Origin of the sequence: Saccharopolyspora ipomoeae (genome assembly GCF_029952525.1) — a bacterium.
Lineage (GTDB): Bacteria > Actinomycetota > Actinomycetes > Mycobacteriales > Pseudonocardiaceae > Saccharopolyspora > Saccharopolyspora ipomoeae.
The window spans coordinates 1-57671 of the sequence record NZ_JASAOF010000007.1 but is presented as its reverse complement, the minus strand read 5'-3'; the positions used below and the strand labels follow the sequence as shown (position 1 = coordinate 57671).

The 57671-nt window shown below is 70.5% G+C and carries 52 protein-coding genes (1 of these 52 running past the window's edge); 34 read left to right on the top strand and 18 right to left on the bottom strand.

The annotated features are described in order from the left end of the window. Positions 1–4, bottom strand: partial view of an acyl-CoA dehydrogenase family protein gene (locus QFW96_RS13725; protein WP_281456006.1) — the start only. It extends 1172 nt beyond the left edge of the window; 4 of the gene's 1176 nt are visible here — the first part of the coding sequence; the start codon lies at positions 2–4; its stop codon lies beyond the left edge, outside the window. A 407-nt stretch (positions 5–411) separates the two neighbouring features. Between QFW96_RS13725 and QFW96_RS13720 the strand changes: the two genes are divergently transcribed. From QFW96_RS13720 to bla, 13 genes are all read left to right on the top strand, one after another. Then, on the top strand, positions 412–1296 hold the full coding sequence (locus tag QFW96_RS13720; protein WP_281456005.1) for a 3-oxoacyl-ACP reductase: 885 nt from the start codon (positions 412–414) through the stop codon (positions 1294–1296). Between the two features lie 75 nt (positions 1297–1371). Next, entirely contained in the window at positions 1372–2154 is a 783-nt protein-coding gene (locus QFW96_RS13715; RefSeq protein WP_281456004.1) for an MlaE family ABC transporter permease, read from the top strand. Positions 2155–2197: 43 nt separating this feature from the next. Then, positions 2198–3028: an MlaE family ABC transporter permease gene (locus QFW96_RS13710; RefSeq protein ID WP_281456171.1), complete on the top strand. Its 831-nt coding sequence runs from the start codon at positions 2198–2200 to the stop codon at positions 3026–3028. Further along, positions 3025–4374 (top strand): MCE family protein, encoded by a 1350-nt coding sequence (locus QFW96_RS13705; protein ID WP_281456003.1) that lies wholly within the window; start codon positions 3025–3027, stop codon positions 4372–4374. The genes QFW96_RS13710 and QFW96_RS13705 overlap by 4 nt, the downstream gene beginning before the upstream one ends. Then, positions 4371–5402, top strand: a complete 1032-nt coding sequence (locus tag QFW96_RS13700) for an MCE family protein (protein WP_281456002.1) — start codon at positions 4371–4373, stop codon at positions 5400–5402. The genes QFW96_RS13705 and QFW96_RS13700 overlap by 4 nt, the downstream gene beginning before the upstream one ends. Beyond that, on the top strand, positions 5399–6412 hold the full coding sequence (locus QFW96_RS13695; RefSeq protein WP_281456001.1) for an MCE family protein: 1014 nt from the start codon (positions 5399–5401) through the stop codon (positions 6410–6412). Before QFW96_RS13700 ends, QFW96_RS13695 begins: the two co-directional genes overlap by 4 nt. Then, complete coding sequence (locus QFW96_RS13690) at positions 6409–7614, top strand: MCE family protein (protein WP_281456000.1); 1206 nt, start codon at positions 6409–6411, stop codon at positions 7612–7614. The genes QFW96_RS13695 and QFW96_RS13690 overlap by 4 nt, the downstream gene beginning before the upstream one ends. Further along, positions 7611–8780, top strand: coding sequence for an MCE family protein (locus QFW96_RS13685; protein WP_281455999.1), 1170 nt, complete (start codon positions 7611–7613; stop codon positions 8778–8780). Before QFW96_RS13690 ends, QFW96_RS13685 begins: the two co-directional genes overlap by 4 nt. Next, entirely contained in the window at positions 8781–9917 is a 1137-nt protein-coding gene (locus QFW96_RS13680) for an MCE family protein (protein ID WP_281455998.1), read from the top strand. A gap of 381 nt (positions 9918–10298) precedes the next feature. Further along, complete coding sequence (locus QFW96_RS13675) at positions 10299–11360, top strand: L,D-transpeptidase (protein WP_281455997.1); 1062 nt, start codon at positions 10299–10301, stop codon at positions 11358–11360. 67 nt (positions 11361–11427) lie between these two features. Further along, positions 11428–12339, top strand: coding sequence for a LysR family transcriptional regulator (locus tag QFW96_RS13670; RefSeq protein WP_281455996.1), 912 nt, complete (start codon positions 11428–11430; stop codon positions 12337–12339). Beyond that, entirely contained in the window at positions 12336–13226 is an 891-nt protein-coding gene (locus QFW96_RS13665) for a serine hydrolase (protein ID WP_281455995.1), read from the top strand. Before QFW96_RS13670 ends, QFW96_RS13665 begins: the two co-directional genes overlap by 4 nt. 288 nt (positions 13227–13514) lie before the next feature. Further along, complete coding sequence (gene bla, locus QFW96_RS13660) at positions 13515–14393, top strand: class A beta-lactamase (protein ID WP_281455994.1); 879 nt, start codon at positions 13515–13517, stop codon at positions 14391–14393. Positions 14394–14465: 72 nt separating this feature from the next. On the opposite strand, the gene QFW96_RS13655 is transcribed toward bla, so the two are convergent. Beyond that, positions 14466–14660 (bottom strand): DUF397 domain-containing protein, encoded by a 195-nt coding sequence (locus QFW96_RS13655; protein ID WP_281456170.1) that lies wholly within the window; start codon positions 14658–14660, stop codon positions 14466–14468. A gap of 2 nt (positions 14661–14662) precedes the next feature. After that, entirely contained in the window at positions 14663–15520 is an 858-nt protein-coding gene (locus tag QFW96_RS13650; RefSeq protein ID WP_281455993.1) for a helix-turn-helix domain-containing protein, read from the bottom strand. Positions 15521–15790: 270 nt separating this feature from the next. Here QFW96_RS13650 and QFW96_RS13645 point away from each other — a divergent pair, with 270 nt between their 5' ends. Further along, entirely contained in the window at positions 15791–16003 is a 213-nt protein-coding gene (locus tag QFW96_RS13645; protein WP_281455992.1) for an HC3 family zinc finger protein, read from the top strand. Between the two features lie 30 nt (positions 16004–16033). Here QFW96_RS13645 and ligD read toward each other — a convergent pair whose 3' ends face one another. Continuing rightward, entirely contained in the window at positions 16034–17032 is a 999-nt protein-coding gene (gene ligD, locus QFW96_RS13640) for a non-homologous end-joining DNA ligase (protein WP_281455991.1), read from the bottom strand. Positions 17033–17182: 150 nt separating this feature from the next. On the opposite strand from ligD, the gene QFW96_RS13635 reads away from it, so the two are divergent. Then, positions 17183–18364, top strand: coding sequence for a Fic family protein (locus tag QFW96_RS13635; RefSeq protein ID WP_281455990.1), 1182 nt, complete (start codon positions 17183–17185; stop codon positions 18362–18364). A 27-nt stretch (positions 18365–18391) separates the two neighbouring features. Here the strand turns inward: QFW96_RS13635 and QFW96_RS13630 are convergent, their stop codons facing one another. Both QFW96_RS13630 and QFW96_RS13625 read right to left on the bottom strand, forming a co-directional pair. Beyond that, positions 18392–19069, bottom strand: coding sequence for an MBL fold metallo-hydrolase (locus tag QFW96_RS13630; RefSeq protein WP_281455989.1), 678 nt, complete (start codon positions 19067–19069; stop codon positions 18392–18394). Positions 19070–19096: 27 nt separating this feature from the next. Further along, a complete protein-coding gene (locus QFW96_RS13625) occupies positions 19097–19858 on the bottom strand; it encodes a maleylpyruvate isomerase family mycothiol-dependent enzyme (protein ID WP_281455988.1) in 762 nt (253 codons plus the stop codon). A gap of 345 nt (positions 19859–20203) precedes the next feature. Here QFW96_RS13625 and uvrA point away from each other — a divergent pair, with 345 nt between their 5' ends. Both uvrA and QFW96_RS13615 read left to right on the top strand, forming a co-directional pair. Further along, on the top strand, positions 20204–23056 hold the full coding sequence (uvrA, locus tag QFW96_RS13620) for an excinuclease ABC subunit UvrA (protein ID WP_281455987.1): 2853 nt from the start codon (positions 20204–20206) through the stop codon (positions 23054–23056). 312 nt (positions 23057–23368) lie between these two features. Next, positions 23369–24817, top strand: a complete 1449-nt coding sequence (locus tag QFW96_RS13615; RefSeq protein WP_281455986.1) for an alanine/glycine:cation symporter family protein — start codon at positions 23369–23371, stop codon at positions 24815–24817. A gap of 58 nt (positions 24818–24875) precedes the next feature. Here the strand turns inward: QFW96_RS13615 and QFW96_RS13610 are convergent, their stop codons facing one another. The 8 genes from QFW96_RS13610 to QFW96_RS13575 all read right to left on the bottom strand — a co-directional run bounded on the left by QFW96_RS13610 (position 24876) and on the right by QFW96_RS13575 (position 36346). Beyond that, a complete protein-coding gene (locus tag QFW96_RS13610; RefSeq protein ID WP_281455985.1) occupies positions 24876–27374 on the bottom strand; it encodes a hypothetical protein in 2499 nt (832 codons plus the stop codon). 81 nt (positions 27375–27455) lie between these two features. Beyond that, positions 27456–28922, bottom strand: a complete 1467-nt coding sequence (locus QFW96_RS13605) for a beta-N-acetylhexosaminidase (RefSeq protein WP_281455984.1) — start codon at positions 28920–28922, stop codon at positions 27456–27458. Continuing rightward, positions 28919–29758, bottom strand: coding sequence for a carbohydrate ABC transporter permease (locus QFW96_RS13600; RefSeq protein ID WP_281455983.1), 840 nt, complete (start codon positions 29756–29758; stop codon positions 28919–28921). Before QFW96_RS13600 ends, QFW96_RS13605 begins: the two co-directional genes overlap by 4 nt. Further along, positions 29755–30642 (bottom strand): carbohydrate ABC transporter permease, encoded by an 888-nt coding sequence (locus tag QFW96_RS13595; RefSeq protein WP_425524756.1) that lies wholly within the window; start codon positions 30640–30642, stop codon positions 29755–29757. Before QFW96_RS13595 ends, QFW96_RS13600 begins: the two co-directional genes overlap by 4 nt. Further along, a complete protein-coding gene (locus QFW96_RS13590) occupies positions 30639–31922 on the bottom strand; it encodes an extracellular solute-binding protein (protein WP_281455981.1) in 1284 nt (427 codons plus the stop codon). Before QFW96_RS13590 ends, QFW96_RS13595 begins: the two co-directional genes overlap by 4 nt. A 37-nt stretch (positions 31923–31959) precedes the next feature. Further along, positions 31960–33111 (bottom strand): lactonase family protein, encoded by a 1152-nt coding sequence (locus tag QFW96_RS13585; RefSeq protein ID WP_281455980.1) that lies wholly within the window; start codon positions 33109–33111, stop codon positions 31960–31962. Between the two features lie 236 nt (positions 33112–33347). After that, positions 33348–34751 (bottom strand): GntP family permease, encoded by a 1404-nt coding sequence (locus QFW96_RS13580; protein WP_281455979.1) that lies wholly within the window; start codon positions 34749–34751, stop codon positions 33348–33350. An 8-nt stretch (positions 34752–34759) separates the two neighbouring features. Further along, a complete protein-coding gene (locus tag QFW96_RS13575) occupies positions 34760–36346 on the bottom strand; it encodes an N-acyl-D-amino-acid deacylase family protein (protein WP_281455978.1) in 1587 nt (528 codons plus the stop codon). A 147-nt stretch (positions 36347–36493) separates the two neighbouring features. Here QFW96_RS13575 and QFW96_RS13570 point away from each other — a divergent pair, with 147 nt between their 5' ends. Further along, complete coding sequence (locus QFW96_RS13570; RefSeq protein ID WP_281455977.1) at positions 36494–36880, top strand: RidA family protein; 387 nt, start codon at positions 36494–36496, stop codon at positions 36878–36880. 40 nt (positions 36881–36920) lie between these two features. On the opposite strand, the gene QFW96_RS13565 is transcribed toward QFW96_RS13570, so the two are convergent. Then, positions 36921–38156, bottom strand: coding sequence for an amino acid deaminase (locus tag QFW96_RS13565; RefSeq protein WP_281456169.1), 1236 nt, complete (start codon positions 38154–38156; stop codon positions 36921–36923). A gap of 175 nt (positions 38157–38331) precedes the next feature. Between QFW96_RS13565 and QFW96_RS13560 the strand changes: the two genes are divergently transcribed. Then, complete coding sequence (locus QFW96_RS13560; RefSeq protein ID WP_281455976.1) at positions 38332–39075, top strand: IclR family transcriptional regulator; 744 nt, start codon at positions 38332–38334, stop codon at positions 39073–39075. 1 nt (position 39076) lies between these two features. Here the strand turns inward: QFW96_RS13560 and QFW96_RS13555 are convergent, their stop codons facing one another. Next, the gene (locus QFW96_RS13555) at positions 39077–39361 is read right to left on the bottom strand and encodes a DUF1844 domain-containing protein (RefSeq protein WP_281456168.1); all 285 of its coding nucleotides are present in this window, start codon (positions 39359–39361) and stop codon (positions 39077–39079) included. 364 nt (positions 39362–39725) lie between these two features. Between QFW96_RS13555 and infC the strand changes: the two genes are divergently transcribed. The 6 genes from infC (at position 39726) to pheT (ending at position 45876) form a co-directional block, all read left to right on the top strand. Continuing rightward, a complete protein-coding gene (gene infC / locus QFW96_RS13550; protein WP_281455975.1) occupies positions 39726–40301 on the top strand; it encodes a translation initiation factor IF-3 in 576 nt (191 codons plus the stop codon). 86 nt (positions 40302–40387) lie between these two features. Then, on the top strand, positions 40388–40582 hold the full coding sequence (gene rpmI, locus QFW96_RS13545) for a 50S ribosomal protein L35 (RefSeq protein ID WP_093415814.1): 195 nt from the start codon (positions 40388–40390) through the stop codon (positions 40580–40582). 109 nt (positions 40583–40691) lie between these two features. Continuing rightward, the gene (gene rplT / locus QFW96_RS13540) at positions 40692–41060 is read left to right on the top strand and encodes a 50S ribosomal protein L20 (protein ID WP_093415812.1); all 369 of its coding nucleotides are present in this window, start codon (positions 40692–40694) and stop codon (positions 41058–41060) included. Next, positions 41060–41899 carry a TrmH family RNA methyltransferase gene (locus QFW96_RS13535; RefSeq protein ID WP_281456167.1) on the top strand — a complete coding sequence of 280 codons (840 nt, stop codon included), beginning with the start codon at positions 41060–41062 and terminating at the stop codon, positions 41897–41899. The genes rplT and QFW96_RS13535 overlap by 1 nt, the downstream gene beginning before the upstream one ends. A gap of 184 nt (positions 41900–42083) precedes the next feature. Then, the gene (gene pheS, locus QFW96_RS13530) at positions 42084–43145 is read left to right on the top strand and encodes a phenylalanine--tRNA ligase subunit alpha (protein WP_281455974.1); all 1062 of its coding nucleotides are present in this window, start codon (positions 42084–42086) and stop codon (positions 43143–43145) included. A 238-nt stretch (positions 43146–43383) separates the two neighbouring features. Further along, positions 43384–45876 (top strand): phenylalanine--tRNA ligase subunit beta, encoded by a 2493-nt coding sequence (gene pheT, locus QFW96_RS13525; RefSeq protein WP_281455973.1) that lies wholly within the window; start codon positions 43384–43386, stop codon positions 45874–45876. A 95-nt stretch (positions 45877–45971) separates the two neighbouring features. On the opposite strand, the gene QFW96_RS13520 is transcribed toward pheT, so the two are convergent. Beyond that, positions 45972–46568, bottom strand: coding sequence for a GNAT family N-acetyltransferase (locus QFW96_RS13520; RefSeq protein WP_281455972.1), 597 nt, complete (start codon positions 46566–46568; stop codon positions 45972–45974). A gap of 214 nt (positions 46569–46782) precedes the next feature. Continuing rightward, positions 46783–47466: a DNA alkylation repair protein gene (locus tag QFW96_RS13515; protein WP_281455971.1), complete on the bottom strand. Its 684-nt coding sequence runs from the start codon at positions 47464–47466 to the stop codon at positions 46783–46785. A gap of 205 nt (positions 47467–47671) precedes the next feature. Between QFW96_RS13515 and argC the strand changes: the two genes are divergently transcribed. The 9 genes from argC to tyrS all read left to right on the top strand — a co-directional run bounded on the left by argC (position 47672) and on the right by tyrS (position 57194). Beyond that, positions 47672–48700 (top strand): N-acetyl-gamma-glutamyl-phosphate reductase, encoded by a 1029-nt coding sequence (gene argC / locus QFW96_RS13510; protein WP_281455970.1) that lies wholly within the window; start codon positions 47672–47674, stop codon positions 48698–48700. Positions 48701–48728: 28 nt separating this feature from the next. Further along, a complete protein-coding gene (argJ, locus tag QFW96_RS13505) occupies positions 48729–49889 on the top strand; it encodes a bifunctional glutamate N-acetyltransferase/amino-acid acetyltransferase ArgJ (protein WP_281455969.1) in 1161 nt (386 codons plus the stop codon). Continuing rightward, entirely contained in the window at positions 49886–50794 is a 909-nt protein-coding gene (gene argB / locus QFW96_RS13500) for an acetylglutamate kinase (protein ID WP_281455968.1), read from the top strand. The genes argJ and argB overlap by 4 nt, the downstream gene beginning before the upstream one ends. A gap of 71 nt (positions 50795–50865) precedes the next feature. Further along, positions 50866–52053, top strand: coding sequence for an acetylornithine transaminase (locus QFW96_RS13495; RefSeq protein ID WP_281455967.1), 1188 nt, complete (start codon positions 50866–50868; stop codon positions 52051–52053). After that, complete coding sequence (gene argF / locus QFW96_RS13490) at positions 52053–52976, top strand: ornithine carbamoyltransferase (protein ID WP_281455966.1); 924 nt, start codon at positions 52053–52055, stop codon at positions 52974–52976. Before QFW96_RS13495 ends, argF begins: the two co-directional genes overlap by 1 nt. Next, complete coding sequence (locus QFW96_RS13485; protein ID WP_281455965.1) at positions 52973–53476, top strand: arginine repressor; 504 nt, start codon at positions 52973–52975, stop codon at positions 53474–53476. The genes argF and QFW96_RS13485 overlap by 4 nt, the downstream gene beginning before the upstream one ends. Before the next feature lie 330 nt (positions 53477–53806). After that, on the top strand, positions 53807–55228 hold the full coding sequence (gene argH / locus QFW96_RS13480) for an argininosuccinate lyase (protein WP_281455964.1): 1422 nt from the start codon (positions 53807–53809) through the stop codon (positions 55226–55228). A 43-nt stretch (positions 55229–55271) separates the two neighbouring features. Beyond that, a complete protein-coding gene (locus QFW96_RS13475) occupies positions 55272–55886 on the top strand; it encodes a DNA-3-methyladenine glycosylase (protein ID WP_281456166.1) in 615 nt (204 codons plus the stop codon). Positions 55887–55919: 33 nt separating this feature from the next. Continuing rightward, positions 55920–57194 carry a tyrosine--tRNA ligase gene (gene tyrS / locus QFW96_RS13470; protein WP_281455963.1) on the top strand — a complete coding sequence of 425 codons (1275 nt, stop codon included), beginning with the start codon at positions 55920–55922 and terminating at the stop codon, positions 57192–57194. The last annotated feature ends 477 nt before the right edge of the window (positions 57195–57671 follow it).

Below are 57671 nucleotides of genomic sequence, written 5' to 3'. Positions count from 1 at the left end.
GCATGCATCCTCCCGGGGTCGGACGCCGTGTGAAACACGTTTCTAAAATCATAGACCTCAGGTCGCGATGAGGTCGAGACCGAGCGGTCACCGCGCTGCCTTCGAATGTGTAACGTGTTCTAAGGTCGACCGGCACTGCGTCCGAATGGAGCAGTCACCCCCGCGGTCCGCGGATCGTTGAGTGACCGGAGCCACCGGGCGGGCGACGGCGTGACCGAAAGGTGGCCGAAACGTCCGCCTGAGTAGAACGCGTTTTTATATGCATCCGTGACCTGTTCTTGCTGGATGCGCTGCGCACTCGCCACTTCCGGACGTGGCACTTGATACTTATCGAGAACACATTCTACTGTGTGGTGGCTAACACCTCCCCGCGACGTGGCGGGGCTGACCACGACCCGAGGTGAGGCGCACGTGTCGAGTGTGGACGGAAAGGTCGCGATCGTCACCGGAGCCGGTGCGGGACTGGGGCGGGCCGAGGCGCTCGCGCTGGCGCGGGCCGGGGCGAACGTGGTGGTCAACGACGTGACCGACGCGGCGCACGCCGTGGTCGCCGAGATCGAGGAGATCGGCACCAAGGCGGTCGCGGTCGTCGGCGACGTCTCCGACTCCGAGGTCTCCGGCCGGATGATGGCCGCCGCCACCGAGCAGCTCGGCGGGCTGCACGTGGTGGTCAACAACGCCGGGCTGCTGCGCGACCGGATGCTGTTCAAGATGACCGACCAGGAGTGGGACGACGTCCTGCGGGTGCACCTGCGCGGCCACTTCCTGCTCTCGCGCAACGCCACCGCGCACTGGCGCCAGGAGTACAAGGACTCCGGCGCCACCTACGGCAGCATCATCAACACCGCCTCCGAGGCGTTCCTGCTCGGCTCGGCCGGCCAGCCCAACTACGCGGCGGCCAAGGGCGGCATCGCCTCGCTGACCGTCTCCACCGCCCGCGCGATGGCGCGAATGGGCGTGCGCGCCAACGCGATCTGCCCGCGCGCCCGCACCGCGATGACCGCCGAGACCTTCGGCGACGCCCCGGGCGACGGCGTGGACCCGATGTCGGTCGAGCACGTCGCCCCGCTGGTGGCCTACCTCGCCGGCCCCTCCGCCCAGGCCATCAGCGGCCAGGTGTTCGTGGTCCACAGCGGAACCGTCGCGCTGCTCGCCCCGCCCACCATCGAGCGGAAGTTCGCCGCCTCCGGCGAGCTCTGGACGCAGGCGGAGCTGGAATCCGCTCTCGGCGCCTACTTCGCCGACCGAGACCCGGAGAAGTCCTTCGCCGCCAACGGAGTTCTCGACATCCCGTAGCCGGAAGCGCGGGCACGCACCACTTCTCACGTCAACGAGGCCGGGAGGAAGCATGGGTATCGAGGAGCGGCGGGCATGAGCGCGCCGGTCGCCGGGGTCTCGACGGCCCTCGGTCACGTGGGCAAGATCGCCACGCTGGCCTGGGAAGTCGTGCGCTACACGCCGCGCAGGCCCTTCGCCGTGCGCGAGTGGATCCAGCAGGCGTGGTTCTTCGCCAGCGTCACGATCCTGCCGACCGCGATGGTGGCCATCCCGTTCGGCGCCGTGATCGCCATGCAGCTCGGCTCGCTGACCCAGCAGATCGGCGCCCAGTCGTTCACCGGCGCGGCCAGCGCCCTGGCGATCCTGCAGCAGGCCAGCCCGCTGATCACCGCGCTGCTGGTCGCCGGAGCCGGGGGATCGGCCGTGTGCGCCGACATCGGGGCGCGCACCATCCGCGAGGAGATCGACGCGATGGAGGTGCTGGGCATCTCGCCGATCCACCGGCTGATCGTGCCCCGGGTGCTCGGCGCGGTGCTGATCTCGCTGCTGCTCAACGGCCTGGTCAGCGTCGTGGGCGTGCTCGGCGGCTACTTCTTCAACGTGGTGCTGCAGGGCGGTACTCCCGGCGCCTACCTGGCCAGCTTCAACGCGCTCGCCTCGCTGCCCGACATCTGGGTCAGCGAGATCAAGGCGGCCATCTACGGCTTCGTCGCCGGAGTGGTCGCCGCCTACCGCGGCCTGAACCCCTCCGGAGGTCCGAAGGGCGTGGGCGACGCGGTCAACCAGGCGGTGGTGATCACGTTCCTGCTGCTGTTCATGATCAACCTCCTGGTCACCGGCATCTACCTGCAACTCGTGCCGCCGAAGGGGTTGTGAGATGGCAGTCCTGGACACGGCGCCCCCACCGACGCCGACCCCGATGCAGCGCCGCATCGCCAAGGCCGCGTCCCGGCCCGGCGACGTGCTGGCCAACCTCGGCTGGCAGCTGTCGTTCTACGTTCGGGCCCTGGCCCTGGTGCCGGTCACGCTCACCAAGTACCGCAAGGAAACCCTGCGGCTGCTCACCGAGGTCGTCTTCGGCAGCGGCGCGCTGGCCATCATCGGCGGCACGCTCGGCGTGATGGTCGGCATGACGATGGCCACCGGCGCCGTCGTCGGCCTGCAGGGCTACTCCTCGCTGAACCAGCTCGGCACCGCCGCGCTGACCGGCTTCATCGCCGCCTACTTCGACACCCGCGAGGTCGCGCCGCTGTCCGCGGGCCTGGCGCTGTCGGCCACCGTCGGCTGCGGGTTCACCGCGCAGCTGGGCGCCATGCGCATCTCCGACGAGATCGACGCGCTGGAGGTGATGGGGGTGCGCAGCGTGCCGTACCTGGTGACCAGCCGGGTGCTGGCCGGGGTCGCGGCCGTCATCCCGCTCTACGTCGTCGGCCTGCTCGGGTCCTACCTGGCCTCCCGGCAGATCACGGTGTGGGTCTACGGGCAGTCGGCGGGCACCTACGACCACTACTTCCACCTGTTCCTGCCACCGGAGGACGTGCTGTGGTCCTTCGGGAAGGTGATGGTGTTCAGCGTCGCGGTGATCCTCACCCACTGCTACTACGGCTACACCGCCAGCGGTGGCCCGGCCGGGGTGGGCGTGGCCGTCGGGCGCGCCGTGCGGACCTCGATCGTGCTGGTCACCGTGCTCGACTTCTTCTGCAGCCTGGCGATCTGGGGATCGACCACGACAGTGCGGATCGCAGGATGATCGAATCGCGCAGCAGACGCCGCCACCAGGCGATGGGGATCGCGTTCCTGGTCGTCGCCGGGCTGTTCCTGGCGGGAACGATCGGGATGTACAACAAGGCCTTCACCCGCTTCGTCGCGGTGACGGTGCGCGCCGACACCGCGGGCAACCAGATGATGCCGGGCGCCGACGTCAAGGTGCGCGGCGTGGTGGTCGGCGAGGTCCGCTCGATCGACGCGGGCAACGGGCACGCCGACCTGAGGCTGGCGCTGCAGCCCGACAAGGCCGGGATGATCCCGGCCGACGCCTCGGCCAGGCTGCTGCCCAAGACGCTCTTCGGCGAGCGCTACGTCGCCCTCGACATCCCGAAGGGGTCCACATCGGACACCCTGAGCGCGGGCGACGTCATCCCGCAGGACCGCAGCGCCTCGGCGATGGAGGTCGAGAAGGTCCTCTCCGACCTGATGCCGGTGCTGCAGGCGGTGCAGCCGCAGCAGGTCTCCACCACCCTCAACGCCGTCTCCCAGGCGCTGCAGGGCCGCGGCGACCAGCTCGGCGAGACGCTGGTGCAGCTGGACCGCTACCTGGAGGACTTCGACCCGTCGCTGCCAAAGATGGAGTCGGTGATCAGCCGCGTCGACGACGTCGCCGAGAACTACGCAGACGCCGCACCCGACCTGATGCAGGCGGTCAACGACCTGACCACCACCAGCCGCACCGTCGTCGAGCAGCGCACCCAGCTGCAGCAGATGACCAGCACGGTCACCAGCGCCAGCGGTGAGATGGACCGGTTCCTGTCGGCCAACGGCGACAACTTCATCCGGCTCGCGAGCACCTCGCGGTCCACCTTGGAGCTGCTGGCCGAGTACTCGCCGCAGTACCCCTGCATGCTGCAGCAGTTCCAGGCTGGCACGAAGAACGCCGATCTCACCTTCGGCAAGGGCACCGACACCCCGAACATGGCGCGGATGACGCTGGAGATCACCGCCAGCCGCGGCAAGTACCTGCCGGGCGTGGACACCCCGAAGAACCTGGAGCAGCGCGGCCCGCGGTGCTACCCGTTCGTCGAGGCGCCCGACACCTTCCCGCAGTACCCGCCGGGCGGCCCGCTCGACGACGGCTCCACCAAGCCCGAACCGCCGCTGGACCGCGACGCGCTGTTCCCCTGGAAGAAGACCACCGGCAGCGCCCCGGCGAGCACCTCGCCGCAGTCGGCGAGCTCGTCGGTCGCCAACTCCCGGCCCGAGCGCGATCTCCTGGCGGCACTGCTGGCGCCGGAGCTGGAGGTCCAGCCGGGAGCCGTGCCCGACTGGACGAGCGTGCTCGTCGGACCGCTGTTCCGGAACGCGGAGGTGACCGTGCGATGAGGTCGATCACCGCACCGCTGATCAAGCTGATCGCGTTCGTGGCGGTCACGCTGACCCTGACCGGGATCCTGGTGTCCACCATCGCCGCGAACTCCTCCGGCGACGCCCGGGAGTACACCGCGCGCTTCGCCGACGCCTCCGGGCTCGGCGAGGGCGACGACGTGCGCATCGCCGGGGTCAAGGTCGGCCGGGTCACCGAGCTGGAGGTGGACGACGAGCAGCACGCGCTGGTGCGCTTCGACGTCGAGTCCTCCCGCTCGCTGCCCCGCGACGCGCAGGCCACCGTGAAGTTCCGCAACATCGCCGGTCAGCGCTACCTGTCGCTGGACGCGGCGCTGCGCGACCCGAAGGACGTGCTGCCGGCGGGCGGCGAGATCCCGCTGGAGCGCACCCACCCGGCGCTGAACCTCACCGCGCTGTTCAACGGCTTCCAGCCGCTGTTCCAGGCGCTCAACCCCGAGGACGTCAACCAGCTCTCCGGGGAGCTCGTGCAGGTACTGCAGGGCGAGGGCGGCACCGTCGACAGCCTGCTCGCCCACACCGCGTCGCTCACCGGCACGCTCGCGCAGAAGGACGAGGTCATCGGCCAGGTCATCGACAACCTCAACGCCGTGCTGGGCAACGTCAACCAGCGCGGCCCGCAGCTGGCCGAGCTCATCGACGCCCTGCAACGGCTCACCAGCGGGCTCGCCGAGCAGCGCAAACCCGTGGGCGAGGCGATCGGCGCGCTCGACGAGCTCAGCAACACCACCGCGGGACTCGTCGAGCAGGCCAGACCGCCGCTGCAGCAGGACATCGCCGCGCTGCGCGACGTGACCGGGCTGCTGAACCAGGACCTGCCGCTGCTGGACCACACGCTGCAGACGATGCCGAACCGGTTGCAGCGGCTGACCCGCACCGTCAGCTACGGCGGCTGGTTCAACTACTACTCGTGCCAGGTCACCGGCAACATCCGCATCGACCAGCTCAAGATCAACGTCCCGATCCTGCCCGTCCCGACGACCCAGTTGCCGGAGAGGTGCCGATGAAACCGCTGCGGGCGCGCAACCAGGTCGCCGTCGGCCTGGTCACGATCGCGCTGCTGGTGCTGGGAACGCTCACGGCGTTCTCGGCCAAGGACCTGCCGCTGATCGGCTCCGGCAACACCTACTCGGCCCACTTCGCCGAATCCGCGGGCCTGGAACCGGGGAACGAGGTGCAGATCGCCGGGGTCAAGGTCGGCGAGGTCGACGACGTCGTCCTGGACGGCAACCGGGTGCTGGTGGAGTTCACGGTGGACGGACGCGAGATCGGCGACCGCACCCGCGCCGACATCCAGATCAAGACGCTGCTCGGCGAGAAGTTCCTCGGCCTGCAACCGGCGGGCGACGAGGAGCTGTCCGAGCCGATCCCGTTGCGCAGCACCACCTCTCCGTTCGACATCCCCGACGCCATCGACCAGCTGACCCGCACCACCGGGCAGCTCGACAGCGCCAAGCTCGCCGAGAGCTTCCGGGTCATGTCCGACACGATGCGCGGTGCGCCGCAGCACATGGACCAGGCCGTCACGGGACTCTCGCAGCTGTCGCAGACCATCGCCTCCCGCGACCAGCAGCTCGCCGACCTGCTGCACAACGCCGGCGACGTCTCCGGCATCGTCGCCGACCGCGACCAGCAGGTCAGCAAGCTCGTCACCGACGGCAACCAGCTGCTGTCCGAGGTGCAGGCCCGCAAGCAGGCCATCAGCGGGCTGCTGGAGGGCACCGAGAAGCTCTCCCGCGAGCTGCGCGGCCTGGTCGCCGACAACCAGGAGCAGATGAAACCGGCCCTCGACCAGCTCGACCAGCTCACCGCGATGCTCAAGCGCAACCAGGACAACCTCGACCACGCCGTCGGCGCGCTGGCGCCCTACGTGCGCGGGTTCAACAACACCATCGGCAACGGGCGCTGGTTCGAGGGTTACTTCTGCGGTCTGCTGCCCCCGCCGATCCACGCCGGGCCGATCCAGACCAACACCCCCGAGTGCGAGATCCCGGTTCCCGAGGGAGGTGGCCGATGAGCAGGATCGCCCGCGTGATCGCCGCGCTGTGCGCGCTGGCCCTGGTCACCGCCGGTGCGCTGTGGTGGACGCTGTCCGCGAGCGGCACCACCATCACCGCCTACTTCGACAAGGCCGTCGGGCTCTACGCCGGGTCCAGCGTGCGGGTGCTGGGCGTGAAGGTCGGCCAGATCGACACCGTCACACCTGAAGGACCCGTGGTGCGCGTCGACATGCACGTCGACGACGGGGTGCGCATCCCCGCCGACGCCAACGCCGTCGTCGTCGCGCCCAGCCTGGTCAGCGACCGGTACGTGCAGCTCACACCCGCCTACACGCGCGGCGAGGTGATGGCCTCCGGTGCCGTCCTGGACCGCAAGCGCACCGCGACCCCGGCCGAGCTCGACGAGCTGTACAAGAGCGTCAACGCGCTGTCGACCGCGCTCGGCCCGGACGGCGCGAACCGCGACGGCGCGCTCAACGACGTCCTCAACACGACCGCGGCCACCCTCGACGGCAACGGCCAGGACCTCAACACCACGATCAAGCGCCTCGGGGAGCTCTCGGCGACCCTGTCGGAGAACCAGGACGACCTGTTCGCCACCGTGGACAACCTCAACCAGTTCACCGGCACGCTCGCCCGGAGCGACCAGCAGATCCGCGAGCTCTACGGCCGGATGGCCGACACCACCGGTTATCTCGCCTCCGAGCGCGAGCAGCTGGGCACCTCGCTGCACTCGCTGGCCCTCGCCCTGGACGACGTGCAGCGGTTCGTCCACGACAACCGCGACCACATGTCCTCCAACGTCCGCAACCTCACCGGTGTCACCCAGGCGCTGGTCGACCAGCGCCAGGCGCTGGGGGAGGTGCTGGACCTGATGCCGCTGGCGACCACGAACTTCATCAACGCCTACGACTCGGCGTCGGGAACGGTGGCCTCGCGGTGGAACCCGCAGGAGCTCGCCCAGCCCCCGATCCTCATGGTGTGCAGGCTGATCGCCAACGTCGCACCGCTGCCCGAACCCGTCCCGCAGTCGCTGCGCGACACCTGCGAGCAGCTCAACCCGGTCGTGGAGGGCGTCGCGCCGCTGCCGTCGGTCGCCGACCTGCTCGGCAAGGTCCAGACCGGGGCCGGCGATGTCACCGATCAGATCGGAAAGGGGCCGAACCCGGTGCCGCTGCCGCTGGTGGACGCGATGAGACGAGGGGCGGGGACGCCATGACCGCCAAACGGTGCGCGCTGCTGGCCGGATCGCTGTCGGTGCTGCTCGTGTCCGGTTGCGGCACAGCGGGTTTCACCGGCCTCTACAACACGCCGCTGCCCGGCGGCGCCGAGCTCGGCGAGCACCCGTACTCGGTGACCGCGCACTTCCGCGACGTCCTCGACCTGGTGCCGCAGGCCAGCGTCAAGGTCAACGACGTCGCCGTCGGGCGCATCGACCGCATCGAGCTCAGCCCCGACAACAGCACCGCGCTGGTGGTGCTGCGGGTCAACGGCGACGTGCGGCTGCCCGCCAACGCCTACGCCCGGCTGCGCCAGTCGAGCCTGCTGGGGGAGAAGTTCGTCGAGCTCACCCCACCTCCGGAGAACGCCACCGGCAGGCTGGCCGAGGGGGCGGTGATCCCGATCGAGCGGACCAACCGCAACCCGCAGATCGAGGAGGTCCTCGGCGCGGTGTCGCTGCTGCTCAACGGCGGTGGCATCGAGCAGCTGCAGACCATCGTCCAGGAGCTCAACAAGGCGTTCACCGGCAACGAGGAGGAGATCCGCTCGCTGCTGGGCAACGTCGACGACGTCGTCACCCGGCTGGACCGCCAGCGCGGCGAGATCACCAAGGCCCTCGACGGCCTCAACCGGTTGTCGGCGAACCTGCGCGAGCAGACCGGCAACATCAACACCGCCCTCGACGGGCTCTCGCCCGGGTTGCGCGAGATCGAGGCCCAGCGCGGCCAGCTCGTCGGCATGCTGCAGTCGCTGGACAAGCTCTCCGGCACCGCCACCCACACCGTCGAGGCCAGCCGCGAGGACCTGGTCGCCGACCTGGAGGCGCTGGCGCCGACGCTGCAGCAGCTGGCCAAGACCGGCACCGACCTGCCGAAGGCGATGGCGTTCCTGTCGACCTACCCGTTCCCGGAGTACGCGATGGTCCCGCTCAAGGGCGACTTCGTGAACACCAACGTGATGATCGACCTGGACCTGTCCGGGCTCTACGAGAACTTCGCCCGCTCCTCGGGCCCGCCGATCCCGATCCCGGGCCTGTCGGACTCGGGCCAGTCCGGTGCCAACATCCCGCAGCCGCCCGGCACGCCACCGCTGCCGCCGCTGCCGATCCCCGGGACCCAGCCGGACGGCGGGCTGCTGCCGGGACTGTCCGGAGGAGGCTCGTAGATGGTCGCCCGCAAGGTGAAGGTGCAACTGGCGCTGTTCCTGGTCATCGCCGTGGTCGGAGTCGGTTTCGTCGGCGGGCGCTACGCCGGGCTGGACCGGTTCTTCGGTTCCAACGGCTACCCGGTGACCGTGCAGCTGCCCGAGTCCGGCGGTCTGTTCGCCAATTCCGAGGTCAGCTACCGCGGCGTGGCGGTCGGCCGGGTCACCGCGCTGCGGCTGACCCACGACGGCATCGCCGCCGAGCTGCACATCAACGACGACGCGCCGGAGATCCCCGCGGACACGCGCGCCGTGGTCGCCAACCGCTCGGCGGTCGGCGAGCAGTACATCGACCTGCAGCCGCAGCGCCGCGGCGAGCCCTACCTGGAGGCGGGCTCGGTCATCCCGGTCGAGCGCACCGCGATCCCGCCCGCGCCCGAATCGCTGCTGGTCAACGTCGACCGGCTGGTCGCGGGAGTGCCCACCGAGCAGCTGCGCACCGTCGTCACCGAGGTCGGCACCGCGTTCGACGGCACCGGACCGCACCTGCAGAAGCTGCTCGACACCACGAGCTCGTTCACCGCCGCCGCGCAGCAGAACCTGCCGCAGACCACCGGTTTGCTGAACAACAGCGACGTGGTGCTGCGCACCCAGCAGGAGCAGGCGCAGAACCTCACCGAGTTCAGCTCCGGGCTGCGCGAGATCTCCGGGCAGCTCAAGCAGTCCGACCCCGACCTGCGCAAGACCATCCAGGAGGCGCCGGGGGCGGCCACCGAGGTGCAGGAGCTGACGAAGTCGATGGGCACCGACTTCGGCATCGTCGCCGCCAACCTGCTCACCACGATGCAGCTGACCAGCGTGCGCCAGCCCGCGCTGGAGCAGACGCTGGTGGCGCTGCCGATGATCTCGGCGTTCACCCACACCCTGTCGCCGGACGGCACGGGTCGGCTCGGGCTGGTGCTCAACCTGTTCAACCCGCCGGCCTGCACGAGCGGTTACGAGGGCACGCCCCGCAAGCACGGTTCGGACACCTCCGAGGGACCGACCAACAACGACCTCCGCTGCGACGAACCCGAGGGCAGCCCGACCGGCGTCCGCGGTTCGCAGAACGCGATCCGCTACCCGGTTCCCGCCCCAGTCGCCCCACCCGCACCGTGATGGATGTTCAGGTTTTTGTGCCACCGGTTCTGGCGACCGGACTTTGATGTCCACCGATCGTATGACCCGATCAAGGTGTGTCGTGCTTGCAGTCGACTGCGGGTAGTTGCTAACGGGGTGAGTGCTGGGTCAATCCACACGAAGGGGCGTTCCTCGCCGTCCCGCAGGCCCGCGCTGGTCAACAGCGGCTCGACACATCCCCACATCGCACCGCTTGATCGTGTTGAGAACCCCGCTCGGCGCCCGGACAGTTACTGACTACCAACGAGACGGTGCAGGGTTTGCGGGGAGGCCGGTATGCGGGGGGTAGTTGCGCTAGCGATCGCGAGCTTGGTCGCGTGCGCGTTGACGGCGTGCGGACCGGGTCCATCAGAGGCGTCGGTGACGACTTCGATCCCGGACAAGACGGCGCAGCTGGCGCCCAGTGACCCGCTGGTGCTCACCGCGCACCGCGGCGTTCTGACCTCGGTCAACGTGACCGCCAACGGCGCCCCGGTGCCCGGCGAGATCGACCGCAGCGGGCACAAGTGGCAGATCAACGCGCCGCTGGCCTTCGGCACGACCTACCACGTGCAGGCCGTCGCCCACGACGAGGAGGGCCGCCCGTCGATCCCGCTCAACTCGACGTTCACCACGGCCACCCCGACCGACATCGTCAACGTCGACCGGACCCGTCCCAGCGACGGCGACACCGTCGGCATCGCGATGCCCGTCTCCATCTACTTCGACAAGCCGGTCCAGGACAAGGCCGCCGTCGAACGCCGACTGCAGATCGAGACCTCCGTGCCCACCGAGGGCTCCTTCAACTGGTACTCCGACGACCAGGTCAACTGGCGGCCCAAGGAGTACTGGAAGGCCGGTACCCAGGTGAAGGTCAAGGCCAACCTCTACGGCATCGACACCGGCGGCGGCGTCATGGGCGACAAGAACTTCGAGTCGAACTTCACCATCGGTCGCGATCAGCGCTCCGTCGGCGACATCGACAACCACACCTTCACCGTCTACCAGGACGGCCAGGAGATCCGGAAGATGGACGCCTCCTACGGGCAGTCCGCCTACCCGACGCAGTACGGCATCCACGTCGCCACCGAACGCCACGACTCGGTGCGGATGAACTCCTGGAGCTGGGGCGGCCCGGCGCGGGGCAGCGCGGGCGCCTACGACGAGGTGCTGCCCAACGCCGTGCGGATCTCCAACAACGGCGAGTACGTGCACACCAACACCGCCAGCACCGGCGCGCAGGGCAACAGCAACGTCACCCACGGCTGCGTCAACCTCTCCAGCACCGACGGCAGGTGGTTCCTGGAGTTCACCCAGATCGGAGACCCGGTCGAGATCATCGGGACCGAGAAACCGCTGACCAAGGCCGACGGCGACATCTGGGACTGGACCGTCCCGTGGGAGGAGTACGTCAAGGGCAGCGCGCTCTACCACGCTCCCTGACGCGCAGAAGTCCACTCGGGCCCGGAACGCGCATCGCGTTCCGGGCCCCTGTGCTTGGATCGGTGGTGTGGACCTGCTGCGCCATCTCCGGTTCTTCGTCGCGGTCGCCGAGGAAGGCCACTTCGGACACGCCGCCGACCGCCTCGGCATGACCCAGCCGCCGCTGTCCCAGGGCGTTCAGCGGCTCGAGGCCCGGCTCGGCGTCACGCTGCTGACCAGGGGGTCCCGCGGCGTCCGGCTCACCACCGCCGGTGCGGACCTGCTGCCCCGGGCGCGGGTGCTGCTGGACGGGGCCGACGAGTTCGCCGAGGCCGCCCGGCGGCAGCGGGAGAGCAGGGGAGCGGTGCGCATCGGCGTCGTCGCCGCGCTCGGCGACCGCCAGGTCGCGGGCCTGGTCGCGGCGCTGCGCGCACCCGATCCGCAGTCCCGCACCGTCATAGTGAGCACCGCCGCCACCGTGGACCTCGTCGACGCCGTGGCCGGCGGACGTCTGGACTGCGCGGTCGTGCACCACCCGGCGCTGCTCGGCGATCTCGGCGCCTCGCCGGTGGTCAAGATCCCGCGCCGGGTGCTGGTGCCCGCCGATCACCCCGCGGCGGCCAGGCCCGGGATCCGCGCGCTGCGCGGTCTGGCCTGCGCCACCGCGCCGCGTGCCCACGGCACCGCCGCCTTCGACCTGCTCGTGGACACGTTGCGGGAACGGGGGCTCGACCCCGAGTTCCTGCCCGCGCCCGGCGACCGCGACGCGCTCGGTGCCGTCGCCGCCGGACGGGCCTTCGCGCTCACCACCGACCCCGACCTGCGCGCTCCCGGGGTGACCGCCGTGCCCGCCGGGGACGAGTTCGCGCTGCGGGTGCGGGTCGTGTGGCCGGAACCGTCACCGCAGCCCGAGGTGTGCCGAGCGCTCGAAACCGCCCTGGAGAAGTCGGCGCTGGAGAAGTCGGCGCTGGAGGAGTCGGTGCTGGAGGAGTCGTCGTGAGCACCGAGCAGCGGATCCGCGAGGTGCTCGCCGACGCCGGTGCCCAGGGTTGGGTGCACGCGGTCCGGCTCGGCGGCGGCGGGCACGAGCTCGGTTCCGGCGCCGACGATCTCGTGGTCACCGCCTCGGTCTACAAGCTGCCGCTGCTGGTCGCGCTCGCCCGCGCCTTCGACGCCGGAACCCTCGACCCGCGCGAGACGATCCGCCTGGACCCCACCGCCTGCACGCCGGGCCCGACCGGGGTGTCGCTGTTCCAAGATCCGGTGCGGATGTCGTGGCGGGACCTGGCGGCCTCGATGGTGTCGGTGTCCGACAACGCCGCCGCCGACGTCATCCTGGGCGCGGTCGGGCTGGACGCGGTCACCGCGACGCTGGCCGATCTGGGACTGGAGCGGACCCGGGTGGTCGGCGGCACCGCCGAGGCGACCGCCGCGCTGGTCCGGGAGATGGGTGCGAGCAGCGCGTCCGAGGCGTTCGCGCTGCTCGCCGACAACGACGCGGCCCGCACGGTGCGCGCCTACGACCCGTCCTACGCCAGCGCCACCACGCCCCGGGAGATGACCCGGCTGATGGAGCTGATCTGGGCCGACGCGGTCGCCTCGCCGCAGCAGTGCGCGTTCGTCCGGCGCCTGCTCGGCCAGCAGGCCTGGATGCACCGGGTCCGCGCGGGTTTCCCGTTCCGCGGGGTGCAGGTCTCGGGCAAGACCGGCACGATCGGCGCGGTCCGCAACGAGGTCTCGGTGGTGGAGTTCGACGGCGAATCCCCGGTCGCGGTGGCGGTGTTCACCCTCGCCGCCCGCGCCGACCCCGCGCTGCCCCGAGTCGACGCGGCCATCGCCGAGTGCGCCCGCCTCGCCGTCACGGATCTGCGCTCCGGACGGCTGTGACCTCACCAGGGGACAGTTTTAGCCATAATCACCCATGATCGATGTCCGAAATGTCGGGACAATAATGGCTAAAACTGTCCTCCTCCCGGAAGCCGACGTCCCGGGGCGGAACCTCCGGAGGAGTTTTTTCGCGGGGAGTTGTGGTGGGGGTGGGGTGCGGAGCTGGGGCGATAGGGAAGGGATATCGGGAGTGGGGCGCGTTCTTATTGGTGCTATCGGTGAAGGGGTGGTTGGTTGGGGGTGTTCGTACTACTGGAGGGAAAGCAGTTGCAGCACACTGAATTTCGCTTGGGGCGTCGTGCGGTCCTGGGGGCGCTGCTGGCCGCGCCGATCGCCGCGTGCGCGCCGCGGACGCCCGCCGCTCCCGCGCCCGACCGAGGACCGGACCCGGCGCTGGCGGAGCTGGAGCGGCGCTACGACGCGCGCCTCGGGCTGTTCGCGCGCAACGCCGTCACCGGACGCACCCTCGGCCACCGGGCCGACGAGCGCGTCGCGATGTGCTCGACGTTCAAGGTCTACGCCTCGGCCGCGCTGCTGCGCGCCCACGGGCTGGCCGGTGGCTACTTCGACCGCGTCATCCGCTACGACGCCGGTCAGCTCGTCGAGAACTCGCCGATCACCGAGACCAGGGTGGACACCGGCATGACCGTCGGAGAGCTGTGCGCCGCAGCGCTGCAGCACTCCGACAACACCGCGGCCAACCTGATGCTGCGCGAGCTCGGCGGACCGCAGGCCATCACCGACTTCGCCCGGTCCATCGGCGACCCGGTGACCCGGCTCGACCGCTGGGAGACCGAGCTCAACACCGCCATCCCCGGCGACGAGCGCGACACCTCCAGCCCGAAGGCGCTGGCCGACGGGCTGCAGGAGCTGCTGCTCGGAAACGCGCTCGGGGCCGCCGAGCGCGACCGGCTCACCGGCTGGATGCTCGCCAACACCACCGGCGACGCGAAGATCCGCGCCGGGGTGCCGCGCGGCTGGCGCACGGCGGACAAGACCGGCGGCGGCAGCGCCTACGGCGTCTCCAACCACATCGCCGTGACCTGGACCGAGACCGGGACGCCGATCGTGATCGCACTGCTCACCGGCCGTCCCCGCGAGAACGACGAGCCGGACAGCGCGCTGATCGTCGACGCGACCCGCCTCGTGGTCGAGCGGCTGGCCTGATCCGCACAGCACGAACCGGGAGCGCTCCGCCCCGCGCGGAACGCTCCCGGTTCGTGCCTGGTCAGGTTGGTGCTATCGGTCGAAGCGACCTGTTTTGATCGCTCTGACGAAGTAGCGCCACTGCGCCGAGTTGGCGGTTAAGAGGCCCCCGGCGCGGTCCTTGGTGTCGCGCACGGCGGCACCTCCGATGACGCGGGCGACCTCGACGCAGTTGGTCTCCTGGCTGCTCCGGCTGGACTTGCGCCAACCGACCGGCGACTGCAGCAACGTCACGGTGTTGTCTCCTCTCGGTGGATGATCTCGTCGACGAGGCGAACCGAGTCGTCGCTGCTCATCGCGAATTGCCCCAGGTCTTTCCCGGCCTTGACGAAGGCCGTCACATCGCCGGGATCTCGCAAGAATGCGCTGGACCTGTGGTGTTCGAGGTGCACGACGGGCGAGGCCTTGGCGAACTCCAGGAGTACGAAGGGCCCGGCGTGGGCGGGCGTCCACCCCGCCGACAGCGGGATGATTCGGATGTCGATGTTGTCCCGGTTGCTCATCTCGCGGACGTGGCGCAGCTGGTCGAGCAGCACGGCACGCCCGCCGATGGGCTGGTGCAACACGGATTCGAGCAGGAACGCCGTGTAGCGCACGGGTTCCTGGCGGCGGGTGATGACCTCGCGCCGGCCGAGCCGGACCGCCACCCGCGTGGCGACCTCGTGCTCCGGGATGCCGGTGCCCATGATCGCGCGCGCGTAGTCGGTGGTCTGCAGCAGACCGGGGATGAGGATGGGGGAGACGTCGGTGATCGCGGTGGCGATCCGTTCGAACTCCAGCAGCGCGGTGAGCTGATCGGCTTCGCCGACCGATCCCACCGACACCGAGTTGGGAGGCTCGGCCTGGGCCTCGCGGGTGAGCCGCAGCAGCCGGTCGCGAGCCGGGCTGGATAAGCCCAGCACCGCGCAGACCGCGGACACGGACTCGGTGGACGGCACCCGTTCGCCGCGCTCCCAGCGGACCACGACGGAGTGCGACACGTCGAGACGTCCCGCCAGCTGGCGCAGCCCGAGACCGGTACGCGACCTCGCGTCCCGGATTTCCGCACCGAGAACGTATGCCCGCGGCGCCGGAGTGGTCTCGCTCATGCACCACAGCTTATTTCAGGTGCGCAATTGTCCGTCACAGTGGGTCAAGGAGTGGGAAACCGGGCGATCACGCACTGATGTGCCCGCCGAATGGCGTCATCCGTTCGGGGAATTGCCGCAGTGGTCCCGAGACCAGAGCATTGGTCCCGGTTTGATCGGGGCCGCAGCGAGGTCGGGAGGGACTCCGCCGCGGCCCTCGTCCCGAGCGCGACCACGCGCATCGGGCACGAGAAGAGGGGGCTGTGGATCGCGATGTATCCGTTTCACTGGGTGCCGGCGGATGGACGACGGCACGCGAGTCTCGACAAGCGCCCGTGGGGCAACGCCTACCCGAGCGGCATGCTCGTCAACACCCTGTGCAGCCAGGAGGTCGTCGCCGACGCGACCAAGGAGGCCTGGTTGTGGCGGACCTGCGACGACTGCCACTCCGAGGCCCGCAGGGTCGCCCAAGCGGTCCTCGAGGTGCCGCGCATGTCGGTCTAGCGAAAACAAGTACAAGGCAACGCTTCTCGGTCAGTCGCGCTTCGCTCTGCTGGGTGCCACCCGGGGTGGCTCGTTGGGCTGCTTCGGGTACACCGGCGGCCACGGCGCGTCCTGCATCCCCGCCGCGATGTCCCGGTCGTAGCGTTCCAGCAGCGGCTCGATCGACTGCGGCCGGGCGTCGGCCCACGGATCACCGCGCTCGGCGAGCCTGCCGGGCACGGTCGCGATGGTCAGCTGATCGGGGTCCACGTCGTCGAGCTCGTCCCAGCCGATCGGCGTCGACACCTGGCCGCCCACCCTGGGCCGCGCGCACCACGCGCCGAAAACCGTCTTGTGCGGGGCGTTCTGGTTGAAGTCGACGAACACGCGCCTGCCCCGCTCCTCCTTCCACCACTTCGCGGTGATCAGGTCGGGGTGGCGGCGTTCGAGCTCGCGGGCCAGCGCCACGGCCGCGGCCCGCACCCGGTAGCTGTCCCACTCCGGGCGCAGCGCGACGTAGAGGTGCAGGCCGCGCGAACCCGAGGTCTTCACCCGCACGTCGATGCCGTCCTCGGCCAGGAACTCGCGGGTCCGGGAGGCTGCTTCGCGGATCTCGGCGAACCCGACACCGGGCGAGGGGTCGAGGTCGATGCGCAGCTCGTCGACGACGTCCGGGTGCCCGGCCTGGTAGGGCCACACGTGGAAGCCGAGGCACCCGAAGTTGACCGCCCAGATGACGTGCGCGAGATCGGCGGCGACCAGGGCGTCGCTGGTGGTCCCGTTCGGCGTCTCCACCACGGTCGTGCGCAGCCACTCCGGCGCCGAGGCGGGCACCCGCTTCTGGAAGAAGGACTTGCCGCTCGCCCCGTCCGGGTAGCGCTCCATCAGCAACGGATGCCCGCCGAGCGTGCTCAGCAGCGGCTCGGCCACCGCCTGGTAGTAGCGCACGAGATCCATCTTGGTCTCACCGCGCGCTTTGAAGAACACCTTGTCCGGGTGCGACACCGACACCTCGGTGCCCCCGATGTCCAGCGTCACGGCCTCGCCCACGACGACCTCCGGTGCTCGCCCTCCGAAAAACCAGACTAGGCCCGCTCCCCGACACCTGCAGCCGTGCGACTCGCGGCTGTTTACGCCCACTTATCTCAGAAGTGGGCGTAAGCTGAGGGGGTACGGTCGGATCGCAGGGGAGGTGAGCTCGTGGGGACCGATACCAACTGGCCCGCCATCGGATATGAGCACACCGCCTGGGAACCGTTCGCAGGGCTGAGTCGCCGCGAACGGAGGTACGGGGAGTACCAGTCAGCGATCGTCCCGGAGATCGCGGACCTCGATCCCCGGCTGTCCACCTCCACATCGGCGCTGGTCGACGAAGCATCGTTCGAGATCGCCCGGTTCGACGGGGAGATGGGTGGGGAGATCGCTCCGTTCGCGGCCGTGCTGTTGCGCACCGAATCCGCGTCCTCCTCGGAGATCGAGCACCTCAGCGCGTCGGCGAAAGCCATCGCGCTGGCGGAGCTCGGTGACACCAGCAAGCGGAACGCAACTGAGATCGCCGCGAACACGCGGGCCATGAACGCCGCGATCAGACTCTCCGATCGGCTCGACGCCACCACGATCCTGGAGATGCACAAGGCGCTGTTCGGCGATGCCAATCCCCGGATCCCGGGAGGGCGGTGGCGAACCGATGCCGTGTGGATCGGCGGGAACACGCCGCACTCCGCCGAATTCGTCCCACCTGGCCACGAGCACGTCGTTCCCGCGATCGAAGACCTGGTCAGGTTCATGGACCGGGACGACGTTCCGGTGTTGTGCCACGCGGCCGTCGCGCACGCGCAGTTCGAGACCATCCACCCGTTCGGTGACGGCAACGGGCGTACCGGCCGGGCGCTGGTCCACGCGATGCTGCGGGGGAAGGGGCTGACGCGGAACATCACCGTTCCGGTCTCGGCAGGGCTGCTGACGAACCCGGATCGCTACTTCGACGCGCTCACCGCTTACCGCGCGGGGGACATCGAGCCGATCGCGCGTTCGTTCGCCGAATCGTCGTTCCGGGCGATTGCCAACGGACGCGAGCTTGTCGAGGAGATCCGGGCGATCCGGTCCGAGTGGCGGGAGAAGGTGCGGGCTCGTCGCGACTCGGCCGCTCACCGAATCCTGGACGCGCTCGCCAGGCAGCCGGTCATGGACACCGCTTTCGCCCAGCGCGAGATGGCGATCAGCTCGTCGGCTGCGCGGAGGGCATTCGCCGAACTGGAGGAGGCGGGGATCGTCACCGAGTTCAGCGGGATGAAGCGCAACCGGTGCTGGCGCAGCGATGAGGTGTTGCTGGCGTTGGACTCGTTCGCGGGGAAGGCGGGGCGTCGGGGGCGGCCTGGGTGATCGGTGTGGTCCGCCCCCGACTCGGGGTCACCAGCCGCGTTCGCGCCACTCGGGGAGGTTGGGGCGTTCGGTGCCGAGCGTGGAGTCGTCGCCGTGGCCCGGGTAGAACCAGGTGTCGTCGGGCAGCTCGGCGAAGATCCGGTTCTCGACGTCGTCGACCAAGGACTTGAAGTCCTCCGGTGAGGTCGTGCGGCCGACCCCGCCCGGGAACAGCGAGTCGCCGGTGAACAGGTGCGGGTGACCCGCCGGGTCCCGGTAGACCAGGGCGATCGAGCCCGGGGTGTGCCCGCGCAGGTGGATCACCGACAGCTCCGAGTCGCCGACGGCGACGGTGTCGCCGTGCTCGACCAGGCGGTCGGGCGGCACCGGCAGCTCCTCGGCGTCGGCCGGGTGCGCGACGGTGAAGCAGCCGGTCGCGCCGGCCACCGCGCCCAGCGCCTGCCAGTGGTCGCCGTGCTGGTGGGTGGTGACGATGGTGCGCAGCCGCGGCCTGCGCTCGTCGTGACCGAGCAGGTCGCTCAGCCGCTCGGGGTCGTTGGCCGCGTCGATCAGCAGCGCGTCGCCGGTGCTCTTGCACACCAGCAGGTAGGCGTTGTTGTCCATCGGGCCGACGGAGATCTTGGTGATCGTCAGCGCGTCCAGTTCCCGGCGGGCGGCCGCGCCGCCGGGCTCCACGTGTCCGGTGTACTCAGCTTGAAGCTCCACGCGGCCGAGCCTACGAGGAGCACCCCACTACATCCAGGGCGGGAGCTCCGGTGCGTCGCCGCGCAGCTCCTCGGGACCGGTGCGGCCGAGCAGCCAGCCCAGAACCGCCGCGGCCTCGCCCTCGACCCTGGCCGGTTCCGAGGTGGTCCCGCGCAGGTCCCAGGTGCGGCGGTGGGTGCCGAAGTCGACCTCCAGCGACAGCGCCGGGACGTCGTGCCGGCCCCCGAAGAACTGGACCACGTCCTCCAGCAGCCGTTCGAGGTCGTCGTGCGGGATGTCGTCGAAGTCGACCTCGTGGTCCAGGTCGACCAGGTGCACCCAGAGCTCCAGCAGCCGCATCCGCAGCACGTGCGCGGCAGGGACCACGTCGCCGCCGGAGAGCGCGACCTCGGCGGTCCAGTCCGAGTCGGGCATCGCGCGGGCGGCGACGCGGAACCGGTCGTCGGAGGCGGTCAGGTCCTCCAGCAGCAGCTGGTGGCTGCGCGAAGCGCCCTTGTGGATGGCCTGGTCCCGGTCGTCGCGGCTGGCGTACATCGGGTGCTCGATGCCCGTGCGAGCCCACAGCAGCAGGTTGGAGCAGGCGTCGGCGTTGCGGGCCAGGTGGGTGAGCACGTGCGCGCGGCTCCAGCCGGGCAGCAGGCTGGGCTGCCGGACGGAGAGCTCGTCGAGGCCCGCGGCCGAGCGCACCAGGACCTCGGTCGCGTGATCGATGGCGGCCAGGTGGTCGGCGACCTCGTCGGTCAGGGCGGGCGCGGACCACCGGCCGGTGCCGAGAACGCTGTCAGCCATGGCTCTACCTCGCGTGGGAGAAGGGGAGCGAATTCGCTGAATGTGAAGCTCCGAGCGTAAACGCGCAGGCCATGCCGGGGACAGTGCTCAATCCGGGGGACATTGCGTATCGTCGTGAGGGGGCAGCCACCTCTGGATCGCGCCACATCTCACACGTTGGGGTGACACGCTGGGTCGAGGCCCGGTCACCGAAGCCACCGGTCCGAGACTGTCGGTACCCCGGAATAGCATGGACGTCGCAACGTCGCGACCCGATGCCGCGCCGGCGGTCCCGCTGCCTCCAGCGGGCGACCGCTCGCAGCCGGCGCGTTCGCGCAACACCAGAACTTTTTCGAAGGGATCACCGTGGCTGACCGCCTCGTCGTTCGCGGCGCCCGTGAGCACAACCTGCGCGGGATCGACATCGACCTGCCCCGCGACAGCCTGATCGTGTTCACCGGGCTCTCCGGCTCGGGCAAGTCGAGCCTGGCCTTCGACACCATCTTCGCGGAGGGGCAGCGCCGCTACGTCGAGTCGCTGTCCGCCTACGCCCGGCAGTTCCTCGGGCAGATGGACAAGCCCGACGTGGACTTCATCGAGGGCCTGTCCCCGGCGGTGTCGATCGACCAGAAGTCCACCAGCCGCAACCCGCGGTCCACGGTCGGCACCATCACCGAGGTCTACGACTACCTGCGCCTGCTCTACGCCCGCGCGGGCAAGCCGCACTGCCCGACCTGCGGCGAGGCGATCAGCAAGCAGACCCCGCAGCAGATCGTCGACCAGGTGCTGGAGATGCCCGAGCGGGCCAAGTTCCAGGTCCTGGCGCCGGTGGTGCGCGGCCGCAAGGGCGAGTACGTCGACCTCTTCGAGCAGCTGCGCTCCTCGGGCTACGCGCGCGCCCGCGTCGACGGCGTCGTGCACTCGCTCGACGACCCGCCCAAGCTCAAGAAGCAGGAGAAGCACGACATCGCGGTGGTCGTGGACCGGCTCACCGTCAAGTCCGGCGCCAAGCAGCGGCTCACCGACTCGGTGGAGACCGCCCTGCGGCTGGCCGACGGGCTGGTGCTTGTCGAGTTCATCGAGCTGGAGGAGTCCGACCCGGGCCGCGAGCGCAAGTTCTCCGAGAACCTGGCCTGCCCGAACGGGCACCCGCTGGGCGTCGACGAGCTCGAACCCCGGTCGTTCTCGTTCAACTCGCCCTACGGCGCCTGCCCGGAGTGCGCGGGACTGGGCATCCGCAAGGAGGTCGACCCCGAGCTGGTCGTGCCCGACGAGGACCTGTCGCTGGGCGACGGCGCCATCGCGCCCTGGGCCGGTGGCCACACCGCCGAGTACTTCACCCGGCTGCTGACCTCGCTGTCGGAGGCCATCGGCTTCCGGATGGACACGCCGTGGCGGCAGCTGCCCACCAAGGTCAAGAAGGCGGTGCTGCACGGCACCGACGACCAGGTGCACGTGCGCTACCGCAACCGCTACGGCCGCACCCGCTCCTACTACGCCAGCTACGAGGGCGTCATCCCGTTCCTGGAGCGGCGCCTGGAGCAGACCGAGTCGGACTACGCGCGCGAGAAGTACGAGGGCTACATGCGCGACGTGCCGTGCCCGGCCTGCGACGGCACCCGGCTCAAGCCCGAGATCCTCGCCGTGACGATGGAGAACGAGCACGACGAGCTGTCCATCGCCGAGGTCAGCGCGCTGAGCGTGCAGGAGTGCGCCGACTTCCTCAACGCCCTGGTCCTGGGCCCGCGCGAGCAGATGATCGCCGGTGCGGTGCTCAAGGAGATCCAGGCCCGGCTGGGCTTCCTGCTCGACGTCGGCCTCGACTACCTGTCGCTGGACCGCGCTGCCGGCACGCTCTCCGGCGGTGAGGCGCAGCGCATCCGGTTGGCCACGCAGATCGGATCCGGCCTGGTCGGCGTGCTCTACGTGCTCGACGAGCCCTCGATCGGGCTGCACCAGCGCGACAACCACCGGCTGCTGGAGACGCTGAGCCGGCTGCGGGACCTGGGCAACACGCTGATCGTCGTCGAGCACGACGAGGACACCGTGCGCGCCGCCGACTGGGTCGTCGACATCGGTCCCGGCGCCGGTGAGCACGGCGGTCAGGTGGTGCACAGCGGTCCGTACAAGGCGCTGCTGAAGAACAAGGAGTCGCTGACCGGCGCCTACCTGGCGCGGCGCAAGGAGATCCCGGTGCCCACCGAGCGCCGGGTCCCGGACCGCAAGCGGCAGCTGACCGTGGTCGGCGCCCGCGAGCACAACCTCCGCAAGATCGACGTGTCGTTCCCGCTGGGCCTGCTCACCGCGGTCACCGGCGTGTCCGGTTCGGGCAAGTCGACGCTGGTCAACGACATCCTCGCGTCGGTGCTGGCGAACAAGCTCAACGGCGCGCGGCAGGTGCCCGGACGTCACACGCGGGTCAAGGGCCTGGAGCACGTCGACAAGCTGGTGCAGGTCGACCAGTCGCCGATCGGCCGCACGCCGCGGTCCAACCCGGCCACCTACACCGGCGTGTTCGACCACATCCGCAAGCTGTTCGCGGCCACCACCGAGGCCAAGGTGCGCGGCTACCAGCCGGGCCGGTTCTCGTTCAACATCAAGGGCGGCCGGTGCGAGGCGTGCGCAGGTGACGGCACGCTGAAGATCGAGATGAACTTCCTGCCCGACGTCTACGTCCCCTGCGAGGTGTGCAAGGGCGCCCGGTACAACCGGGAGACCCTGGAGGTGCACTACAAGGGCAAGACGATCGCCGAGGTCCTCGACATGCCGATCGAGGAGGCCGCGGAGTTCTTCGAGCCGATCAACGCGATCCACCGGCACCTCCGGACCCTGGTGGACGTCGGCCTCGGCTACGTGCGGCTCGGCCAGCCCGCCCCGACGCTGTCCGGCGGTGAGGCGCAGCGCGTGAAGCTCGCCAGCGAGCTGCAGAAGCGCTCCACCGGCAAGACCGTCTACATCCTCGACGAGCCGACCACCGGCCTGCACTTCGAGGACATCCGCAAGTTGCTCGGCGTGATCAACGGCCTGGTCGACAAGGGCAACACGGTGATCGTCATCGAGCACAACCTCGACGTCATCAAGACCGCCGACTGGATCCTGGACATGGGACCGGAAGGCGGCAACGGCGGGGGACTGCTGCTCGCGGAGGGGATGCCGGAGGACATCGCCGAGGTCGAGGAGAGCCACACCGGCCGCTTCCTCGCCGAAGCGCTGGGCTGACCGGACGTGCCGGGCTGACCGGACGCGCTGGGCTGACCAGACCCGCCGGGTTGATCGGAAACCCCGGGCAGATGGGAAATTCTGGGTCGAAACGGAGCAACGGCCCGAACCGGGACGATGGTCTGAATGCCATTCCGGCACCCCCTGGCCGGTCGTTCTCAACCCGTTTGTAGCCTTTCCGCCGATGCGCGGGCCGCCACCACCTCTGGCGGCCCGCGCTGAGTACGTACGCGGTGAAAGTCGCCGGGCGTCGCACCCAACGGTGCCCGCCGACGCGAGAGACCCCGCGCCACATGCGGAAAGGGAGTGCCGGTGGAAGCGCTCAACGACGCGATCGTCGCGTTGAACGACACGTTCTGGCTGTACCTGATCATTCCCGTGCTCGCGGTGCTGAGCCTGTACTTCACGGTGCGGTCGAAAGCCGTGCAGGTCCGGATGATCCCGGAGATGGTCCGCGCGATGGTCGGCAAGGCCGAGGTCGCCGAGGACGGCGGGAAGGCGATCTCGTCGTTCCAGGCGTTCGCGATCTCCGCCGCCGCCCGCATCGGCACCGGCAACATCGCCGGTGTGGCCACCGCCATCGCCCTCGGCGGCCCGGGCGCGGTGTTCTGGATGTGGACGATGGGCCTGGTCGTGGGTGCGGCGAGCTTCGTCGAGTCCACCCTGGCGCAGCTGTACAAGGTGCGGGACAAGTCCGGTTTCCGCGGCGGCCCGGCCTACTACATGCTGCACGGTCTGCGGGCGCGCTGGATGGGCGTGCTGTTCGCCGTGGTCATCACCGTGACGTTCGGATTCGTGTTCACCGCCGTGCAGGCCAACACGATCGTCGACGCGATCGTCACCTCCGCCGAGGCCACCGGGGTCAACGGCGACGGCTGGCTGGCGCCGGTGCTGGGCGTGGCGCTGGTCGCGCTGACCGCGCTGATCATCTTCGGCGGGGTGCGCCGGATCGCGCACGTCGCCGAGCTGCTGGTGCCGTTCATGGCGGGCCTGTACATGCTGCTCGGCCTGGTCATCGTGGTGCTCAACATCGGCGAGCTGCCCGGCATCATCGGCCAGATCTTCTCGCACGCCTTCGGTTTCGAGGCGATCGCGGGCGGCGGCCTCGGTGCGGCGATCGTGCAGGGCGTCCGGCGCGGCATGTTCTCCAACGAGGCCGGTCTGGGTTCGGCGCCGAACGCCGGTGCCACGGCCTCGGTCAGCCACCCGGTCAAGCAGGGCCTGGTGCAGACCCTCGGCGTCTACGTCGACACCCTGCTGGTGTGCTCGACGACCGCGTTCATCGTGCTGCTGTCCAACCCCACCTACGGTGACGAAGACCGCGGCGCCTCGATGACCCAGGAAGCGCTGCAGGCCAACCTGGGCAACTGGTCGCTGCACCTGATGACGCTGATCATCCTGCTGGTCGCCTTCACCTCGGTGCTGGGCAACTATTACTACGGCGAGTCCAACGTGGGCTTCCTGACCCGCAACCCGGCGATGCGGACCGGCTACAAGTGGATCGTGCTGGTCGTGGTGTTCCTGGGCGCGATCGGTTCCTCGGACCTGATCTGGAACCTCGCGGACACCACGATGGGCGTGATGGCGCTGGTCAACCTCGCGGCCATCGCCCCGCTGAGCGCGGTCGCCCTCAAGCTGCTGCGCGACTACAACGACCAGCGGCGCCAGGGCCTCGACCCGGTCTTCACCCGCGACCGCCTCCCGGAGCTCACCGGGATCGAGTGCTGGGACCCGAAGGAGAAGGTCACCGCCGACGCCTGACGGGCGAACGAGCGCGCGGGGCCGGGATTCGACCGAATCCCGGCCCCGCGGTCGTTCCTCAGCCCGGGCACGGTCCTGCTTCGACGAACGGCTTGCCGCAGGTCAGGATTCGCTCGGTCTGCTGGGTCCCGCCGTGGACGCGCAGGATGAAGATCGCCTTGTCCACCGGGATCTGCCCGGACGCCGATCCGTAGTCGATGTCGCCGCTGGTGCCGTGGACCGGCGTCAGGCCGTAGATCTGGTTGATGCCGCTCCACACCGTCGCCCCGTTCAGCGGCACGCCGTTGGGGGTGGCCTTGACGTTGAGGATCGCCTGCTGCAGCACGGCGATCGAGTCGCGGGCGAGCAGCGAACGACCGTCGAGCCCGCTGTCCCAGGCGGGCACGCCGTTGAACGAGACGTAGTCGAGCACCACGTTGCGGCGCTCGCGCATCTCGTGGTCCAGCACGAACTTGGTGGTGTCGTCGCTGGCCAGCAACCGCGGGTAGTTCGGCAGATCACCGCAGCGGCGCTGCACCGCGCTCAGGAACGCGCCCAGCTGGTCGGCGCGCCCGCTGAAGAACGCCAGTTCGTCCTGCCCGCACGGGATCTCCTGCCAGAACGCGGTGGGGTTGCCGCGCGGGTCCATCCGGAGCCGGGGCGTGCTCGGAGCAAGCTCGCGGTGCACGTCCTCGGCCAGGTTGTTGCTGTAGGGATCGTTCTGGTCGTAGTAGACCGTGACCCCGGTGGGCGGGGCCGGTCGCATCGCCCGCACGTAGGAACCCACGACGCGGGCCTCCTGGGCGTTCGAGGGCGCGATCTGGTGGTAGAGCTTGCTCAGCCCGGGCAGGTGGTCGGCGGAGGTCGTGATGCCCACCATCGGCAGCGTCGCCCGCTCCAGCCGCTTGATCGCCGCGTCGGTCCCGCGCCAGCTGCCGCCCATCCCGACCACGCCCACGACCGGCGCTTCGGTCTCGCGCTCGGCCAGCGCGGCGATCCGCTCCGCCACCTCCGCGCCGCGCCGCATCGCCGCGCCGCCGTTGGCCAGCAGGATGCGCAGCGGGAGCTGCGCGATCCGGGCGTCGCGCTGGGCGTTGATCAGCCCCTTGAGCTCCTCGACGGTGCCGGCCAGCGTGGTGGAGTCGGCGTCGGCCGTGGTCAGCGTGCCGAAGTAGACGATCGTGGCGTACGGGCGGTCGGGGTACTGCACGTGGTTCTGCTCGGCGAGCCGGTTCTGCTCGGCGATGATCTTCTGCAGCTGCACGAGCTCGGCGGCGTCGGCCATGTCGCGGGAGAACTGGTAGCCGCCGTCGGAGATCCCGATGCACTCGCCGGTGGACTCCCACAGCGCCGTGGTCGACAGATCCGGGTTCGCCCACGGCGTCCACAGCCCGCAGTGCTGCTCGCGGTGCACGAAGTACCCGCCGGTCGTGCCCAGCAGCAGCACGATCAGCCCCAACGCCGGTAACCGGCGCAGCAGGCGGGAGCGCTTGAGCAGCGGCAGGGCGCGGCCGAAGCCGGGCTCGTCCGGTGCGCTGCCCACCCGCAGCGGCACGTACCAGGCGGTGGGGGAGCGGCGTCGGCGTGCGTCCTGCAGCGACTTCTGCCACCCGTCCAGCCCGGCCGAGCCCTGCGAGGTCTCCTCGCCCCGCAACGGCTCGGCACCCGAGCCGATGACCAGCAGCGGATCGGTGGCACCGGTCTCGTTGCGCACGTCGTTGAGCAGTCCCACGAGAGCCTCGCCGATCGTGCCCGGCTCCAGGTCCGCGAGCAGCAGCACCGGGTAGCTGTCGCGCGGCACCCACCGCCACCGCCACACGCGGCGCGTGTAGGTGTCGGAGAGGTCGGCGAGGAACGCGTGCACCAGGAGCTTGCGGACCTCCTGGGCGTTCTCCCACTGCGAGGGCGTGGAGATCAGCCGCTGCGCGAACGCGGGGAAGTCCGCGGACTCGCGGGGCGCGAGGTAGTGCTGGCGCATGAACCAGCGCGGCACCCGCCCGAACCGCACCCACAGGCCGTAGTACAGCGGGAACAGCAGGAGCGACAGCACGAACAGGTACCACGGGAGCTGCTCGGCCGCGGAGTTCCAGGCAGCGGAACGCGATTCGCCGTCGGCCTCGTTCTTGCGCCTTCGGCGTCCCCGTTCGATCAGGTAGTCGTGCAGCCGGTCCCGGATGTTGCTGCCCGGGCGGTGGGTCAGCTCGGGTCGCTGGTCGTTCTGCTGCAGGAGCCAGCTGAGCATCGTGTAGCGCGGGAACCGCAGTCGTCCCACGCGCGGCCACGAGTCGTGCTCGCGCAGCGATCCGGCGGCGGAGTCCAGCAGATCGCGGATCTGCACCGAGCGCCGCCGTTCAACGCTGGGCGGTTCCTCGCCGACGTCGAGCCGCGCGTGCGGGACGTTGCTGCCGAGGTGGTTCTCCAGCGAGCTGAGCAGCTGGTCGGAGTCGCCGTCGCGCAGCAGGTGGACGACGGGCTGGTCGGGAACGGGTTCGAGCCTGCGGTGGCGCAGCCAGCGCTGCTGGAGGTCGGCCTGCAGCCGTTCGGGTGAAATCCCGTGTTCCGCCGACACTTCCGACATCTCCGCCACCCCCTGGGCCGATCTTGTCCGGAAGACGGTACCGGGATCACCCTGGGAGCGGGAGGAAATGCGCGAAGTGGGTCAGCGGGGTCTGCCGGGGATTCCGGGGCGGAGCTGCCACGGGTACGGGCCGTCGAGGGGCCGGTAGTCGACGCCGAAGGCGTCGAGGCGGGGCAGGTGGTGGTGGGCGAGGCGGTGGTGGAACTCCGCCGGGTCGCGCTCGCGGCTCCAGGCGAGCTCGGCGAAGGCGCACAGCCGGGGGAACGCCGCGTAGTCGATGCGGGCGGTGGAGTTGAGGTGCTCGGTCCACAACTGCGCCTGCAGGCCCAGAACCCGCTCGGTCGGCGGGGTGTAGTCGTAGACGTTCTCCAGCGTGTTGAGGAAGCCGACCGGGACCGGTTCGTCGGGGTGCTCGGATTGCCGGTGGTCGAGGTAGAAGTGCGTCTCCGGGCACAGCAGCACGTCGTTGCCCGCCTCGGCGGCGCGGGTGACCGCTTCCGCGTCGTCCCAGGCCATCACGATGGTGTCCTGCGGCAGCGCCACCATCTGCATCGCGTCGTTCCAGGCCGACGTGCGCCTGCCGCGGGCGTGCACGTGCTCGATGAGCCGCCGCAGCAGCGCGCCGTGCGCGGGGGTGGCGCCGGGGACCTCGTCGCCGCCGAGGCAGATCACCGGGGACGGGAAGATCGCCATCACGTGGTCGAGGACGTCGCGGAAGAAGTCCACGGTCGTCCTGCGCGGCACCAGGATCCGGTCGCTGACGCCCCACGAGTCCCACACCGCGACGGGGTCGCCGCTGCCCAGCTCGGGGTAGGAGGCGATGGCGGCCTGGCTGTGGCCCGGCACGTCGATCTCCGGCACGACGGTGACGTGGTGCTCGCCGGCGTAGGAGACGATCTCCAGCAGGTCCTCGGTGGTGTAGTAGCCGCCGTGCGGCTGCCGGTCGTGCTCGGGGACCTCCCCGCGGCCGATCATGGAACGCTCGCGCCACGATCCGATCCGGGTCAGCTCGGGGTGCTGCGGGACCTCGACGCGCCAGCCCTGGTCGTCGGTGAGGTGCAGGTGCAGCACGTTGAGCTTGTGCATGGCCAGCAGGTCGATGAACCGCAGCACGTCCCGCTTGGGGACGAAGTGCCGCGCCACGTCGAGGTGGCAGCCGCGCCAGCCGAACCGCGGGTGGTCCTCGATCACCCCGCACGGCAGGGACAGCGGCTCGTCGCGGACGGGGGCGCGGCGGAACACGTCCGGCGGCAGCAGCTGCCGCAGCGTTTGGGCCGCGTGGTGCGCGGCGGCGGTGTGCTGCGCGGTCACCAACGCCTGCTCGGGCCCGATCTCGATGCGGTGCCCGCTGAGGTCGGGGTCGATGCGGAACGCGATGGTCGGCTTGGCCGCCAGCGGCAGCGGAAGTCCCGTCGCAGCACCGACGTGCCTGCGGAACCAGCGAGCCACGCTCGGCTCGCCGCCCACGCTGGTGCGGATGTCGAGCAGCAGCCGGCCCGCCGCGTACTCGACCCGCCGCGGTCGCGGCAGCAGCGAGTGGAAGCTCATCCCTTCACCGCGCCGGACAGCCCCGACACCAGCTTCCTCTGGACGAGCACGAAGAAGATCAGAACCGGAATGGTCATCAGTGCGGAGCCTGCCATGATCGCGCCCCAGTCGTTGCCCTGCGGGCTGAAGAATACCAGGATCGCCATCGGCAGGGTCTGGTTCTCGGTCGCGGAGATGATGAAGGTTTTCGCGAACAGGAAGTCGTTCCACGCGTGGATGAACGAAAGCACGCTGGTAGCAACGAGTCCCGGTGCGACCAGCGGGAAGAGGACCTGCCACACGAACCGGGTGCGGCTCGCGCCGTCGAGCGTGGCGGCCTCCTCCAGCTCGACCGGGACGGCGGCGACGAACCCGCGCAGCATCCAGATCGCCAGCGGCAGGCTGAACGCGAGGTGCACCAGCACCAGCGACCCCAGGTGGTTGAGGCCGAAAGCCGGTGCGGCCGAACCCACTTGGCGCATCAGGAAGAACAGCGGGATCGTCAGCGCCTCGACCGGGACCATCTGCGCCACCAGCAGCATCACCAGCAGCACCGCCCGGCCCCTGATCCGGAACCGGGTCAGCGCCACCGCCGCCAGGAACGACATCAGCAGCGACAGCAGCACCACCGCACCGGCGACGAGCGCGCTGTTGAGGAAGTAGCCGCCCAGACCGTCCACTGTGAACACCCGGCGGAAGCTCTCCAGCGTCGGCGCGGTCGTCCACGGCCGGGGATCGCTGGAGAGCAGCTCGGCTTCGGGCTTGAACGCCGAGAGCACCATCCAGTACAGCGGGAACGCGATGATCGCGGCGAGCACGACCGCGGTGGCGTTGGCGGCGAACCGGGCGCGCGTCATGCCAGGACCTCGGTCCCGTTCCGCCGCTGCGCGCGCAGGTACCCCAGCGTGATCACCAGCAGCAGCGCGGTCATCACCACGCCGATCGCCGATCCCGTGCCGTAGTTCGAGGCGGCGAAGGCCTCCTGGTAGGCGTAGACGTTGAGCACCATGTTCTGCCCGGCGACCCCGCCGCCGTTGGTCATCACGTAGATCTGCGTGAACACCTTGAAGTCCCAGATGATCGATTGCACGGTGGCGATGAGCAGCACCGGTCGCAGCATCGGCAGCAGCACGCTGCGCGCGGTCCGCCAGGTCGAGGCCCCGTCCAGCGCGGCGGCCTCGACGATCTCGCCGGGGATGCCGGTCAGGCCCGCGTAGGTGGTGACCAGCACGAACGGGAACGAGCACCAGATCACCTCGGCGGCCACCAGGCCGAAGGCGAGGTACTTGTCGTAGGTCCAGGACATCCCCTCGGCGGCGCTGATGCCGATGCCGGTCAGCACCTCGTTGACCAGGCCGAAGTCCTGGTCGAACAGGAACAGCCACACCGTCGACCCGGCCACCGCCGGGGTCGCCCAGGCGCCGATCGCCGCGAGGAACAGCAGGATTCGCGGCAGCGGCGCGATCCGCGTCGCCAGCACGGCGAGGCCGATCCCCGCGGCCAGGCTGCCCAGCACGCAGACCGCGGCGAACGCGCAGGTCTGCAGCAGCACCACCCAGAACCGCTCGTCTCCCAGCAGCTCCAGGTAGTTGCCCGCGCCGAGGAACTCCAGCGGCGCGCCGCCGGAGGCCTGCGCCTGGCCGTACTCGTAGAGCGAGATCTGCACCAGCTGGTACAGCGGGTAGCCCATCATGGCGATGAGCAGCAGCGCCGCCGGTGCGAGGTAGAGCAGCGCCATCATCGGCCTTCGAAGGCGGCGTTCATGCTCGCCGCTGCCTGCCCGGCCGCCTCGGGAACCGGTGCGCCGCCGATGATCCGCTGCACCATCGTCGGCAGCACGCCCTGCGCGTCGATCGTCGACCAGGCCTCGGTGGCGGGCACGAAGTGCGTCCCGCCGCGCAGCGTCATCACGAACGGGGCGGCGGCCGGATCGCGGTCGGCGACCTCGCTCTGCACGTCGAGGAACGTGGGCAGGTTGCCCATCGCCGCGTACATCTTGCGCTGGTGCTCCTTGCCCGCCAGCAGCTGGACGAACTCGCGCGCCAGCGTCGCGCGCTGCGAGGACTTCAGCACCGACAGCAGGTTGCCGCCCGCGAAAGCCGGTGCGGTGGAACCGGGTCGGGCGCCGGGCAGCGGGACCACGCCGTACTTCCCGGCGACTCCGGCGTCGACGGCCTTGCGGTTGAAGTCGCCGCCGATGGTCATCGCGGCTTTGCCGGAGGCGAAGGCCTGCACGCTCTGGCTGCCGGTCATGTCGGCGCACTGCTCGGGCGGGCACGCCCCGCTGGTGATCAGCCTGGCGTAGTCGGCGATGCCGCGCTGCGCCTCGGGGCTGTCGATGGTCGACACCCAGCGCTGCCCCTCCTGGCGAGCGAGGTCGCCGCCCGCGGCCCAGATGAACGGCATCAGCGCGTAGTGGTACTTGCCGCCGGTGGCGATGCCGTAGAGGTCGGGGCGCTGCTCGCGGATCCGCTGCGCGGTCGCCAGCAGCTCGCCGGTGGTGCGCGGCGGCTGCAGGCCGAGCTCGGCGAACACGTCGGTGCGGTAGTACAGCGCCCGCACGCCGGTGTACCAGGGCACGCCGAAGACCTTGCCCTCCACGCGCGCCGTGTCCAGCGCGGAGGGGGAGAGGTCGGCGGATTCGGGCCACTGGGGCAGCTTCTCGGTCAGGTCGGCCAGCCCGCCGGCCGCGACGTAGCCCGCGAGGTCGGTGTTGCCGACCTCGGCGACATCGGGCGCGCTGGCGGGATCGTTGAAGGCGCCGGTGAAGCGCTCGGAGCGGGTCTCCACCGCGATGTACTGCACGTCGACGTCCACGCCCGGGTGCTCGCGCTCGAAGCGGGTCACCGCGTCGTCCACGGCGGCCTGCTTGGGGCCGCGGTTGGCCTCGTCGAACAGCCACACGCGCAGCGGTCCCGTCCGCTCGTCGACGTCCGGCCCCGACTGCTGGACCTGCGGTGGTCCGCAGGCCGTGAGCAGCGCGGCGACGGCGACGGCGATGACGGCTCTTCCTGCGCGCATGACTGGTCTCCGTGTCTGCTGGAGCGGGTGCTGGGGGTCAGCCGTGGAAGGTGATGGCCGCGACCGACGGGCAGGCGTAGCTGTCCGGAGTGGGAGTGAGCGCGCCGGTCTCGGCGTCGCGGGCGAGGCGGGTGATGGTGCCCGCGCGCTGGTTGGCCACGAACAGCGAGGTCTCCTCGGGGTCCAGCGCGCAGTGCCGCGGCCAGTTCCCGCCGGTGGGCGTGGCCGACTGGAACGTCAGGGCCCCGTTGTCGACGGAGAAGACTGCGACGGTGTCGTCGCCCCGGTTGGTGGCGTAGACGAACCGTCCGTCGCGGGTGATCGCGATCTCGGCGGGGAAGTTCTCCCCGGCGGCCTCGGGCGCGCGGCTGCTGATGACCTGACCGGCGGTGAGGTTGCCGGCCTCCGGGTCCCAGCCGAGGACGGTGATCGTCGAGTTCAGCTCGGCCAGCAGGTAGGCGGTGGTGCCCTTGAACACCAGGTGTCGCGGGCCGGTTCCGGCGGGCAGCGCGAGCTGCTGGTGCTGGGTGAGCTCGCCCGCGTCGAAGGCGTGGACGAAGACCGAGTCCGCCCCGAGGTCGACGGTCACGACCCACTTGCCGCTGGGGTCGACCAGGACCTGGTGGGCGTGCGGTTCGGCGCCGGGGTGCTGGACCAGGGCGGTGTTCTCGCCGATGCCGCCGTCCGGGTTGCGGCGGTGGACCGCCACCGTCCCGTCGCCGTAGTGCGCGGTGAGCACGTACTCGCCGGAGGGGTGCACCGACAGGTGGGTGGGCGCGTTGCCGCCGCTGGGCGCGGTGTTGATGATCCGCGGTTCGTGCGTGCTGACGTCGATCGCGGTGATCGAGCCCTGCGGTTGCTCGTTGGTGACGTAGAGGAACGCGTGGTCCGGTGACCAGGCGAAGAACGACGCGTCGGCGACGCCGTCGAGGGTCCCGGACGGCGCGAGGACGCCGTTCATGTCCCGCATCGCGATCTCCACGCCCCGCCCCGCGGGCTGCGAGCTGGTGTAGCTGCCGATGAAGGTCATCAGACCTTCGTGCGCGTGCGCCGCGGCGCTGCTCGGCAGTCCTGCCCCCGCTCCCGAGCCCGACCGACCGGCGGCCGACGCGCACCCGACGGTCGCCCCGGCGACCCCCAGGGCCCCGACCGCGCTCAAGAACCCACGACGCGAAAACGAACCAGCCACGACGTTCTCCCAGCTAGACGACAGAGCAGAAGCGAAGTCTGTCGCAGCCCCACCATGTGGACTAGACCAAAACGGCCTAACCCGCCCACCCCCGAAGGCCCTAACCCCGAAAAAGTTCACCCCGCAGGAGATTTGCGCGAAATCGCCACCCGACCGCACGGTCGCAGACCTGACGCTCCGACCACCCCGGTCGAGAACCGCAACATTCGTCGCACGAATGTTGCGGTTCTCGACGGTCAGGGGAGCAGGGGGGAGAGCGCGGCGGCCGTTGCGAAGGCGATGAGGGAGAGGAGGGTTTCCAGGACCGTCCAGGTCTTGAGCATGTCGGAGACCGGGATGCCGAAGTAGCGGGAGATGATCCAGAAGCCGCCGTCGTTGACGTGCGACGCGATGATCGACCCGGCGGCGATGGCCACGGCGATCAGCGCCAGCTGCGGCTGCGACAGACCGGCCGAGGCGACCAGCGGGGCGACGATGCCGCCCGTGGTCACGATCGCCACCGTCGCCGAGCCCTGCGCGATCCGCAGACCGCTGCTGATCACGTACGCCGAGACGATCATCGGCAGCCCGATGCCCCGCAGCGACCCGGCCAGGGCGTCGCCGACGCCGGTCTCGGCCAGCACCTTGCCGAAGAAGCCGCCCGCGCCGACGACCAGCAGCAGCATCCCCAGCGGGCGCAGCGCCCCGGCGGTCAGCTCGGACAGGTCCCGGCCGGTCATCCCGCGCCGGGTTCCCAGCAGCCAGAACGACAGCAGCACCGCGAGCGTCAGCGCCACCGTCGGGTTGCCCAGGAACGTCAGCACCGACAGCGGGCCGCTGCCCTCCGGCAGCGTGATGCTGCCGAACGTCGCCCCGAGGATCAGCACCATCGGCAACCCGATGATCAGCGCGACCACGCCCAGCGACGGATCGCGCCGGCCCTCGCGCTTGGCGGCGAGCTCGTCGGCGGTCGCCAGCATGTCGGCGGGCACCGGCAGGTCGATCCGCTTGCCGATCCACACCGGGTACAGCAGGCCCGCCACCGCGAACGCGGGCAGCCCGCAGACCAGTCCCATCAGGATGATCCAGCCGAGGTCCACGCCGAGCAGGCCCGCGGCCACCACCGGACCGGGGTGCGGCGGCAGGAACGCGTGCGTCATCGACAACCCGGCCACCAGCGGCAGGCAGTACAGCAGGATCGAGCGCTTGCCCTGCCGCGCCACCACGTACACCAGCGGTGCCAGCACGAAGATGCCGATGTCGAAGAACACCGGGATCCCGAAGATCAACCCCGACAGCCCCATCGCCAGCGGCGCCCGGTTCTCGCCGAACGCCGCGAGCAGCTTGCGGGTCAGCAGCTGCGCGCCGCCCGAGGCCTCCAGCATCGAGCCGAGGATGGTGCCGAGCCCGATGATCGCGGTAATGTGCCCGAGGATGCTCGCGAAACCGCCTTCGAGCAGCGAATCGCTGCTCTTCTGCGCGGTGCCCACGATGTCCTCCACCGGCAACCCGGTGGCCAGCGCGATCAGCAGGCCGCTGACCAGCAGCGCGATGAACGGCTCGATGCGGAACCGGATGATCATCACCAGCAGCACCGCGATCCCGGCCGCGCACAACGTGAGCAGTCCGGACGTCGAGTGCTGCAGCCAGTCGAGGAACACGGGGACTCCTAGCGGTTCTCGCGCAGCGCGCGTCCGGGGAGAGCGTCGGTCCGATGCCCGTCATCGATCACCGGCACGCCGTTGACCAGCACGTGCGGGATGCCGACGGCCTGCTGCCGGGGTTCGTCGAAGGTGGCGGTGTCGCGCACGGTCTCGGGGTCGAACAGCACCAGGTCGGCCACGTGGCCCGTCCGGACCCTGCCGCGATCGGTGAGCCCGAGCCGATCGGCCGGCCGCGAGGTCATGTTCCGCACGCACTCCTCCAGCCCGAGCACGCCGAGTTCCCGCACGTAGTGGCCCAGGTAGCGGGGGAACGTGCCCCACGCGCGCGGGTGCGGGCGCGCGCCGACCAGCAGCCCGTCGCTGCCCGCCGTGTGGGTGCGGTGGCGCATGATCGCCCGCACGTTGTCCTCGTGCCCCACGTGCATCAGGCACGACGCGCCCAGCCGCTCGTCGACCAGCACGTCGAAGTAGAACTCGGTCGGCTGCGCGCCCGCGGCCAGCGCTGAATCGGCCACGCTGCGGCCGACCAGGTGCGCGTTGCCCGGTTCGCGGACGCCGTTGATCTCGATGGTGCTCCAGTCGACCGGGACGCCGTGGCAACCGTCGGAGCCCTCGACCTCCAGCACCTCGCGAATCCGCCGCCGCTGCGCGGGATCCCGCAACCGGTCCACCGTCGCGGTCACGCCACCGGCCATCGCCCAGCTCGGCAGCAGCGCGTGCAGCGAGGTGCTGCCCGGCAGGTACGGGTAGGTGTCGAGGGTGATGTCGCACCCGTCGTCGAGCGCCGCGTCCAGCATCGCCAGCAGCTCACCGGCCCGCCCGGCGTTGACGCCGAAGTTCATCGTCGCGTGCGCCAGGTGCAGCGCGCACCCGGATGCTCGGCTGACCTCGATCATCTCCTCGTAGGCCGCCAGCGCCCCGGCGCCGTAGCTGCGGTGGTGCGGGCTGTAGTAGCCGCCGCGCGCGGCCACGACCTCGCACAACGCCGTCAGCTCCGCGGTGTCGGCGTACATCCCGGGCGTGTAGGTCAGGCCCGAGGACATCCCGAACGCGCCCTGGGCGAGCGAGTCGTCCAGGACCTCGCGCATCCGGTTCAGCTCGTCGTCGGTCACCGGACGGTCCTCGTAGCCCGCGCACAGCAACCGCAGCGTGCCCTGCGGCACGAGGTAGGCGGCGTTGGTGGCGATGCCGGTGTCGAGCCGGTCGAGGTACTCGGCGACGCTGCGCCAGTTCCAGTCGAAACCCGGCGGATCGTCGTTCCACCCGGCCAGCTGGGCGCGCAGCGTCTCCAGGGTGGCGTCGTCGACGGGGGCGTAGGACAGCCCGTCCTGGCCGATGACCTCCAGCGTCACGCCCTGGGAGACCTTCGCGGTGTGGTCCGGTTCCGCCAGCAGCTGCAGGTCCGAATGCGCGTGCATGTCCACGAAACCGGGGGCCAGCACGAGCCCGTCGGCATCGACGCGGCGACGTCCGCTCAGCGTTCCCGCGTCGGCGATCTCGGCGATGCGCCCGTCGGCGACGCCGACGTCGGCGAGGAATCCGGGACCGCCGTCGCCGTCGACCACCTGCGCGCCGCGATAGACGATGTCCACAGTGGATCTGTTCCTCCGGTCACACGCCGGGCAATTGGTCTGCACCGGGTGGTCGAATGGTAAGTACCATTCCCGGGGAAAGCAATGGAGATCGGTTTCGACCGAATTCCCGCTCCACGACGCCGAAAATCCCGGAAGGACACCGACATGAGCAGGACCGTGGTGAGCACCGACGCCGCACCGAAGCCCCCGGCGAACATCCCGCTGTCGCAGGGCGTGCGCAAGGGCAACATCCTGCAGGTCTCCGGCCAGACCGCGGTCGACCCGGCGACCGGGAAGGTCGTCGAGGGCGGTGTCGCCGAGCAGACCGAGCAGTGCCTGCGCAACGTCATCGCCATCATCGAGGCCGAGGGCGGCTCGCTGGAGGACGTGCTGATGCTGCGCGTCTACCTCACCGACACCGCGCAGTTCGCCGAGATGAACGAGGTCTACGCCCGCGTCGTCGGCGAGCCCTTCCCGGCCCGCACCACCGTCTACGTCGGCCTCCCGGCCGGCCTCCTCTGCGAGATCGACGCCCTCGCCGTCCTCGACTGACCTCGGTGGGGGAAGTTTTCATGAAAACTTCCCCCACCCCTCAGAAGTACGTCCGGATCAGGTCGGTGACCTCGTCGCCGTCGACCACCGGGATCAGGGTCCACTTGTCCAGGACCGTGCAGGGGTGCGAGAGGCCGAAGGCGATCCAGTCGCCTACCTCGACCTCGGCCCCGGTGAGCTTGAGGAACGCGTGCTGGTCGGCCAGACCGGTGACGTGGCACGAATCGGCCGCCAGGTCCCGGATCTCGCCGTCCTCGCCGCGGATCGCCTGGGGTTCCGGCAGGCCCTGGTCGAACGAGACGTCGCGGCGGCCCATCGTCAGCAGCGCCAGGTCCGGCTCCGGCCGCGACACGACCTGGGCCCAGATGCGCATCGCCGGGCGGAACGGCGCCTCCGAGCCCGCCAGCCGGTGCTCGCGGCCGAACGGTGAGCGGACCCGGTAGAAGCCGTCGTCGTGCAGCAGGTACCCGCCGCTGCGCAGCACCGGCACCACCGGCAGCCCCACCGGCCACGGCCGGGTCAGCGCCTCGGCGACCTGGTCGAAGTAGGCGCTGCCGCCCGCGCTGACGATCACCTCGTCCACCCCGTCGAAGTGGCCCGCCTCGGCGAACTCGGCCACCAGCGCGCGGAATTCGCCCAGGTAGTCGTCGATGGCCGACAGCGAGGACTCCGCGATGTCGTGCGCCACCTCGCCCTCGTAACCCGACAGCCCGACCAGCCGCAGCCGCGGCTCGGCCGCCACCGCCGCGGCCACCTCGCGCGCCTGCTCGGCGGTGCGCGCACCGGTCCGCCCGCCCGGCACGCCGAACTCGACCAGCACGTCCACCGGCCGCCGCCCGTCGTGCTCGGCGAGCGCCGCCCCCATCAGCTCGACCCCGCGCGGCGAGTCGACGTAGCAGCAGAACGAGAAGTCCGGATCGGCGTCGAGCTCGTCGGACAGCCAGGCCAGGCCGTGCGGATCGACCAGCTCGTTGGCGAACAGCACCCGCTGCACCCCGAACGCCCGGTACACCCGCAGCTGGCTGACGTTGGCGGCGGTGATGCCCCACGCCCCGTGCTCCAGCTGCCGCTCGAACAGGCGGGGAGCCATCGTGGTCTTGCCGTGCGGCGCGATCCGCAGGCCGTGCTCGTCGCACCACGCGGCCATCGTGCGGAGGTTGTGCTCCATCGCGGCGTCGTCGAAGGTCAGCAGCGGTCCGACGAAACCGGCCTCGAACAACCGCGGTCGCTGAGCCAGGAACTCGCCCGCAGTCGTGCCGAACGCCTGGGCGGGCATGCCCTTGAACCGCCAGTCGATGGTCTCGTCGCGCAGCGCGCGGACCGCTCCGGTGTTGATCCCCTCGGGCACGCCCGGCCTCCTATTGCGTGTTGTGCAACGACTGTTGCGCGACGAACGACATCGGTGTGTAGCATTGCCCGCTTCGTCGAGTCAACGATGATCGGAGACGCCGGTGAGTCAGAGCCTGGAACGCGGACTGGCCGCGCTCACCGCGCTGGCCGAGGGTCCGCAGACGCTCGACGGACTGGCGCAGCGGCTCGGCGTGCACAAGACCACCGCGATGCGCCTGCTGCGCACGCTGGAATCCGGCCGCTTCGTCCGCCGCGAGGACGCGCACCGGTACCGGCTCGGCAGCGCCGTGTTCGCCCTGGCCCACCAGGCGCTCGACGACCTCGACGTGCGCGAGGTGGCCCGCCCGTTCCTGGCCGGGCTGGGGGAGCGCACCGGGCACACGATCCACCTGGCGATGCTCGACGAGGACCAGGTCGTCTACATCGACAAGGTCGACAGCATCCACCCGGTCCGGATGTACTCGCGGATCGGTCGCCGGGCCCCGCTGCACTGCACGGCGGTCGGCAAGGCGCTGGTCGCGGAGCTGGGGCAGCAGGAGCGGGAGAGGCTGGTGCGGCGCATCGGCTACCCGAAGCTCACGCGGGGCACGATCGACTCACCGGATCGCTACCTGGAGGAGCTCGAACGGGTCCGCACCCGGGGTTACGCGACCGACCGCAGCGAGCACGAGGAGTTCACCCACTGCATCGCCGCGCCGGTCCGCAACCACCGGGGCGACGTGGTGGCGGCGATGTCGATCTCGGTGCCGAAGGTCCTGCTCTCGTGGGAGGACCTGCTCGGCTGGCTCCCGGATCTCCGCCGGACCGCGGCGGAGATCTCCCGGGAGCTGGGCAGCCGCCAGTAGATCAGTGGACGGGGCCCGTGTACTTCTCGCCCGGGCCCTGGCCCGGCGCGTCGGGGTGGGTCGAGGCCTCGCGGAAGGCGCGCTGCAGGGACTGCAGACCGTCGCGCAGCGGGCCCGCGTGCGGCCCGAGGTACTCCACCGAAGCCGTGATCAGCCCGGCCAGCCCGGTGATCAGACGGCGCGCCTCGTCGAGGTCGAGCTGCGGGGCGGCGTCGGGGTCGTCGTCGGCGAGCCCGAGCTTCTCCGCCGCCGCGGACATCAGCATCACCGCAGCGCGGCTGAGCACCTCGACGCTGGGAACATCCGAGAGGTCGCGTACGTTGAGCTCGACATCCGCGTCGTGTGCCGGCTCACCGGCACCGGTCGTGGCGTTCGGGGGAGTGGTTGGCTGCGGTTCGCTCACGCCTGCTACCCTGACACGCACGACCAGCCCCCGCTGCGGCGGGGGCGGCAAAGTGGAGCCCCGCTCCCACCCGAGCAGCCGCCGAGGCCGCCGGGTTCCGGTCCTGTCGACGCCCGTGGGGTGTCGGTGGTGCGAACGGTATCGCTGATACCGGTTCGATCGGTTTGGAGTCAGGGTCCCGCGGTGTCCGCGCAATGCGGAACGCCGACGGGACCTTTGCATTCCGGGGTGAGCTCTACACGCCGTGGTGTGCAGTACACAGCCATCGAACCGAGGAGGCCCCATCAGCTCCGAGACGCGCATCAACGACCGCATCCGGGTTCCGGAAGTCCGCCTGGTCGGACCCAACGGTGAGCAGGTCGGGATCGTCCGCATCGAGGACGCCCTGCGCCTGGCCCAGGAAGCGGATCTGGACCTTGTCGAGGTCGCCCCGCAGGCGCGCCCGCCGGTCTGCAAGCTCATGGACTACGGCAAGTTCAAGTACGAGAGCGCGCAGAAGGCTCGCGAATCGCGTCGCAACCAGCAGCAGACCGTCATCAAGGAGCAGAAGCTCCGGCCGAAGATCGACCCGCACGACTACGAGACGAAGAAGGGCCACGTGTCCCGCTTCCTCGGTCAGGGTCACAAGGTCAAGGTGACGATCATGTTCCGCGGTCGCGAGCAGTCGCGGCCCGAGTTGGGCTTCCGCCTGTTGCAGCGACTGGCCGATGACGTGTCCGAACTCGGGTTCATCGAGGCGAACCCGAAGCAGGACGGTCGGAACATGATCATGGTTCTGGCGCCGCACAAGACCAACAAGACCAAGCCCAAGGCCAACGCGTAAGCGCTGAGCCAGGGCTCGTGATGTGAGGCCGGGTCGGGACGCTGGCCGCGCCCCCTCCCGGCTCCAGTACGAAACGAGGACGGAAGATGCCGAAGAACAAGACCCACAAGGGCACCTCGAAGCGCTTCAAGGTGACCGGTTCGGGCAAGCTGCGGCGCGAGCAGGCCGGTCGCCGGCACATCCTGGAGAAGAAGTCCAGCCGCGTCACCCGTCGCCTCGAGGGCACCGAGGCCGTCGCCAAGGCCGACGTCAAGCGCATCAACAAGCTGCTGGGTCGCTGACGCCGACTTCCCCGCTGCGCCCGCGAGGGAGCAGCTCGGCATCGCACCATCCAGCCACCCGAACCGGGCGGCACCCCACCGCCCCCGATGAGATAACAGGACGGACCCCGTGGCACGCGTCAAGCGAGCGGTCAACGCCCAGAAGAAGCGCCGCACAGTTCTCGAGTCGGCCCGCGGTTACCGCGGTCAGCGCTCGCGCCTGTACCGCAAGGCCAAGGAGCAGATGCTCCACTCGATGACCTACTCCTACCGGGACCGCCGCGCCCGCAAGGGCGAGTTCCGGAAGCTGTGGATCACCCGCATCAACGCCGCGACCCGGCAGCACGGCCTCAGCTACAACAAGTTCGTGCAGGGCCTGAAGGCCGCCGAGGTCGAGGTCGACCGCAAGATCCTGGCGGAACTCGCCGTCAACGACCCGCAGGCCTTCGAGGCGCTGGTCGACGTGGCGCGCAAGAACCTGCCGGAGAGTGCGGCCTGATCGCCGAAAGCACTTCCGATCCGCGACCCGGGACCCCGCTCACCGAGCGGTCGTCCCGGGTCGCGGTCGCTCGTAAGCTCACCCGCCGCGCGGGCCGCGAGAAGGCCGGCGCCTTCCTCGCCGAGGGCGCCCAGGCCGTGGGCGAGGCGCTGACCGCGCACGCCGACGACCGGTTGCGGGTGCGCGAGCTGTTCGTCACCGAGCAGCCGCGGCACGCCGAGCTCGCCGAGCGCGCGGTGCTGGCGGGGGTGCCGGTGCACGAGGTCACCGACAAGGCCGCCGCGTCGCTGTCGGAGACGGTCACCCCGCAGGGCGTGGTCGCCGTCTGCGACCTGCCCCGCACCGACCCGGCGACCGCCCTGGCGCGGCGTCCCGCGCTGGTCGCGGTGCTGGTCGGCATCGCCGACCCGGGCAACGCCGGAACCGTGGTGCGCGTGTCCGACGCCGCCGGGGCCGGTGCGGTGCTGTTCGCCGGGGACACCGTCGACGCCTACAACGGCAAGGCGGTGCGGGCCTCCACCGGAAGCCTGTTCCACCTGCCGGTGGCCCGGGACCGCGACGTCACCGCCGTGCTGACGGCGTGCCGGGAGGCCGGGCTGCGGCTCGTCGGCGCCGACGGCTACGCCACCGGCGACCTGGACACCGCCGACCGGGCGGGCGAGCTCGCCGAACCCACCGCGTGGGTGTTCGGCAGCGAGGCGCACGGGCTGTCCGACGAGGTCAAGGCCCAGCTGGACACCACGCTGCGGGTGCCGCTGTACGGTCAGGCGGAGAGCCTCAACCTGGCCACCGCCGCGGCCGTCTGCCTCTACGCCTCGGCGCGTGCCCAGCACCGCTGAGCTCGGGCGGAGCGGATCACCGCGAAACGCCGTGGACGCCGTCGCTTAGAATCGCCCATGTCAGCTTGCGGCTTCGCACCGAAGAGTCGTATGCAACCTCAGCAGGTTCGCAGGCCCGGCTACCTGGCAGAACAGGGACCTGGCCGATGATGCCTGCGGGATCAACGGGAGTCACGCACTAACGATGTCTGGAGCCAACGACTCGTACGACCCGAAAGAGGTCGCCGCGCTGTCGCCGGAGACGCTGGACGCCGCGGTCGAGGAGGCCAAGAAGGCCTTCGCAGCCGCAGCGGACCTGGACGAGCTGGCCGCCGTCAAGCCCGGCCACCTCGGCGACCGCTCGCCGCTGCTGACCGCGCGCCGCGAGATCGGAGCCCTGCCGCCCAAGGCGCGCTCCGAGGCGGGCAAGCGCGTCAACCAGGCCCGCGAAGCCATCCAGGGCGCCTTCGACGAGCGTCGCGCGGCGCTGCAGGCCGAGCGCGACGAGCGCGTGCTGCGCGAGGAGTCGGTCGACGTCACGCTGCCGTGGGACCGCGTGCCCACCGGTGCCCGGCACCCGATCACCCAGCTCGCCGAGCAGATCGAGGACACCTTCGTGGCCATGGGCTGGGAGGTCGCCGAGGGCCCCGAGCTGGAAGCCGAGTGGTTCAACTTCGACGCGTTGAACTTCGGCAAGGACCACCCGGCGCGCACCATGCAGGACACCTTCTACGTGGCGCCGGAGGACTCCGGGCTGGTGCTGCGCACGCACACCTCGCCGTCGCAGGTCCGCGCGCTGCTCAACCGCGACCTGCCGGTATACGTGGTCTGCCCGGGCCGCACCTTCCGCACCGACGAGCTCGACGCCACCCACACCCCGGTGTTCCACCAGGTCGAGGGTCTGGCGGTCGACAAGGGCCTGACCATGGCGCACCTCAAGGGCACCCTGGACGCCTTCGCCCGCTCGATGTTCGGACCGGAGTCCAAGACCCGGCTGCGCCCGTCGTACTTCCCGTTCACCGAGCCGTCCGCCGAGATGGACATCTGGTTCCCGGAGAAGAAGGGCGGCGCGGGCTGGGTCGAGTGGGGCGGCTGCGGCATGGTCAACCCCAACGTGCTGCGCGCCTGCGGCGTCGACCCGGACGTCTACACCGGTTTCGCCTTCGGCATGGGCCTGGAGCGCACCCTGATGTTCCGCAACGGCATCCCGGACATGCGGGACATGGTCGAGGGCGACGTGCGCTTCACCCTGCCCTACGGCATTTGAGAAGGTCTGCCGATGGTCGATCTGCGTAGCGGTGCGAGCAGCGGAACCTCAGAGGCTCCCTGGGCTGCGGGTGCCCCTCGTCCAACACACGGCGGAGGGGCCGTCCTCGCCAGGAAGCCTCTGAGAACCCGCGGCGGTGCAAGCTGCGAGGGTGAGCTGAGCGGCTTCGCCGCTTCAAGGACACCCACGACGACCGTCCCCGACATCACTTACCTGAACGAGAGAAGGGCCTGACCAAGTGCGGATTCCGGTTTCCTGGCTGGCCGAGCACCTCGAGCTGCCCGAGGGGACGACCGCGGAGACGCTGGCAGAGGCGTTCATCCGGATCGGGTTGGAGGTCGAGGAGGTCGAGCACCTGACGCAGGTGCGCGGCCCGCTCGTGGCCGGTCGCGTCGCCGAGATCGAAGAACTCACCGAGTTCAAGAAGCCGATCCGGTACTGCAAGGTCGAGATCGGCGCCTCCGAGGACGGCGAGCAGAAGCTGCAGAACATCATCTGCGGCGCCCGCAACTTCGCCGAGGGCGACCTGGTCGTCGTCGCGCTGCCCGGCACGGTGCTGCCCGGCGAGTTCGAGATCAGCTCGCGCAAGACCTACGGCAAGCTCAGCGAGGGCATGATCTGCTCCGCCAAGGAGCTGGGCCTCGGTGACGACCACGACGGCATCCTGGTGCTGCCGTCGGGTTCGGCCGACCCCGGTGACGACGCGGTGGAGCTGGTCGGGCTCGACGACTCGATCATCGAGCTGGCGATCACCCCCGACCGCGGCTACTGCTTCTCGGTGCGCGGTCTGGCCCGCGAGCTGTCCAACGCGCTCGACGTGCCCTTCGGCGACCCGGGTTCGCGCCCGGTCCCGGAGGAGGACAAGCCGTCGCGCGGCGTGCAGATCAAGGACGCGCAGGCCTGCTCGCGGTTCGTGCTGCGCCGGGTGACCAACGTGGACCCGACCGCGCCGAGCCCGTGGTGGATGCGGCGCCGGCTCGCGCTGGCGGGCATCCGCTCGATCTCGCTGTCGGTGGACGTCACCAACTACGTGATGCTCGAACTGGGCCAGCCGCTGCACGCCTTCGACGCCTCGAAGGTCTCCGGCGACCTGGTGGTCCGGCACGCCGAGGGCGGCGAGAAGCTGACCACGCTGGACGGTCAGGTCCGCGAGCTCGACCCGGACGACATCGTGATCGCCGACGACTCCGGTGTGGTGTCGCTGGCCGGTGTCATGGGCGGCGAGAGCACCGAGATCGGCGACGGCACGCACGACGTGCTCATCGAGGCCGCGAACTGGGACCCGGCCAACGTCGCGCGCACCATCCGCCGCCACAAGCTGCCCAGCGAGGCGGGCAAGCGCTTCGAGCGCACGGTGGACCCGGCGGTGGCGTCGGTGGCCGTGGAGCTGGCCGCGCAGCTGCTGATCCGCTACGGCGACGGCAAGCTCACCGCGGGCCGCACCGATGTGGGCGAGGTCCGGACCCCGCCGGCGGTGACGATGCCGCTGGCGCTGCCGGACAAGGTCGCCGGTGTCTCCTACGAGCGCGGTGTGACCGCGCGCCGGCTGTCCCAGATCGGCTGCAAGATCGATCTGAGCACCTCCGACGACGGCGTCGGCCTGATCACCGCGACCCCGCCGTCCTGGCGTCCGGACCTGACGCAGCCGTTCGACCTGGTCGAGGAGGTGCTGCGGCTGGAGGGCTACCACACGATCCCGTCGGTGCTGCCCGCCGCGCCGCCCGGCCACGGCCTGTCCGCCGCCCAGCGCCGCAAGCGCGCGGTCTCGCGCGCCCTGGCCGGTGCCGGTTACGTCGAGGTGCTGCCCTTCCCGTTCACCGGTGAGGAGGCGCTGGACGCCTTCGGCCTGGACGCCGACGACGAGCGCCGCCGCACGGTGAAGGTGCTCAACGCGCTGGAGAGCGACAAGTCGCAGCTGACCACGACGCTGCTGACGGGACTGCTGGACACCTTGCAGCGCAACGTCTCCCGCGGTCACCGCGACGTCGCGCTGTTCCACATCGGCCAGATCAGCCAGCCGTCGCAGGACCAGCCCGCGGTGCCGGAGGTCGGTGTCGACGGGCGTCCCAGCGACGAGCAGCTCGCCGGGCTGCTGGCGGCTCTGCCCGCCCAGCCCACGCGGGTGGCGACGGTGCTGGCCGGTCAGCGCGAGCAGGCCGGCTGGTGGGGCAAGGGCCGCGCCGCCGACTGGGCGGACGCGATCCAGGCGGCTCGCGTGGTGGCCTCGGCCGCCGGTGTCGAGCTGACCGTCCGCAAGGCGGAGTTCGCCCCGTGGCACCCGGGCCGCTGCGCCGAGCTGCTGGTGGGCGAGACGGCCGTGGGCCACGCCGGTGAGCTGCACCCGAAGGTCGTCGAGGCGCTGGGCCTGCCCAAGCGCACCAGCGCGATGGAGCTCGACCTCGACGCCCTGCCGCTGGTGGAGCGCCGCACCGCCCCGGACATCTCGGCCTACCCGCCGGTGCTGATGGACGTGGCGCTGGTCGTCGACTCCTCGGTCGCGGCCTCGGACGTCGTCGACGCGGTCCGCGCCGGTGGCGGCGAGCTGCTGGAGGACGTGCGCCTGTTCGACGTCTACGCGGGCGAGCAGCTGGAGAAGGGCAAGAAGTCGCTGGCCCTGGCCCTGCGCTTCCGCGCCCCGGACCGCACCCTCAAGCAGGAGGAGGCCACCGAGGCCCGCGACGCCGCGGTCCAGTCCGCGACCGACCGCCTCGGAGCCACCCTCCGCGCCTGACCGCACGACGAGAACGGCCCCGCCCCAGGACTTACCGGGCGGGGCCGTTCTCGTTCGCCTCGGTGATCGCGGGCCGCGGTGGGGCTCTGTCGGCCTCAGTGGTTGCGGGGGAGGTGGCGGGTGGTGAAGCCCTCGGCGGAGATGCCCATGATCACCAGGTGGAGCATGCCGTCGGAGAGGGAGTCGGGTTCGCTGGCGCGGCCTTCCTCGCGGAAACCGAGCTTGGTGTGCAGCGCGATCGAGGCGACGTTCTCCCGGTAGATGCCGACCTGGCAGTGCCGGAAGCGGCGGCGGCCGAACATGACGGCCAGCAGCGTGATGATCGCGTCGTCGGCGTAGCCGTGGCGGCGGTGCATCGGGCCGATGCCGACGCCGTAGCTGAACACGTCGGGATCGTCGGCCTTGCTGATGCACATCGAGCCGACGAGCACCTGGTCCCGGCGGGTCTCGATGGCCAGCTGGAAGTCGTCGGGAGAGTCGACGTGGTTCGCGCGGTGCGCGGCCCAGTGCCGGTAGCCGTCGGTCTGCGCGTACGGGGCGCGGGTGGGGTCTTGGTCGAAACCGGCGAGGGTGCGCCGATCGGCGGCGGCCACCCGGCGTAACAGCACCTGCCGACCGACCCAGGACGACGTCGTGATCGGCGCCGCGCGGTGGCGGGCCCCCAGGTTCGGGTGCGGCGGGATCATCGTCATCGATCTCGATGATGCCTTCCGGGACGGACCGAATCCACAGCGGGGTCCACGTGCTGTGACCTCGTGCAAGCGGTGTGAAACCTGTATGGCCGCGGCGTTACCGCCTGTCAACGACGACGCCCGAAATGCCGCTATTGCGGGTGAATCCGCGACGGCAGCGGTGCCGGATGATCGCGAGCGGTGAGAATCCCGCTAATGCCCGATGTTCCGGAGCCTAATGCCCGATGTTCCGGAGCGCTTCGCGTCGCGACAGCGGCGAGAGCGCGTGGTGCTCGGCGAAGTCGAGGACCCATCCGGGGTCGGTCTTGGCGTGCTCGCGCAGCGCCCAGCCGATCGCCTTGCGGAGGAAGAAGTCCGGATCGGCGAGGTTGGCGTCGATCGCCCGGCGCAGCAGCGCGACGTCGGTGCGGTCCTTGGCGCGCAGCTGCGCGATGATCGCCGTGCGGCGGCGCCAGCGGTCGTCGTCGGTCGCCCAGCGCAGCAGCAGCGGGCGCACGACGTCGGGATGGCTCAGCAGCAGCGGGCCGATGCGCCGGCTCGCGGTCTCGTCTACGAAGTCCCACCAGGCCCCGGTGACCACGAACTCCTCGTAGAGCCCGAGCATCCCGGGATCTTGGAAGCGCCGCTGAGCCCTGTGCCCGGTCACGGACAGCGCGACGTAGCGCTCCTCCCGGAAGCTCGCCTCCCGCCACAGCGCCCGCGCGGAGCCGATCAGGTCCTCCTGGGTCGCGAACGGGAACCGCGCGCACAGCTCGTCGACGATCCCGACCCGCGCCGGTTTCCGGACGCCCAGGAACGCCATCTCCGACTTCATGTAGGCCCGCATCCCGGGCGCGTCGGCCGCCACTGCCCGCTCCCGCAGCAACCGCAGCGCCGCCTCCCGGAACCTCTCGCTCACACCGCGGATCGTCCCACCGGCCCCCGACATCGCGATTTCAATGGAAGTCGGGGACCTGATTTCCATTGAAATCCGGTCAACCGGGGTGGTCGCGCACCGGCGGGGCGGGTCGGATCACAGGTTCGGTGAGGGTGTGACGTGGGAGGATGGTGACCCGGCGCGAACTCGTTTGATTGATTTTGCATAGCCGTGCATAATCATCCGTATGACGGTGAGGGTTGCTGTAGCGGGTGCCAGCGGTTACGCGGGCGGAGAACTGCTCCGCCTGCTGCTGACGCACCCCGAGGTCGAGATCGGTGCGCTGACGGCGGGGGGCAACGCGGGCAGCAGGCTCGGCCGGCACCACCCCAACCTGCTGCCGCTGGCCGACCGCGAGCTGACCGAGACCACCGCCGAGCAGCTGCGCGGCCACGACGTCGTCTTCCTCGCGCTGCCGCACGGCCACTCCGCGGCCCTCGCCGCCGAGCTCGGCGACGACGTCGTGGTCGTCGACTGCGGCGCCGACCACCGGCTCAACGACGCCGAGGACTGGACCCGCTGGTACGGCGGCGACCACCCCGGCACCTGGCCCTACGGCGTGCCCGAGCTGCCCGGCGCCCGCGACCGGCTGCGCGGCGCCAAGCGCGTCGCCGTGGCGGGTTGCTTCCCGACCGTGTCCTCGCTGGCCATCGTGCCCGCGCTGGCCGCGGGGCTCGTCGAACCCGACGCCGTGATCACCGCGATCACCGGCACCTCCGGCGCGGGCCGCGCGCTCAAGCCCCACCTGCTCTCGGCCGAGGTCATGGGCTCGGCCAGCGTCTACGGCGTCGGCGGCGCGCACCGGCACACCCCGGAGATGATCCAGAACCTCAGCGCCGCGGCGGGGGAGGAGGTCAAGGTCTCCTTCACCCCGGTCCTCGCGCCGATGGCGCGCGGCATCCTCGCCAGCTGCTCGGCCCCGCTGCGCGGCGACGTCGACACCGCCGCAGCCCGCGAGGCCTACCTCGACGCCTACGGCGACGAGCCGTTCGTGCACGTGCTGCCCGAGGGCACCTGGCCGCAGACCTCCGCGACGCTGGGCGCCAACACCGTCCACTTGCAGGTCACCGTCGACCCCGACGCCGGTCGGCTGGTCGTGGTCGGCGCCGAGGACAACCTCACCAAGGGCACCGCCGGCGGAGCCGTGCAGTGCATGAACCTCGCGCTCGGCCTGCCCGAGACCACCGGACTGCCCACCGCCGGCCTCGCGCCGTGAAGCCCGCCACCAGAACCGAGGAGAAGACATGAGCGTGACCGGTCCCGCCGGTTTCCGGGCGGCGGGGGTCGCCGCAGGCATCAAGGCAGCGGGCGCCCGCGATCTCGCACTCGTGGTCAACGACGGCCCGCAGCAGTCCGCGGCCGGCGTGTTCACCACCAACAAGGTCAAAGCCGCGCCGGTGCTGTGGTCCCAGCAGGTGCTGCAGGAGCGCAAGCTCCGGGCGATCGTGCTCAACTCCGGCTGCGCCAACGCCTGCACCGGCCCCGGCGGGTTCCAGGACACCCACGCCACCGCGGAGAAGGTCGCCGACGTCCTGGGCGTCGGCGCCATCGAGGTCGCGGTCTGCTCGACCGGCCTGATCGGCGAGCGCCTGCCGATGGACGCGCTGCTGCCCGGCGTCGACACCGCCGCCCAGGCCCTCGACACCGGTGAGCAGTCCGGCCTGGACGCCGCCACCGCGGTGCTCACCACCGACAGCAAGGCCAAGCAGGCCCACCGGGCGCACGACGCCGGCTGGTCGATCGGCGGGTTCGCCAAGGGCGCGGGCATGCTCGCGCCGAACATGGCGACCATGCTCAGCGTGATCACCACCGACGTGGCGATCAGCGGCGCCGACCTCGACGAGGCGCTGCGCGCGGCCACCCGGGTCACCTTCGACCGGCTCGACGTCGACGGCGGCACCTCCACCAACGACACCGTGCTGGTCATGGCCTCCGGCGCCTCCGGGACCGAGGTCGCCAAGGAGGAGTTCACGGTGCTGCTCACCGAGGTCTGCCACGACCTGGTGCGCCAGCTGCAGGACGACGCCGAGGGTGCGACCAAGACCATCGACATCACCGTGCGCGGCGCCGTCAGCGAGGCCGACGCGGTCACCATCGGCCGCATCGTCGCCGAGGACAACCTGGTCAAGACCGCCATGTTCGGCTCCGACCCGAACTGGGGCCGGATCGCGATGGCGCTGGGCCGCGCGCAGGCGGAGATCGACGTGGACAAGGTCGAGATCGCCACCAACGGCGTCTCGCTCTACGCCGACGGAGCCACCGCTCGCGACCGCAGCGAGGCGGACCTGTCCGGCCGCCAGATCGAGATCGTCATCGACCTGCACCTCGGCGAGCACACCGCCACGATCCTGTCCACCGACCTCTCCCACGACTACGTCGAAGAGAACAGCGCGTACTCCTCATGACCAGTGACACCAGCGATCGGCTGGCCACCGCGGCCGAGAAGGCCAGCGTCCTCGTCGAAGCCCTCCCGTGGCTGCAGCGCTTCAACGGCGCCACCGTCGTCATCAAGTACGGCGGCAACGCCATGATCGACGACGAGCTCAAGGCCGCGTTCGCCCAGGACATGGTGTTCCTGCGGCTCGCGGGCCTGCGGCCCGTCGTCGTGCACGGCGGCGGACCCCAGATCACCTCGATGCTCGACCGGCTCGGCATGGAGGGCGAGTTCCGCGGCGGACTGCGGGTGACCTCGCCGGAGACCATGGACGTGGTCCGGATGGTGCTGGTCGGGCAGGTCGGGCGCGAGCTCGTCGGTCTGATCAACCAGAACGGTCCCTACGCCGTCGGCATGTCCGGCGAGGACGCCCGGTTGTTCACCGCCGCCCGCCGCACCGCCACCGTGGACGGCGAAGCGGTCGACGTCGGCCTGGTCGGTGACGTCGTCGACGTCAACGCCGACGCCGTGCTCGACCTGATCAACGCCGGTCGCATCCCGGTGGTCTCCACCGTCGCGCCCGACGTCGACGGCGTCGTGCACAACGTCAACGCCGACACCGCGGCCGGGGCGCTGGCGGTCGCGCTCGGCGCGGAGAAGCTCGTCGTGCTCACCGACGTCGAGGGCCTCTACACCGACTGGCCGGACAAGTCGTCGCTGGTCGACCGGCTCGACGTGGACCAGCTCGCCGAGATGTTGCCGAAGCTCGCCTCCGGGATGGTGCCCAAGATGGAGGCCTGCCTGCGGGCCGTGCGCGGGGGAGTGCCGCGCGCCCACGTCATCGACGGGCGGCTGGCGCACTCCGTGCTGCTCGAAGTCTTCACCAGTGCAGGAGTGGGAACGATGGTGTTCCCCGTCGAATCGGAGGACGCATGAGTGACAATTCCGCGCCGCACGCTCATGTCGGCCGACCGGGTGCGGGTGTCCCGCATGAACACGGAGGACGCATGACCACCAACGCAACCGGGATGCAGCGCTGGCAGGCGTCCATGATGGACAACTACGGCACCCCGAAGCTGACCTTCGTCAGCGGCTCCGGTGCCGAGCTGACCGACGCCGACGGCAAGACCTACCTGGACTTCGTCAGCGGCATCGCCGTCAACGCCCTCGGGCACGCCCACCCGGCCATCGTGCGGGCGGTGTCCGACCAGGTCGCGAAGCTCGGGCACGTCTCGAACCTCTACGTGCACGAGCTCGGCCTGACGCTGGCCGAGCGGTTGCTGGAGCTGGCCGGGGTGACCGGCCAGGGGCGCGTGCTGTTCTGCAACTCCGGCGCCGAGGCCAACGAGGCCGCGTTCAAGATCGCCCGGCTCACCGGCCGCCCGAAGATCGTCTCCACCCGGGGCGGGTTCCACGGCCGGACCATGGGCGCGCTCGCGCTCACCGGCCAGCCCGCCAAGCAGGAGCCGTTCGCGCCGATGCCGGCCGGCGTCGTGCACGTGCCCTACGGCGACGTGGCCGCGCTGGAGTCCGAAGTGGACGACAACACCGCCGCGGTGTTCCTGGAACCGATCCAGGGCGAGAACGGCGTCGTCGTCCCGCCCGAGGGGTACCTGCGGGCCGCGCGCGAGATCGCCTCGCGCAACGGCGCGCTGCTGGTCGTCGACGAGGTGCAGACCGGCATCGGCCGCACCGGCTCGTGGTTCGCCTTCCAGCGCGAGGGCGTCACGCCGGACGTGATCACCCTGGCCAAGGGCCTCGGCGGCGGTCTGCCGATCGGCGCCTGCATCGGCATCGGGGCCGCGGCCGACCTGCTGCACCCCGGTCAGCACGGCACGACCTTCGGCGGTAACCCGATCGTGTGCGCGGCGGCGCTGGCGGTGCTCGACACCATCGCGGCCGATGGGTTGCTCGACCACGTCGAGCGGGTCGGCAAGGAGCTCGTCACCGGTGTGCAGGGACTCGGCCACCCGCTGGTCCGCGAGGTCCGCGGCGCCGGGCTGCTGATCGCGATCGGCCTCACCGAGCCCGTCGCCGCCAAGGTCGCCGCCGCCGCGCAGGAGCGCGGATACCTGGTCAACCCGATTCAGCCGGACGCCATCCGGCTGTGCCCGCCGCTCGTGGTCAGCGGTGAGCAGGTGCAGCGGCTGCTCACCGACCTCCCCGAACTGCTTTCCGCTGGCAAGGAGAACTGATGTCCCGGCACTTCCTCCGCGACGACGACCTCACGCCCGACGAGCAGGCCGAGGTCCTCGACCTCGCCGACGAGCTCAAGGCGGATCCGCTCGGGTCCGACGTGCTCCAGGGCAAGTCCATCGCGGTGCTCTTCGAGAAGAACTCCACCCGCACCCGGCTGTCCTTCGAGGTCGGCATTCACCAGCTCGGCGGACAGCCGATCGTGGTCGACGGGCGGATGATGCAGCTCGGCCGCGAGGAGACCATCGAGGACACCTCGCGGGTGCTGTCCCGCTACGTCGACGCCGTGGTGTGGCGGACCTTCGCCCAGGCGCGCATCGACGCGATGGCCTCGGTCTCGCGCGGACCGGTGATCAACGCGCTCACCGACGAGTTCCACCCCTGCCAGGTCCTCGCCGACCTGCAGACCATCCGCGAGCGGCACGGCAAGCTCGCCGGGCTGACCCTGACCTACCTCGGCGACGGCGCCAACAACATGGCCCACTCGCTGCTGGTCGGCGGTGCCACCGCGGGCATGCACGTGCGCATCGGCGCACCCGAGGGCTTCCGGCCCGCCGAGTGGGTGCTGGAAGCCGCCCGCGAGCGCGCGGCCGAGACCGGCGGTTCCGTCGAGCTGCACAACACCCCGCAGGGCTCCGTCGAGGGCGCCGACGTGCTGGTCACCGACGCGTGGACGTCGATGGGGCAGGAGAACGACGGCAAGGACCGGGTCAGCCCGTTCCGGCCGTACCAGGTCAACGCCGAGCTGCTGGCCGCCACCGGCAAGGCCGACACCAGCGTCCTGCACTGCCTGCCCGCGCACCGCGGCCTGGAGATCACCGACGAGGTGATCGACGGCCCCGCCAGCGCGGTGTTCGACGAGGCCGAGAACCGGCTGCACGCGCAGAAGGCCCTGCTGGCCTGGCTGGTGCGACGATCATGAGCACGACCCGGGTCGCGCGGCAGGCGCGCATCGTCGAACTCGTGTCCTCGATGGACATCCGCAGCCAGACCGAACTGGCCAAGCTGCTCGGCGACGCCGGCATCGAGGTCACCCAGGCCACGCTGTCCAGGGACCTCGACGAGCTCGGTGCGGTGAAGCTGCGCGGCCCGGACGGCGGGGCGGCCGTCTACGTCATCCCCGAGGACGGCAGCCCGGTCCGGGGCGTCCAGGGCGGAACCTCCCGCCTGAGCCGGCTGCTCGGCGAACTGCTCGCCGGTGCCGACGGGGCGGGCAACCTCACGGTCCTGCGCACCCCGCCCGGCGCGGCGCAGTTCCTGGCCAGCGCCATCGACCGCGCCGCCCTGCACGAGGTCGTGGGTTCCATAGCGGGCGACGACACGGTCATGATCGTGGCCCGCGAGCCGCTCACGGGCCACGAGCTCGCCGACCGCTTCACCGCGATGGCAGCCGGCGAGGCGGACCACGAGGATGAGGACTAGGACCCGTCTCGTGGAGTGGGGAAGTTTTCATGAAAACCTCCCCACTCCGTCTCACGACGACAGGAACGAACCTCTCATGGGAACCTCCCGACATTCGGTCCCGTGACCAGGAAGAACGACGTTCTCATGAGAAGGTTCTCGTCGTGGTCCGGTGACCAGGGGACGGAGGTTCTCATGAAAACCTCCTCCCTCGGACCGTGACGTGGGTGGGGAAGTTTTCATGAAAACTTCGCCACCCACCACGAGACGGGACCGTCAGGACAGTGATCACAGGTGAACCGGGCGACGAGCGTCCGGGCCCCAGACCGAGAGAGCACCGAGGAACCGAACGTGACGCAGCAAGGCAGTGAGTCCACCAAGCTCTGGGGCGGCCGCTTCGCCTCCGGCCCCGCCGAGGCGATGGCCGCGCTGAGCCTGTCGACGCACTTCGACTGGCGACTGGCGCCCTACGACATCGCCGGATCGCGCGCCCACGCCCGCGTCCTGCACCAGGCCGGGCTGCTGACCGCCGACGAGCTCGACGCGATGCTCGCCGGGCTCGACACCCTCGCCGCCGACGTCGAATCCGGTGCCTTCACGCCGGTCATCGACGACGAGGACGTGCACACCGCTCTCGAACGCGGACTCCTCGAACGCGTCGGCGCCGACCTCGGCGGCAAGCTGCGCGCCGGTCGTTCCCGCAACGACCAGGTCGCCACCCTGTTCCGGATGTGGCTGCGCGACGCCAGTCGCCGCGTGGCCGCCGGTGTCCTCGACGTCGTCGACGCGCTGGTCGCCCAGGCCGCCGCGCACCCGGACGCGGTGCTGCCCGGCCGCACCCACCTGCAGCACGCCCAGCCGGTGCTGCTCGGCCACCACCTGCTGGCGCACTGCCAGGCACTGCTGCGCGACGTCTCCCGGATCCGCGACTGGGACGCCCGCACCGCCTACTCGCCCTACGGCTCCGGCGCGCTGGCGGGCTCGTCGCTGAGCCTGGACCCGCAGGCCATCGCCGCCGAACTGGGATTCCGGGGCGCCACCGACAACTCCATCGACGGCACCGCCGCTCGCGACTTCGCCGCCGAGGCCGCGTTCTGCCTGGCCATGCTCGGCGTCAACCTCTCCCGGATCGCCGAAGAGGTGATCATCTGGAACACCGCCGAGTTCGGCTACATCACCCTCGACGACGCCTGGGCCACCGGCAGCTCGATCATGCCGCAGAAGAAGAACCCCGACGTCGCCGAACTCGCCCGGGGCAAGTCCGGCCGGCTCATCGGCAACCTCTCCGGCCTGCTGAGCACCCTCAAGGCGCTCCCGCTCGCCTACAACCGGGACCTGCAGGAGGACAAGGAACCGGTCATCGACTCCGTCGAGCAGCTCGACCTCCTGCTCCCGGCGATGAGCGGCATGCTCGGGACCCTCACCTTCCACACCGAGCGGATGGCCGAGCTCGCCCCCGCCGGGTTCACCCTCGCCACCGACATCGCCGAGTGGCTGGTGCGCCAGGGCGTGCCGTTCCGGGTGGCGCACGAGGCGTCGGGCGAGTGCGTGCGCACCGCCGAGGCGCGCGGCGTGGGGCTGGACGATCTCACCGACGAGGAGCTGGCCGCCGCCCACCCGTCGCTGACGCCGCAGGTCCGCGAGGTGCTGACGGTCGCCGGGTCCATCGAGTCCCGCGACTCGCACGGCGGGACCGCTCCCGCCCGCGTCGACGAGCAGCGCAAGCAGGTCGTCGCCGCCGCCGACGAGCACCGCGGGTGGCTCGCGGATTGATCGAGATCTCGGTTCTCCCGGTAGGGTGCTGAGCGTGGACCTGATGACGCGCGAGGAGCTGGCCCGCGACCCGCTGTGGGTCGCGCGCCGGCTGCTGGGCTGCGAACTGCGGTCCAGCAGCCCGGAGGGCGAGGTCGGCGTCCGCCTGGTCGAGGTGGAGGCATACCGGGGAACCGACGATCCGGCGTCGCACTGCTACCGCGGCCGGACCGAGCGCAACTCGGTCATGTTCGGCCCGGCGGGACACCTCTACGTCTACTTCGTCTACGGGATGCACTTCTGCATCAACGTGGTGAGCTTGACCGATGGCGTCCCCGGGGCGGTGCTGCTGCGCGCCGGGGAGATCACCACCGGCCGCGATCTGGCCCGCAGCCGCAGACCGGCCGCCCGCAAGGACGTCCAGCTGGCCAGCGGTCCGGCGCGGCTCGCGGGAGCCCTGGGCATCACCCGCGAGCACAACGGCATCGACCTGACCGACCCGGATTCTCCGGTGCGCCTCTACGACGGCGCCCAGGTCGCCGAGGACGACATCCGCACCGGTCCGCGCGTGGGGGTGGCGGCTGCGATGGACATGCCGTGGCGGTCCTGGGTCGACGGTTCGGAGGCCGTCAGCGCCTACCGGCGGGGCGGGCGGCGCCGCATCCGAGCCCGGGCGTAAACCCGGTTGCGGGGATGAGCGAAACTGAACCCCGTGAGTGAGCACATCCTTGACGAGCTGGCCTGGCGCGGACTGATCGCGCAATCCACCGACCTCGACGCGCTGCGCCGAGACCTCGACACCGGCCCGCTCACTCTCTACGCCGGCTTCGACCCGACGGCGTCGAGCCTGCACGCGGGCCACCTCGTGCAGCTGCTCACGCTCGCGCGCTTCCAGCGCGCGGGACACCGGCCGATCGTGCTCGCGGGCGGCGCCACCGGTCAGATCGGCGACCCCCGCGATGTGGGTGAGCGGACGCTGGCGACCCGGGAGGTCATCGAGGAGCGGCTGCGGTCGCTGGGCGCCCAGCTCGAGAAGTTCGTGGACTTCGACGAATCGCCGACGGGCGCGATCGCGGAGAACAACCTGAACTGGTTCGACGGTGTCACGGCGCTGGACTTCCTGCGCGACGTCGGCAAGCACTTCTCGATCAACACGATGGTCGGCCGGGAGACCGTGAAGCGCCGGCTCGCCGGTGACGGGATCTCCTACACCGAGTTCAGCTACATGCTGCTGCAGTCGTACGACTACCTGCAGCTGCACCGCAAGTACGGGACGAAGCTGCAGATCGGCGGGTCCGATCAGTGGGGCAACATCATCGGGGGCGTCGACTACGTCCGCAAGGTCGACGGTTCGACCGTGCACGCCCTGACCACGCCGCTGGTCACCGACGCCGAGGGCCGCAAGTTCGGCAAGTCCACGGGTGGCGGCAACGTCTGGCTCGACCCGACGCTGACCTCGCCGTACGCCTGGTACCAGTACTTCGTCAACGCCGCCGACGCCGACGTGCCGCACTACCTGCGCCTGTTCACCTTCCTCGACCGGGAGGAGATCGAGGAGCTGGAGAAGACCACGGCCGAGCGCCCGCAGCTGCGCGCCGGGCAGAAGCGCCTCGCCGAGGAGCTGACGACGCTCGTGCACGGCGAGGACCAAACCCGCAAGGTGACCGCGGCCAGCCAGGCCTTGTTCGGCCGGGGTGAGCTCGCCGACCTCGACGAGGCGACGCTGGATTCGGTGATGGCGGCCGTGCCGAACGCGGAACTGCGCCTGGCGGACCAGCCGACGATCGTCGACCTGCTCGTCGAGACCGGCTTGGTCAACGGCAAGGGAGCCGCGCGCCGCACCATCAAGGAGGGCGGCGCCTACGTCAACAACGTCAAGATCTCCGACGAGGAGTGGGCACCGAGCCGCGAGGACCTGCTGCACGGTCGCTGGCTCGTCGTCCGCCGGGGCAAGCGCAACACGGCGGGTGCTCGGGTCCTGAGCTGACGTGCACCGGGCAACGGGGCGCTGACCTGCGGGTTCGCGCCCCGTTTCGGGTTAAGGGACCCCCGGTTCACGGCCCCGAGAAGGGGTCGTGTAACTTATTCCAAGTCAGCGCGACACGGACTGGGAACACCGGGCCGGGCCTGACACGGGGTTGCGAACCAAGCTCCTGTCTCCGGATGGTAGAGTGGGCGCCCCGAACGGGAAACCAAGAAAAGCAGAGGCGAGCTTCGCTGCTCGCGGACGTGGACGCGGTTTTCCACCCAGAATTTGATTGAAAATAGCGCTTGGTACGCTGCCGGGCAGAATAGTGAGCCGATATTTCGGCGGCCATCGGATAAGGGATACCCCCCGGTGAGACCGAAAAATCGACCTGCTAGTCTTCACTACAGCGAAAGCGCGAACTAAAAGAAATGACTCCCCGGAGTTCGCGGGCCTGATGGCTTGTGGCGATGGTGTGGGTGTGTTCTTTGAGAACTC

What these genes read in the sequence shown, in the direction of transcription:
- QFW96_RS13715 (WP_281456004.1), top strand. Translation starts at nt 1,372, where the DNA reads ATGAGCGCGCCGGTCGCCGGGGTCTCGACGGCCCTCGGTCACGTGGGC.
- QFW96_RS13710 (WP_281456171.1), top strand. Translation starts at nt 2,198, where the DNA reads ATGCAGCGCCGCATCGCCAAGGCCGCGTCCCGGCCCGGCGACGTGCTG.
- QFW96_RS13705 (WP_281456003.1), top strand. Translation starts at nt 3,025, where the DNA reads ATGATCGAATCGCGCAGCAGACGCCGCCACCAGGCGATGGGGATCGCG.
- QFW96_RS13700 (WP_281456002.1), top strand. Translation starts at nt 4,371, where the DNA reads ATGAGGTCGATCACCGCACCGCTGATCAAGCTGATCGCGTTCGTGGCG.
- QFW96_RS13695 (WP_281456001.1), top strand. Translation starts at nt 5,399, where the DNA reads ATGAAACCGCTGCGGGCGCGCAACCAGGTCGCCGTCGGCCTGGTCACG.
- QFW96_RS13690 (WP_281456000.1), top strand. Translation starts at nt 6,409, where the DNA reads ATGAGCAGGATCGCCCGCGTGATCGCCGCGCTGTGCGCGCTGGCCCTG.
- QFW96_RS13685 (WP_281455999.1), top strand. Translation starts at nt 7,611, where the DNA reads ATGACCGCCAAACGGTGCGCGCTGCTGGCCGGATCGCTGTCGGTGCTG.
- QFW96_RS13680 (WP_281455998.1), top strand. Translation starts at nt 8,781, where the DNA reads ATGGTCGCCCGCAAGGTGAAGGTGCAACTGGCGCTGTTCCTGGTCATC.
- QFW96_RS13650 (WP_281455993.1), bottom strand. Translation starts at nt 15,520, where the DNA reads ATGAGCGAGACCACTCCGGCGCCGCGGGCATACGTTCTCGGTGCGGAA.
- QFW96_RS13625 (WP_281455988.1), bottom strand. Translation starts at nt 19,858, where the DNA reads ATGGCTGACAGCGTTCTCGGCACCGGCCGGTGGTCCGCGCCCGCCCTG.
- QFW96_RS13610 (WP_281455985.1), bottom strand. Translation starts at nt 27,374, where the DNA reads ATGTCGGAAGTGTCGGCGGAACACGGGATTTCACCCGAACGGCTGCAG.
- QFW96_RS13605 (WP_281455984.1), bottom strand. Translation starts at nt 28,922, where the DNA reads ATGAGCTTCCACTCGCTGCTGCCGCGACCGCGGCGGGTCGAGTACGCG.
- QFW96_RS13600 (WP_281455983.1), bottom strand. Translation starts at nt 29,758, where the DNA reads ATGACGCGCGCCCGGTTCGCCGCCAACGCCACCGCGGTCGTGCTCGCC.
- QFW96_RS13595 (WP_425524756.1), bottom strand. Translation starts at nt 30,642, where the DNA reads ATGATGGCGCTGCTCTACCTCGCACCGGCGGCGCTGCTGCTCATCGCC.
- QFW96_RS13590 (WP_281455981.1), bottom strand. Translation starts at nt 31,922, where the DNA reads ATGCGCGCAGGAAGAGCCGTCATCGCCGTCGCCGTCGCCGCGCTGCTC.
- QFW96_RS13570 (WP_281455977.1), top strand. Translation starts at nt 36,494, where the DNA reads ATGAGCAGGACCGTGGTGAGCACCGACGCCGCACCGAAGCCCCCGGCG.
- QFW96_RS13565 (WP_281456169.1), bottom strand. Translation starts at nt 38,156, where the DNA reads ATGCCCGCCCAGGCGTTCGGCACGACTGCGGGCGAGTTCCTGGCTCAG.
- rpmI (WP_093415814.1), top strand. Translation starts at nt 40,388, where the DNA reads ATGCCGAAGAACAAGACCCACAAGGGCACCTCGAAGCGCTTCAAGGTG.
- pheS (WP_281455974.1), top strand. Translation starts at nt 42,084, where the DNA reads ATGTCTGGAGCCAACGACTCGTACGACCCGAAAGAGGTCGCCGCGCTG.
- QFW96_RS13520 (WP_281455972.1), bottom strand. Translation starts at nt 46,568, where the DNA reads ATGACGATGATCCCGCCGCACCCGAACCTGGGGGCCCGCCACCGCGCG.
- argC (WP_281455970.1), top strand. Translation starts at nt 47,672, where the DNA reads ATGACGGTGAGGGTTGCTGTAGCGGGTGCCAGCGGTTACGCGGGCGGA.
- argJ (WP_281455969.1), top strand. Translation starts at nt 48,729, where the DNA reads ATGAGCGTGACCGGTCCCGCCGGTTTCCGGGCGGCGGGGGTCGCCGCA.
- argB (WP_281455968.1), top strand. Translation starts at nt 49,886, where the DNA reads ATGACCAGTGACACCAGCGATCGGCTGGCCACCGCGGCCGAGAAGGCC.
- QFW96_RS13495 (WP_281455967.1), top strand. Translation starts at nt 50,866, where the DNA reads ATGACCACCAACGCAACCGGGATGCAGCGCTGGCAGGCGTCCATGATG.
- argF (WP_281455966.1), top strand. Translation starts at nt 52,053, where the DNA reads ATGTCCCGGCACTTCCTCCGCGACGACGACCTCACGCCCGACGAGCAG.
- QFW96_RS13485 (WP_281455965.1), top strand. Translation starts at nt 52,973, where the DNA reads ATGAGCACGACCCGGGTCGCGCGGCAGGCGCGCATCGTCGAACTCGTG.
- QFW96_RS13475 (WP_281456166.1), top strand. Translation starts at nt 55,272, where the DNA reads ATGACGCGCGAGGAGCTGGCCCGCGACCCGCTGTGGGTCGCGCGCCGG.